The following is a 55957-nucleotide window of genomic DNA, read 5'->3' as shown; positions in this document are numbered from 1 at the left end:
AGACCGCCACGGCGGACATTTTGAAGGTGATGGCGGGCTCGCCGTCAGACGTGCGGCCGGTGTTCGATGCCATCGCCACCAACGCCAACCGGCTGATCAGCGGCTTCTCCACCGCGGTGCTGCGCTACATCGACGGCGCGGCGCATCTTGCCGCGTTCACGCCGACCGATCCGGCCGGCGATCGCGTGCTCCAGGCTTCGTTCCCGGTGCCGTTCGCGCAATTCCCGGCCTACCGGCTCGTGGCCGATGGCACCGCCGCGCAACTGCCCGACACCGAGCTCGAGCCGGCCGCACGCGACATCGCGCGCGCCCGCGGCTACCGCGCCATGTTGTTCGCGCCGCTGATGAGCGAGGGCGAGGCGATCGGCGTCATCATCGCCACGCGCCGGGAAACCGGCGCGTTCGGCGAGCACCATGTCAGGCTGCTCCAGACCTTCGCCGACCAGGCGGTGATCGCGATCAAGAATGTCAGCCTGTTCAACACGACCCGGGAAGCGCTGGAACGGCAGACCGCGACCGCCGACATCCTCAAGGTGATCGCGGCTTCGCCGGCGGATGTCACGCCGGTGTTCCAGGCGATCTCGGACAGCGCCAAGGCGCTGGTCGGCGGACACTCCTCCACCGTCACACGCCTCATCGACGGCATGCTGCACCTGGCCGCCTTCACCACCGACAACGAAGCCGGCAACGCGGAGCTGCTGGGCTCCTTCCCGGCGCCCGTGTCGTCATCGGGCATCCACAGCCGGGTGGCGGCGAGCGGAGAATATGCGTTCCGCAGTGACATGCAGAACGAAGCCGATCTCGCGGACGCCATGAAGGAGCTGGCGCGGACGCGGGGCTATCGCAGCATCCTCGTCGTCCCCATGCTGCGCGACGGCGTTGCCATCGGCACCATCGCGGTGACGCAGCCGCAGGCCGGCCGTTTCCCGGACAAGGCGATCAACCTGCTCAAGACCTTCGCCGATCAGGCCGTGATCGCCATCGAGAACACACGGCTGTTCAACGAGGTGCAGGACCGCACGCGGGAGCTCGCCAGATCGCTCGACGATTTGCGCGCCGCGCAGGACCGGCTGATCCAGACCGAGAAGCTTGCATCCCTCGGCCAGCTCACCGCCGGCATCGCGCATGAGATCAAGAACCCGCTCAACTTCGTCAACAATTTCGCCTCGCTCTCCGCCGAGCTGACGGGCGAGCTGAGCGCGGTGCTGGCGCCGGTGCCGCTCGCGAACGACGTCCGTGCGGAGATCGACGAACTAACCGCGCTCCTGAATGACAATCTTGAGAAGGTGGTGCAGCATGGACGGCGCGCCGATTCCATCGTCAAGAACATGCTGCTGCATTCGCGCGAGGGCGGCGGCGAGCATCGGCTGAGCGACATCAATGCGCTGGTCGAGGAGAGCCTCAACCTCGCCTATCACGGCGCGCGCGCCGAGACGCCGCAGTTCGACGTGACGCTGCGGCGCGAGCTCGATCCTTCAGCCGGGTCTGCCGAGGTGTTTCCGCAGGAGATCACCAGGGTGCTGCTGAACCTGGTCTCGAACGGTTTTCATGCGGTGACCAGGCGCAAGGCGGAGAGCGGCGCCGCCAGTTACGAGCCGGTGGTGGTGGCCGCAACGCGCGACCGCGGCGACACGATCGAGATCCGCATCCGCGACAACGGCACCGGCATTGCGGACGAGGTGAAGGCAAAAATGTTCAACCCGTTCTTCACCACCAAGCCGGCCGGCGAAGGCACCGGCCTCGGGCTGTCGATGAGCCACGACATCGTGGTCAAGCAGCACGGCGGCACGATCGACGTCGCGACCGAGCCCGGCAAGTTCACCGAATTCACGATTCTGCTGCCGCGCAAGAGCAGCTTTCCGGACGGAGGCGGCTAGGTCCCCTACTCCGCCATCTCCACCTGCGTTGCGACGGTGGGACCGGCCAGCGGCCGCTCCTCCATCATGATCAGGCAGAGCGAGGCAGTGGTCATCAGCGCGGTGGCGGCGCCGAAGACGTAGCGGAAGGCGTGCCGCATGTCGTCGGCGGGGATCGCGGGGATGCTGCCCGCGGCGTGATGCTCGCCGGCGAGCGGAATGTCGGCGCCGAGCGCGATCAGCAGGATGGCGGCGAAGGCCGCGACCGTGAACGAGGACATCAGCGAGCGGAAGAAGTTCATCGCGCCGGTGATGGTGCCGACTTGCGGACGCGCCACCGAATTCTGCAGCGAGACCACGCAGACCGGGAACGTGGTGCCGAGGCCGAGCGCGAACGCCGCCATCAGCGTCAGGAGGCCCCACAGCGGCAAGGTGGTGAGCGTCAGGCCCAGTGCGCAGATCGCGGCCCAGGATGTGCCGACGATGGCGACGCGCTTGTAGTGTTTTGCACGCGCCATGGTGCGGCCGGCGATCGCCGCGCCGCAGGTCGAGACCGCCGCGAGCGGGATCAGCGCAAGGCCGGCCTCGCTGGCGCTGAGGTGATAGACCGACTCGTAATAGAGCGGCAGCTGCACGGTGAGGCCCGTGATCGCGCCGAGCCCGCAGCCGCCGGCCGTCAGCGCGAACGGCGCCACCGATCCCGTCAGCAGCTTCAGCGGCAGGAACGGCTCGTCGGCGCGGCGCGCGTGCCAGACGAAGGTGACCGCGAGCGCGACAGCGCCGCCGACCATCGCAATCACGGTCGGCGACAGCCACGGATAACGCGTGCCGCCCCAGGTCAACACCAGCATGAAGACGACGGCGGAGGCCATCAGCAGCACGCCGCCGAGCCAGTCGACCTTGCGCTTGCGGTGAAACACCGGGATCTTCTTCATCTTCGGCAGCAGCATCGCGATCGCAGCCGCCGCGAGCGGCAGGTTGATCCAGAAGATCATCGACCAGTGCAGATGCTCGGCGAACACGCCGCCGATGACCGGGCCGAGGATGCCGCCGACCATCCAGACGCTGGAGAAATAGGCCTGGTACTGGCCGCGCTCGCGCGGGCTCACGACGTCGGAGATCACCGTCTGCACGACGGGCATGATGCCGCCGCCGCCGAGGCCCTGCAGGCCGCGCGCCAGAATCAGCATCGGCATGTTCGGCGCGATCGCGCACAGCACCGAGCCCGCCACGAACAGGCTGAGCGAGATGATGATCATGACGCGGCGGCCGTAGATGTCGCTGAGCGTGCCGAACACCGGCGCGACCGCGGTCGAGGCAAGCAGATAGGCCGTGATCACCCAGGACAGGTTCGAGACGTCCTGGAACTGGCGCCCGATCGTCGGCAGCGCGGTCGCCACGATGGTCTGATCGAGCGCTGCCAGGAACATCGTCAGCATCAGGCTGATGACGATGGTGCGGACCTCGTCGGAGGTCAGCGGCACCGGGGGCGCGATCGACGGCGCGTCATCGACGCTGATGACCTCGCTCGGAAGGCGGGACAGCTCTTCGGCGATATCGTCGGGCAACACCTGAATGTCGGCAGAACTGCTCTGCCGGTCGAACTTGTTCATCTCGATCGGAAGCCGTGGGGCGGCGCAACGCCGCGAAGGATTCGTTCTATGCAGTCCAATGTAGACAGCAAAGTTCTTCCCAGGCAGGCACCGCGGCGCATGGGTGCATCCCGCCGCCGGGTCATCCCAAACACGTGATGCGAGGCGGGCGGCGGATCAGTCCTTCGGGCGTCGCTTCAGGCGTGCCCGTCTCGGCAGCATGGCCGGCCATTGCACGATGTGGTCCTCGAGCTCGTCGTCCGGAATCTCCACCTCGCTGCCCTCGACCCGGCCGCGCACGGAGACGCCGGCCTCATGCACGGTGTCGGGATCGCCTGACACCAGCGGATGCCACCAATAGAGGTCGCGTCCCTCGGCGACGAGCTTGTAGCCGCAGCTCGGCGGCAGCCAGTTCAGGGTGCGGACATTGGCCGGGGTCAGGCGGACGCAGTCCGGAACCTTGTCGGAACGATTCGGGTAGTCCTTGCAGCCGCAGGTCGCCCCATCGAGCAGCTTGCAGCCGACATGGGTGAAATAGATCTGGCCGGTATCCTCATCCTCGAGCTTGTTCAGGCAGCAGCGGCCGCAGCCGTCGCACAGACTCTCCCATTCATCCCCCGACATCTCTTCCAACGTCTTGGTTTTCCAGAAGAATCCTTCCTGGCCTGAAGGTCGTTTGGGAGCTGCGGTCATGCGCCTCAACAAGATTCGAAAGAGCTACGGCTGACCCCATCTAGGGCGAGCGGCTACGATGCTGCAAGCAACGCCCCCAAGAGGCCCGTATTGAACCGGGGTTCAATTAGTCCTGTTGTTCAAAATCGCGAGCCTGACCATTGGTTTATAGGCCTTGCTCGGCTAGAAGGAACAGCAAGTCCCCAAAGGACGCGAACCGGGCGCCTTGGGTTTGCCGCAACATTCCCGCAAGACGTCTCGATGCCGCCCCGGCCGGGTGCTTGAACGCTTTCGAACCGAGCCTCAAGGGTTCTAGGTGCGCCAGATCATACCACCGCATTGGAAGCAGAAGGTCCGGAATTTCTTCCTGGACCTCGATGCGCGCATCGACTCCTCGCTGTTCTCCTCGGCCAAGGGCATCCGCGAGCTCTACGAGCGCTACTCGACCTTCATGGACCGCTTCTATGTCGGTCGGTGGAAGCGCTGGGTGTTCATCGAGCCGCTGTCGGAGGCCGCAACCCTCGGGCTCGGCGGCCTGGTGCTGATGCTCACGCTCGCCATCCCCGCCTTCCGCGAGACCGCGGACGAGGACTGGCTGAAGAAGTCCGACCTCGCGGTGAGCTTCCTCGACCGCTACGGCAACCCGATCGGCAGCCGCGGCATCAAGCACAACGACTCGATCCCGCTGGAAGATTTTCCTGATGTCCTGATCAAGGCGACGCTGGCGACCGAAGACCGCCGCTTCTACGAGCATTTCGGCATCGACATCGCCGGCACCGCGCGCGCGCTCGTCACCAACGCTCAGGCCGGCGGCGTCCGCCAGGGCGGCTCCTCGATCACCCAGCAGCTCGCCAAGAACCTGTTCCTCAGCAACGAGCGCACCATCGAGCGCAAGGTCAACGAGGCCTTCCTCGCGGTCTGGCTGGAATGGCGCCTGACCAAGAACGAGATCCTCAAGCTCTATCTGGACCGCGCCTATATGGGCGGCGGCACCTTCGGCGTCGACGGCGCGGCGCATTTCTACTTCAACAAGTCGGCGCGCGACGTGACGCTTGCGGAAGCCGCGATGCTCGCCGGCCTGTTCAAGGCGCCGACCAAATACGCCCCGCACATCAACCTGCCTGCCGCCCGCGCCCGCGCCAACGTCGTGCTCGACAACCTCGTCGATGCCGGCTTCATGACCGAGGGCCAGGTGTTCGGCGCCCGCCGCAATCCCGCCTTTGCGGTCGACCGCCGCGACGAGGCTTCGCCGAACTACTATCTCGACTACGCCTTCGACGAGATGCGCAAGCTGGTCGACACCTTCCCGAAGTCCTACACCGAACGGGTCTTCGTGGTGCGCCTCGCGATCGACGCCAACGTGCAGAAGGCCGCTGAAGACGCCATCGAAAACCAGCTGCGCCAGTTCGGCCGCGACTATCACGCGACGCAGGCCGCGACCGTGGTGTCCGATCTCGACGGCGGCATCCGCGCCATGGTCGGCGGCCGCGACTACGGCGCCAGCCAGTTCAACCGCGCCACCGACGCCTACCGCCAGCCCGGCTCCTCGTTCAAGCCTTACGTCTACACCACCGCGCTTCTGAACGGGTTCACGCCAAACTCGATCGTGGTCGACGGCCCGGTCTGCATCGGCAATTGGTGCCCGCAGAATTATGGCCATTCCTATTCCGGCGCGGTGACGCTGACGCAGGCGATCACGCGCTCGATCAACGTCGTGCCCGTCAAGCTGTCGATCGCGATCGGACAGAAGAACGAGCCCAAGGCGCAGAACCCCGCCAAGGTCGGCCGCGCCAAGATCGTCGAGGTCGCCCGCCGCTTCGGCCTCAAGGCACCGCTGCCCGACACGCCGTCGCTGCCGATCGGCTCGGACGAAGTCACCGTGCTCGAGCACGCCGTCGCCTACGCGACCTTCCCCAACAGGGGCCGGGCGGTAACGCCGCATTCGGTGCTGGAGGTGCGCACCGGCGCAGGCGACCTGGTCTGGCGCTGGGACCGCGACGGCCCGAAGCCGCGGCAGGCCATTCCGCCGAACATCGCCGCCGACATGGCGGGCATGATGAGCCACGTCGTCAGCGAAGGCACCGCGCGCCGCGCGGCGCTGGACGGCATTCCGACCGCGGGCAAGACCGGCACGACGAATGCTTATCGCGACGCCTGGTTCGTCGGCTACACCGGCAATTTCACCTGCGCGGTCTGGTACGGCAATGACGACTACTCGCCGACCAACCGCATGACCGGCGGCTCGCTGCCGGCGCAGACCTGGCACGACATCATGGTCGCGGCGCATCAGGGCGTCGAGGTTCGGGAAATTCCCGGCATCGGCATGGGCCAGAAGCTGCCGCCACAGCCGATGGCAGCGCAGGCCAATGCCGCGCCGAAGGTGCTGGAGACCAAGCCCGGTCCGCCGCCCGTGCTGACCAAGCGCGGCGCCGACATCCTGGTGCGCGTCGAGAAGCTGCTGGATGACGCGGCCAAGACCGCGAACAAGTCGGCCGCCAACGACGGCAAGTCCGCCAAGCCGGCCTCGTCCACGAGCGCGCTCGCCTTCCCGCAGAACTATGCGGAAGAGAATGCGAACGCATCCGCCCCGCGCAAGAACTGATCGAAACCCGTGCGGCTGATCCTGATCACATTGACGGCCCTTCTGCTCGCAAGCGTGGTCGGCGTCGGCGCGACCTGGATGACGACCACGCGCGGCACCGAGATCGGCGCGCTGACCATCGGCCCCTGGACCGCGCGCCCGCGCACCGGCACCGCGGACGTCGATCCCTATTCGCGCGCCACCATCGTGCGCAACGGCGAGCTTCCGATCGGTACCGGCGACGGCGTCGCCTTCACCGCCACCGCCGACGACAAGAAGAAGGCGCTCGACGGCCGCTGCGACGTCGTCGTCTCCGGCGTGACGCCGCCGGCGCGGTTCTGGACGCTGACGCTGTACGACCGCAAGGGCCACCTCGTCGCCAATTCGCTGCAGCGCTACGGCTTCACCAGCCAGGAGATCGTGCGGCAGTCCGACGGCTCGTTCGAGATCCGCATCGCCTCGCGCTCGCGCGCCGGCAACTGGCTGCCGACCGGCGGCATCGAGCGCTACGCGCTGATGCTGCGCCTCTACGACACCCCTGTCGGGGTCGCGACGCGCACCCAGCGCGATGCGCCGATGCCCACGATCTCGACGGTGGGCTGCTCATGATCCGGCTCTTGTTCACCATCGTCGCGGGCGTGGTGCTGGGCCTCGTGGTCCATCTCGTCAGCGTGCTGGCGCTGCCGCGGATCGCGACGCAGGATGCCTATTCGCGGCTGACGCCGATGACCAAGCTCAACGGCGTCACCCAGCTTCCCCTCGCCGATCCCAACACCTCGCCGATGCCGTTCATGGATCCGGCCTTTGCGCTGGCGATCTGCCGCTACGACCTCGCAAGCGGGCCGATCAAGCTCACCGTGCCGGTGAGCCAGGCCTATACGTCGGTGTCGTTCTACACCCGCAACGAGATCGCCTATTACGCCATCAACGACCGCTCCGCCGGCAGGAAGGTGATCGAGCTCGACCTGATGACCGAAGCGCAGCACAACGAGCTGCCCGAGGACGAGGAGATCACCGCGGCCGACCGCCTGATCATCGATTCCCCTACGACCACCGGCCTGATCGTGATGAAGGCGCTGGCCGCCGAGCCCGGCCTGATGCCGCAGGCGCAAGGCTCGCTTCAAGCCGCGACCTGCGCGCCGCAGACCGAGCCGCCGGCCAAGGCCGAAGCGCCGCGCGGACGGCGGTGAGCGGGGCTGGCAAAGCCCGCGCAAAACAGGAACTGAAAAAACAACCCCATGCACAGTAGCGCGGGCGTTGAAATGATTGGCCGTTTCGAGTTCGCGCCAAGCCGGCGCCTGTCGAGCTGAGACATCCACTGCCCGTCGCCATGTTCAGCTTTGACACGTCGGGCAAAACACTGGCAGAATGGCATCGTCGAGAGTTCGTCACACCCGCGCGGAGAGATCCGACGCGGTTTTTCATGCCGAAGCAGATCGCCATGATCGACCGATCCCTCTCGCTCCCACAATGAGTGATCTTCGTCTCGCGCGATGCAATTGGCATTCCGCTCGAGGCTGCCCCGGGACAGTATCCCGCCGCAGAACACGCCTGCTCCGCCGGAGGCCACCGCGCGCACCGGATGACCGCCGCCGCGCGTTCAGCGATCCGGGTGTCGTGACGGCGCGACACCCGGATCGTCCAAAATACGACGGAAACGAGCAGGTGCCCGCCGCTTCGTTGCGGATGCCCGACTGCGCGTCAGAACAGGCCCGGGATCAGCATCGCGACCTTATCCCTGTAGTGACGGTACTGATCGCCGAACAGCGCCACGAGATCGCGTTCCTCGAGCCAGATGCCGAAAAAGATGTAGGCGGTCGTCACGGATGCGAAGAGCAGGTGACCGACCGTCATGGTCGGCGTCGTCCAGAATGCGACGATGAAGCCCAGATAGATGGGATGCCGGATAAGGCCATATAGTCCGGGCGTCCTGAACTTCATGGGTGCTGCCAGCCGCCCCAGGAAATGCGAGACAACCTGCGTTAGGCCGAACAGCTCGAAATGGCTGATGAGGAACGTGCTGTAGAGCACGATGAGCCAGCCAATGAAGTGGCCTGCGACCGCGGCATAGGCGAGCGACGGCGTCTCGATCGACCAGATCACCGCCGGCATGGGCTGCCACTGCCAGAACAGCAGGATCAGGCTCAGGCTCGCCAACAGCACATAGGTGCTGCGCTCGAGCGCCGGCGATGCGACGCTGGCGAACAGCCGCTTGAAGCCCTGTCGCGCCATGCCGCTGTGCTGGACCGCGAACAGCGACATCAGCGCGAGATTGACGACGAGTGCATACGCCGACGAAGGCGCCGCACCGCTGTCGATCGTCTTCGGAACGATGAGCTGTGAGACGAAGCCGATGGCATAGAGAAAGGTGCCGAAGAAGACGAGATAGGAGAGCACGCCGTAGCCGAGCACAAGGCTGCGTGCGGCAAGCGAGCTCTGGGCCTGGACCGGCCCGTTCTGCAGGGTGATGGACATGTCCTGATCTCCTGATGTGCGATTGATTGGGATGACGGGCCACGGCGACGTCCGATCCATCGCCGTGGCTGTCGGGTCGGCTCAGATGCAGGTGAGCCCGATGCAGACCTTCTTGACATTGCAAAGGCTGCCGAGGCAGTCGACCGGCTTCCGCTTGGCCGGGCTGTCGCGGACGTTCACGCCCCCGCCGCCGGCGCTGCGATGATCCCGGACCTCCGGTTGTCCCTCACGATGGTCACGCACCACCGGCTTGTCGCGATGGTCGCGGACATTCGTCGCCGCGGGAGCCGTGGCGAGCGTCATCACGACGCCAGCCATTCCGATCGCCAGCGCGACTGTCGTCTTGAAGGCGTTCTTCTTGAAGGCGTTGCTGTTGAATGCAGGCTTGGACTTGAAGGGCGAGTTCATGGCTTTCTCCTATGTTGGAAACGATGTTGCAGGGACGTGCGAACCCGGGCGGCGAAGGCGGATCTGCCTTCGTCGTCGGAGTTGGTGAGGCACGACGCCGACGGCGCCGGCCATGGATCGTTGAAGACGCGGTACGCTTAGCGCGCGCGATGGTCGCGAAGCTTCGGCTCGGCTCTCGCCGTGACGCAGCCGCCATCGGGCGTGTGGCTGTGGTTGCGCGGGTCGCAGAATGTCCTCGACGCCTGATTGGCCTGGCCGCCGCGATGATCGCGCACGACCGGATCCTCCGCCTTCGCCGCAGCGGGCGAAAGCGAGCCGGCAACGATGAGAACGAGGATCGCGGCGCGGACACCTGATGCGCTGCGGCGGCCGGCATTGTCGCCGTGCCGGTCGCCGAGCTCCTTCAGCAGGAATTGCGTGGCCGCCCGCTCGCGCTTGGCCAGCATGTCGGCAACCGACCGGTTGACGAACCGGCGTAGCCGCACGAGCACGGCGGCGAGGTATCGGTGCGACGGGCTCAGCGATGGCGCCTTCGAGAGTGTGGACATGGGATTTCCTTTCGATGGGTTCGAGACGATGGCGCCGGCGCTGCCGTCAGTAGCTGGACGCGCAGTTGTCGTATTGCCTGTTGCAGGTCCGATTGATGCAGGCAGTCCAGTCGCCCCTGCCTGCTGCCCCCGCGCATCGCTGGTTGCAGAGCCTGTATTTCTGAATGCAGCTCATCTTCGCCGCGTCGGCCGTTCCGGCCGAGCTCAGAACCGAGCCGGCCGCAAGACCGGCGATCAGCAGGAAGGATTTCCAGAAGGATTTGTTCACGTGTTGCTCCTCATCGATGGGTTGGTTGTCCTGATCGTTGGACGGTCGCCAGACGCTATTCCGCTGCAGCCGACGGCTGTGCGGGATCTGCACGCACGACGACGGTGGCGGCGACCTTGTAGAATTCCTCGCCGGGCATGCCGACGCGACGCGCATGCTCACGGATGGACTCGCCGTCGCGCGCCTCATAGATGCAGAATGTGCCGATACGGCCGTCGGCCTCGTGCACCACGTAGCTGCGGATCCAGCGCACACGGTCCGGCATCTGCTCATTGCCAATACGGGCGGATTTCGCGCCTGCAGCCTCAAGCTCGGCGAGGTTGGCCCAGGCGCTCGGGCGGCGAATGACGTAGAGTTCCATGTCAGATCTCCTCAGGGGTTGTTCGACAGCGCGGCTGACGACCGCATGGGAGCTATAGGCGCAGGCGGCGCTGACCGTCCTTACCGGGGCCTGATCATTTCCTGATGCCTGGCTGAACCTTTCCGGTCCTGCCCGGACACACCGATATGATCCTCAGGTTCGGACCCTTCGAGCTCGACGAAGCGAGCCGCGTCGTTCTGTGCGCGGGGCGCGAGGTCGCCTTGCAGCCGAGGGTGTTCGATCTGCTGGCCTATCTGGTGCGCAACCGCGAGCGGGTGATCGGAAAGGACGAGCTGCTGGACGCGATCTGGCCGCACGTGACCGTCACCGACAATTCGCTGCAGCGGGCCGTGAGCCTGCTCCGCACGGTCCTGCGCGACGGCGGCATGGACGGCGCCATCCGCAACATCCCGGGCAAGGGCTATCGTTTCTGCGTCGACGATGGGCCGGAGGTGCAGGCTCACATCCCCGCGACGACGGGCGAGCGGGCCCAGGAAGTGCGGACAGGGGCGCAGCACGCAGCGGCCGCACAGCTGTGGACCGAGGCCGCGGCCTTGTTCGAAGCGGCCGATGCCGCCGGGATTCTCGATGGTGCGGATTTGCATCGATGGGCCCTCGCCCTCCAGTGCACCGGCAGGAGCGATGCGGCAATGCCGGTTCTGGTTCGTGCCGTCGCGGCGCATACCGAAGCCGGCAATGTGCCGTCGGCCGTCGTCGATGCGGTCACCCTGTCGGGCCTTTACTTCGAGCGCGGCCAGACCGCGATCGCCAAGGGCTGGCTCGCCCGTGCCGAAGACTGGGCCGCCGAGGTCGATGATGCCGCGACCGCAGCGCTGGTCCTCTGGATGAAATCGAAGGTCGCAGCCTTCGACGGTGAGCCGGATCTGGCGCTCTCGCTGGCCGATGAGGCCTATGGCGTCGTGCGCCACAAGGACGCCATAGGCATCGAGGCGCTGAGCCTCGTCTACCGCGGCTTCTATCGGCTATGCCTCGGAGATACGCGCGCCGGTCTGGCCGACCAGGACCATGCGGCGACCCTGGCGCTCTCCAGTAACCAGCTCGACCCCGTCATGGGCGGAATCCTCTACTGCAACATCCTGTGGGCCTCGCGGATGTTTGGCGACTGGGCCCGCGCCGACCAGTGGACGCTGGGCTACCAGAAGCTCTGCTCCGAGAGCGGGGTCGAACTGACCGGCTCGTGCCAGCTCCACCGTTCCGAAGTCCTCGGCGTCAGGGGATCGCTCGGCGAGGCCCTCACCCGCATCGAGGACGCGCTCTCGCGCCTCAACAGCGACGCGCCATGGTCGATCGGCGATGCCCATCGCGTCCTCGGCGACATTCAATCCGCCATCGGCAACGACGGCGCGGCACTCGAAGCCTATGACCGGGCCTATTCGCTCGGCTGGTGCCCCGAACCCGGCCGCGCCATGCTGCTGCTGGAGCGGGGCGAGGCGGAAGCGGCCCATGCGAGCCTCGAGCGCAGCCTGATCGGCAAGACCTGGTGGACGCTGCAGCGGCGCGGCATCCTGTTCGCGCATCTGGCGCTGGTCGCCGCGCATACCGGCCGTCGCGACCAGGCGCAGGAATTGATCGAGGAGCTCGCGGGCAGTGCCGACCGGTGGCCGATGCCGTCGATCCGCGCGCTCACCAACGAGGCGCAGTCCGTGCTCGCGCATGCCGGCGGCGACCTCGAAGCCGCCTTGCGTCACCTGCACCTCGCCCGGCAGCTCTGGTCGAGCATCGAGGGACGGGTCCAGGCCGTGAGGTTGCGACTGCGGATCGCGACGCTGCAGCTCGAACGCGGCGACGTTCGCGGCGCCGCGGCCGAAGTTCATGCAGCCCAGCTCGTAGCGCGCGAGCTCGGCTCGCACAAGCTCGAGGCAGGCTGCAGGGAATTGCAGCGCAGGATCGAGACAGGACAGACCGGCCGCGCCGCCTAGGCGTGAGTGCGGTCAATCTGAAGGCAGCCAAGCACCTCGGTAGTGCCCTTACGGTCCGAAGCTGACGTAGATGGTCAGCGAGCAAAAACCGCGAAGATGAGCACACCCAACAACAGAAACGCGGCCGCCCAAAACAATATGCCGATGAGGACTTCAACGAACGGATTTGATTTCAGGCCTCAGGAGGACAGGACTTTTCGGCCTGTGCTTTCGAACACCCCATCAATCAATCCTTCGATCAAGGCGCCAATCATGCGCAGGAGGATTTCGGCCATTGAGGCTAAACTGGGTAGCGCCACTTCAACGCGCGGCGCAGCAAAAGCAAAGCCACCATGATCGCGAGGACGGCGAGCCAGAGGAAAGCTGGAACGGGCGACTGATCGTGTATGTGGGCAATGTACAACACGAGGCCCAACAGGACGGCAACCAGCGCGTTCGATACCCAATACAAGGGCGAGAGTCCAATTCCCGTTGCTGCGAGCTCAGCAGCCCGTTCGCGTGCTTTTGCTGCGCGCCACCAACAAAAGCCGAAGAATGCAAGAGCACCAAGCCAGCTCATTCCCGCACAATCAGTTGGATTTGCGTCGCTCGTCTTCGAATGGCGGGCGACTGAGATGCCTCGTGAGACGCCCTTCATTGCCCCACCCGTAGCGCTTGGCGAACGGAACGTACAGAAGGCAGGCCAGGCCCAACACCGTCAGCACCATAATCAGGCTGAGGCCGAGGAACACGTAGATGCTGGACGTACCCCCGACGACGAGGACGAGCATGAGGGTGGAACGAATGCTGAAAGGCCACATGCCCGCTAAAGTAGCACGAGGACGCTCCTAGCTGGCAGCTCTCTGACGATTAGGGTTTGCAGACCATTAAGTCAGCTTCCGGCCCATCGGCGAAGTGGCAGCATTGCTCCACGAGGTCCGCTTATTGAGGCATGCCGGACAAGATTTGCTCAGGCTGAGTTCTCCGCATTTTGACCTGAAATAAACATTCGATTTGCTGTACGAAAGCGGCCGCGTGAGCTCGTAGGCCGACTTGCTGCCGCCCACTTGCTGCACTTGACTTCGAGCCAGCCCATGCCGCCGTTGCGACAGAATGGCCGCATGGAAAGCTCGTCACGCCCGCGCCAGCAATCCGCGGCGGGCTTCTCATGTCCGAGCACGCGCGCTCACGATGGCCGCTTGTTCGACTGCGTCATCCGCGCCCACATCAACGCCAGCGGCCCCACCGCAATTCCCGCCGCAAGCACGATGAACGCCAGCAGCCAGCCGTTCGCGCTCTGCGGGCCGCCGGCTGCGTCGAGCGCGGCGCCGGTGCCCCAGGCTCCCAGCGCCGACAGGCCGAAGCCGACCGTCGAGTGCAGGGCGAGCGTCGCGCCGCGATGTTCGGACGTCGCCGCGGCCGACATGCCGGCGGTCAACGCGCCGGAATCGGCCGGCACGGTCAGGCCATAGAGGAGCAGCAGCAGCGCCAGCATCCATGCCGGGGCCGTCGCGTTGAGGCCGATGATCAGCGCAATGCAAGCCGACGCAATCATCACGATCGTGATCGCCCGATGACGGCCGAATTTCAGCGCGGCCTCGTTGCCGAGGATGCTGGCGGGCATCGAGATCACCGCGAAGCCAAAGCTCAACACGACGGGACTGAGCCACGCAGGCGCGCCTTGATGGGCGACGACGAAGGTCCAGAACCCCACCAGCCAGGTGCGGATGCCGTAAAGCTCGAAGCAGTGCGCACCATAGCCGAGGATGTATCCGAGCGCCTCACGGTTGGCGAAGACCGGGGCGAAGTTGAGCAGGCGCCCGGCCTTCGGCGCGGGCCGCCGCGCGTCGATCAGGAGACACGCGAGGACCATTGCGACCGGACCGAAGCCGGTGACGAGGAACGCCGTCCTCCAACCCCAGCGATCGGCGATCAGTTGCGCCACCAGGAACGAGAGGCCGACGCCGACCGAGAAGCTCGACGTGTACAGCGTGACGGCCCGCGAGGTGTCGCCGGCGGGAAGCCGGTCGGTCAGCGCCTTCAGGCCGGGCATGTAGGCGCCGGCAAATCCGAGGCCCGCGAGAGACCAGATCGCCGTGCCCGACCAGAACCCTTGCGCGAAGAGGCCGAACGCGGCGGTCGCGAGCCCGCTGACGATCGAGCCCCAGAGCAGGACGAGCCGCGCATCGATCCGGTCGGTCAAGGTCGTCAGCACGGGCACAGCGAGCATGTAACCGAACGCATAGCCGCTCGCCATCAGGCCGCCTTCGGCGGCGGAGAGGCCCCATGCCGGCATCAGATGCTGCGCCAGGTTCGCGGACAGCGTCACATGCGGCAGCAGATTGCCGAGCTGGCCGATGCACATCACCGCAATCAGAGACCGGCCGCTCAGGCTATGAATGGCTTCCTCCATTGCGAGGAAAATGGCGCGATGCCTGACATAGGCGCCTCATGAACAACCACACCCCGACGAGCCAGACTTCCTTGCCGATTCATCGGCGGCGCAGCAGGCCGATGGTTCTTCTTTCGCGGGCCCGCCGCAGCATCCCGACGCGGCGGCAGCGGTCTCGAGGCCGCCGCGCGTGCAGACGCCGGTCTCGGGCAGCACAAGCTCGACTCTCGCCGCGGCGCGCTTGTCGCCGGCGATATCAGCCGCGATCGAGCGGACCTGCTCGTAGCCCGTCATCATCAGGAAAGTCGGGGCGCGGCCGTACGATTTCATGCCGGCGAGATAGAAGCCCGGCTCGTCATGCGCGAGCTCGCGCGCGCCGTGCGGGCGCACCGTGCCGCAGCTGTGCTCGTTGGGATCGATCAGCGGCGCCAGGGCGACCGGCGCCTCGATGGCCGGATCGAGCCGCAGGCGTAATTCGGAGAGGAACGCGACGTCGGGACGGAAACCCGTCGACACGATCAGCTCGTCCGCGATCATGCGTCGCGCGCCGCTGCCGGAGCCGGCGGCGATCTCGAGCCGGCCTGCGGATTCCCTGAGGTGCGTGACGCCGAATTCGGTCTCGATCCTGATCTTCCCGGCGGCAATCAGCGCCGCAAAGGCGCTGCCGAGCTCACCGCGTGCGGCGAGCTTGTCGTTGCGGCCGCCGCCGAACGCCCTGGCGGGATCGGCGCCGCGCAGGAGCCAGACCGGTTGCGTGCCCGGCACCTCGCCCGCGAGATGCGCGAGATCGATCAGCGTGCCCACGGCAGAATGACCGGCGCCCAGGACGGCAACGGTCTTCCCGGCATACCGCGCGCGAGCGGCGCCGCGCACATCCGGCATGCCGTAGGCGAGGCGGTCCGCGCATTCGGGCTCGCCGATCGCCGGCAGGCCGTTGCTGCCGGCCGGATTGGGGGAGAACCACGTGCCCGACGTATCGATCACGGCATCGGCGCGCAGCACCTCGGGCCCCCTGCCGTTTTGGTAGCGGATTTCGAACGGCGCCTGCTCGCGCCCCCTCGTCCTTGCCTTGTCGAAGCCGACACGGCTGATCGCCGAGACGCGGCTGGAGGTCCGGATCGCCTCGCGCAGCGGCGTTCGCGTCGCGAGCGGCGCAAGATATCGATCGAGCAGCTCGCCGCCGGTCGGATAGGACCGGGGATCCGGCGAATTCCATCCCGTCAGCGCCAGCAGCCGCGCCGCGGCCTTGTCGACGTTGTAGTCCCATGGCGAGAACAGCTGCACGTGCTGCCACTGGCGGATCGCATGTCCAGCCTCCGGCCCGGCCTCCAGCACGACGGGCGCCATGCCGCGTTCGAGCACATGCGCGGCCGCAGCGAGGCCGACGGGCCCCGCCCCGACGATAGCTACCGTCTTCCCGTCACCCATTTCATCCTCCCGTAATTCTAGAAATTTCGAATAATGGGGCAAAAGAGTCAGGCCGCCGTCCGGGCGCCCTTGCATTCGGCCTCGTCCGCACAGCACTCCGCCGCCAGGAACTCGACCAGCCCCCGCATCAGGTCGTAGTTCGCGTGACAGACCAGGGTCGTCGATTCCCGGACCTGGCTGATGAGCCCGACCGCGACCAGAGACTTGATGTGATGCGACAGCGTCGATGCCGGAATCTTCAGCTTGTCCTGCAAGCGGCCGACGGGCATGCCCGACCGTCCGGCCCGAACGAGGGCCCGATAGATCTGAAGCCGTGTCCGGTTACCAAGGGCTTCCAGACGTGCCGCTGCGTCGTCGATCTTCATGGCCGGCATCCTGCCCGCGCCCGGCTCCCGCTGTCAACTATATTTCTAGAAGGTTCGAAATATTGGTGTCCGCGCGCTCAGTGCGTCCCGCACCGGCAGTTCTCGTAATCGACGGGATCATGGCTGTTGACGATCGTCACGCGGTCGCCATGGTCGAGCTTCAGCGCGCGCAGCCGCGCCTGGTTGGCGATCCGCATCTTGCGATCCATGTCGGCGCGGCGCTGGAAATAGCCGAGCACCAGCGGCATGCGCGGGGATGCCGCGAGCTGGCCGTGATGGAAATAGCTGTCGCCGGCATGCAGCAGCCATGTGTCGCCTGACCGGACCGCGATGCCGCAATGGCCGAGCGTATGGCCGGCGAGCGGGATCATCAGGATGTCCGCTTGCCTGTCGCCGAGCGCGCGCACGCCCTTGAATCCGAACCAATCTTCGCCGGCTTCGCCATAGAACGTCCAGCCCGGTCCATGGCTCCACTGCCCGGTGACATAGCGCCCTTCCGGCGGCGCCGGCTTGCGCTGCACCGCCATGTCGTATTCGGCGCGATGGACGTGGATCGCGGCATGGGGAAAGTCGGGCACGCCGCCGGCGTGATCGCGATCGAGATGGGTCAGCAGCACGTGGCGCACGTCCGCGGGCGAATAGCCGAGCGCCTTCACCTGCTCGACCGCCGTCTCGGCCGGATCGAGTTTTGGCGCGGTCTGCCGCAGCCATCGCCGTCCGAGCTGGTCAGGGGCTGCGATGTCGCCAAGCCCGATGCCGGTATCGACCAGCGCAAGCCCGTCACCCGTTTCGATCAGCAGGCAGTGGCAGACCATGCGGGCGCGCTGGAACACGCCGCCGGTGCCGTTCACCAGGCGGCGGCCCATCGGGCACATCGTGCCGGTGTTGAGATGATGGATTTTCATGGAAGTTCTCGCCCGTTGTGAACGGGGCCTTCTTGCCATCGTCCGAGCCATAGGTAAAATATTGAATATTGATCATATCTCTAGGTATATCCTATGGACATCCGCGAGCTTCGCTACTTCGCCGCCGTCTATCGCGCGCGCAACCTGACTGCAGCGGCGCGTGCCTGCTTCGTGTCGCAGCCGTCGATCTCCACCGCCATCACCAATCTGGAGGCCGAGCTCGGCACCACGCTTTTCATCCGGCACAAGAAGGGCGTCGCGCCCACCGCCTCGGCCGAGCAGTTTCACGCGCTGGCCCGCCGCATCATCGACGAGGCCGACGCCGCGCGCAGCCTGTTCAGGAAGCCGGCGACCAGGACGACGGTCACGCTCGGCCTGATGCGCACGCTCGACGTGCCCAGAACGATCGCGCTGCTGAAGCCGCTGACGGCACGCGACGACATCGCGCTGCGCCTCGTCGGCAGCGACGAGCGCGCCGATGCGCGGATCATCTCGAAAAACATGCTGCGCGCCGACGAGCATTTCGTCGCGCTGTGGAGCGAGCGTTATGTCGCCGCCTTGCCGCCGTCGCATCCGCTGACGCTGAAGGACAGGCTCCGGACCGCCGATCTCGCCGGTGCTCCCATGATCGACCGCTGCCATTGCGAGCAAAGCGAATTCTTCGGCCGTGCCGCGCAGCGGCGCCGGACTGCGGCGATCGCACAATCGGAGGACTGGGCCATGGCGCTGGTCGCCGCCGGCGTCGGCATCGCCATCGTCCCGGAGGGCGTGGCGAAGGGCAATCCAGACGTCGCCGTGCGCGAGATCGAGGTCAAGGTCAGGCGCGAGGTTGGGCTCGCCTACCGCGCGTCAGTACCGCTGGCGGACGCGCTGAAGGACTTCGTCGCAAAGCTCCAGAAGCAGCGCAGCTCGGATCGAACCGAGCGCCGGCCTGGCGCGCGCAAAGCGCCTGGCACGGCACGCTGACCGCGCGGCCAAGCCGCGACCGCGATTGCCGCCGCTAGCGGCGGTCCTCCGCCGTCCCTGCGCGAGCCGTAACGGCTCAGTCTGCGAACTGGCCGGCCGCCTTGATGATCGGAGCCCAGCGATCGATCTCGCTCGTCAGCACCGCCGCGAGAGCTTCCGGCGTCGCCTTGTCCTGCGCGACCGGTTCGGTGTTGATGTCGTTGAACCGGGCGATCAGCGTGGGGTCCTTGAGGGCCGCCTGGAGCGCCGCCGCCAGCTTCTGAACGATCGCCGGCGGCGTGCCCTTGGGGGCGTAGAGGCCGTGCCAGACGCCGAGTTCGAAACCCTTGAGGCCGGCCTCGTCGGCGGTCGGCAGATCGGGCAGGCTCTTCAGCCGCTCCCTGGTGGTGATCGCATAGGCCTTGACCTGCTTGGCGTTGATCGGGCCGGTCGTGTTCGTCGCCTGATCGCAGGTGAGATCGATCTGCCTGCCGAGCAGATCGTTCATGATCGGACCGTTGCCCTTGTAGGGCACCGTGGTGAGCTGCTTCTGGATCGCCGTCATGAACAGCATGCCGCACAGATGCGATGCCGCACCTAACCCGGCATTGGCGTAGGTCAATTTGTCGCCCTGCTGCTGCGCGTAGGCAACCAGTTCCTTGAGCGTGTCGGCCGGGAAATCCGGGCGCGCGATGATGGTCATCGGCGCATTGGTCACGAGCCCGATCGGCGCAAAGGCGGTCTTCGTGTCGTAGCTCAGATTGCGATACAGCGTGGCCGCGGTCGAGATGCCGACGTGATGGACCAGCAGCGTGTAGCCGTCCGGCTGGGCACGCGCGGCGCGGGTCGTGCCGATCGTGCCGCCGGCGCCGGTCGCGTTCTCGACGATGATCTGCTGGCCGAGGGATTTCGCCATGCTTGCCGCGGTCAGGCGCGCGATGGTGTCGGTCGGTCCGCCGGCGGCGAAGGGCACCAGCACGGTGATCGGCCGGGTCGGATAGTCCTGGGCGACCGCCGAGCCGAGCGGCAGAAGCAGGGCTGACAGGATGACGATGAAACGCATGTTTTTCCTCCGGCTCTCGTTCGCTCCATATGAGCGCATTTTCGGCACCGCTACCATCGGGAAAGCAATATGATCAAGGTCCCGCGACCATGTGGCGCCGCCGGCACAATCCTGCGGACTAACCGATCAGGCCCTTCAGGCCGGCGTAAACGGAGCCGACGGCCGTTGCGGCGATGCCGGCCAGCGGACCCACGGTCTGCATGAGGTCCTGGATCAAACGAGCCCGGCGGCGCAATTGCTCTTCGCCGACATGCTGTCCGAGCAGGCGCGCCATCCTGAAGGCGAACGCGTTCGGCTTGCCGCCGTGAGCAAGCACGCGCGGCAGCACCTGGAAGATCAGGACGCCCAGGATGTTTCCGGAGACGAAGGCCAGCAGGATACTCGCGCCGTATTCGAACACTTCCCGCCATTCGATCCACACGGACGGCAGGATCGGGACACGATCGTGGATTCCGGTGACCGTCAGCATCGACAGAATGCTGGCGCTCGCAGCCAGGAACGCCAGCACGAACGCTCCCAGCGCCGAAACCCTGTGCAGGGGATAGGCCACGAACCCGAACAGCAGCGGGATCGCAATCGACGCGATCCGAAGCGGGATCGGAGAGAAATTGAAGGTGATGGTCACGAGAACATGCGCGGCCGTCAGCAGCAGCGATGGAATGACGACGTAGAGAACCGCATGGGTTCCGAAATAGCGCAGCGGATTCCTGTACCGCTCGAGGCGGACGTTGACCCGATCGAGGTCCCGCCTGAGCCTGTCGAGGTCGGCGACGATGTCGTCGATCTCGAGAAGCGTCGGCCGCACGACGCGCAGATCACGCGAGCAGTGCTTGCACGCGATGGCTTCGTCCTTGATCGTCTCGGCGCAGAACGGACATTCCATCGTCAGCGCGGCTTCCTGCGCCGCATGATGGCCTCGACTTCGTCCCTGGCCTGCCTCAGCTCGTCGCGCAGCTCGTCCCGCTTGCGCCGCAGATCGTCCCGTTCCGCGATCAGCGTGGCGGGAACGGCGATGTCACGCCCGCAGGACGCGCAAACCAGCGCGCCATCCGCGTTCCCGGATTGGCAGTACGGACACGTCACTTGGGCGCGACCTTCAGCGTGAAGATCGTCGTGCCCGGCCGGCCGTCACTGTCCTTGATGTCGACGCGAACGGAGTATTCGCCCGGCGGCAATTCCGCGTCCTGGATGTTGATGCCGTCGGCCTGGACGAACGGCTTGACCCGGGCGGTCAGATCGACATTCGGCGTGCGCAGAAAGATCACCTTGACCGATTCCGGATCGATCTTCGCCCCGCCGTACGACTCGAACTTCAAGACCAGCCGCAAGGGCGAGTTGACGGAATCGCCGGGCGAGACGAATTCCACCTTCGGACCACGCATGATGCCGCGCCGGTCCGCGGCAATCGCCCCCTTCGGCGGCGGAAGCCTGGCCTCCTCTTCCGTGATCAATTGTGTTGCCGCTCGCGCCGCTCCCGAAAACAGCAGGCCCGCCGCGATGGTCCCAAGCAAGATGGTCCGCTTCATTTCCAGTCCAACCCTTCCCTCGCCTGCCATCAGCGTACACCGCCGTCACCGATGATCGTGTAGGGCGCCCAGAACAGCGGATGAGCATAGGCGAACTCGGTCTTGCCTTCGCCATTGAGATAGCCGGGGCCATCGACGAGGGCCATCATCGCCTCGCGCAGCGCTTCGCTCCGCGACAGCTTCGGATCGTCGGCCTGCCGCTTGAACAGGTCGGTCACCAGTTGCCGTGCCGATTGCGAATGCACCGACCAGTTCGTCACCAGCAATGCCCGTGTGCCCGCATAGAAGAACGCCCGGCCAAGCCCCGAGGCCGCCTCGGCCCCTGCACCGGCACCCGCGCCGGTATTGCAGGCCGACAGGATGACCCAGTCGGCATCGAGCTTGAGACCGAGAATCTCCTCCATGGTCAGCAGGCCGTCTCCGCCCTCGCCCGTCACGGTCGGGGACGACAAGGCGAGCGCCGGCTGCGTCAATCCATTGAGCTCGCCGGGGACCAGACCGTGAGTGGCGAAAGCCAGGATCCTGAAGCCGGAGAGATTCATCGTCTTGACCGCGCTCTCGGTCGCACTCTTGCCGAGGAACAACACTTTTGACGGATCCGCCTGCAAGGCAAGCGCGATCGACTTCAGCTCGTCGGCCGTGTCGGCAAGCCGGGGCAGCAGACCGAGCTCGGCACTGTCGACGCCGTCCAGCTTCGGACTGCTGCGCCTCTTGAGCGGCCCGCCACGCGTCAAATTGCCGCCGGCGTCGGCAACCACAATCCTGGCCTGATCGCCTTCCGCCTCGGCCTGCTGATCCCTGTTGAAATAGGGATCGCCGAATGCCACGAGGTCACCGCGACCAGGCTTGCCCGGAGGCAGCTGCCGCAGCGTGCGCAAGGCAGCCGCGGACGGGACCGTCGACACGGCATGGGTGCGGGCCAGCCAGGGCACGTTGCGGTAGCCGACGAACAGCGGATCTTCGTCCTCTGCCACTTCGGCAGGTGCCGTCGGCAGCAGCGAGAGCGGCAGCAGGCCGAGCGCTCCATTGGTGACCACGATGAGCTTCCTGGCCGGCTTCCACCCGGTCTCGACAGGCTTCAGCAGCAGCTCATAGAGCTCATGGCCGAGCTTGAGATCGAAGGCCGGAATGTCCGAGATCATCGCCGCCTGCGGCTCCAGCGCCTCCCGCAGCTTGCGAATCTTCGTCTCGACTTCGCCGATACTCGCCTTGACCGCGGCGAAGGCAACCGGGCCCGACTTCGGCACGGCCCAGACGAAGCTGCCATTCTGGCCAAAATAGAAGGACAGCATGGCCTCGTCGTCCGCAAGCGTCGCACGGATCTCGGCGACGCTCGGGGGCCTCGGCGAGACGAGATCGGCGTAAGTGGGAAACTTCTGCTTGATCTGCTGGCGCGCCTTGTCGCGCTCGCCGCGCAAGGCGGCGATCGACGCCTGGATCTGCTGAACGCCCTTCTCGTCGCGCTCTGCCGAGGGAAGCGCGAGCACGTTGTTGAGCGTGCCGAGCTGGGCATTGACCTGCTTGGTCAGGTCCTGCTCCTTGCGGACGAGCTCGGCGAGCGCGGGATCCTTTGCGGCTGCGCGGGCACTGGAGGCCGCAAGCGCCTGCTGCACCGAGCGGCCACGAACGGAATCGGCGAGACTGAAGGTCTCCTCGCCAATGCCATGGCCGGTTCCCTCCGCCCTCGCGAGCAGCAATAAGTAGTTCTCGACGATCGACTGCAGCCGCTGGCTGCGCGCCGCCACCACGCTCGTGTTCTCGTCATCGGCGTTTTCGTTGGCGTTCGCCATCATGACCGGAATGGCGGCCTTGAATTCCCGGATCGCCTCGGCGTCGCGCCGCGCACGCATCAGGCCAACCGCCAGGGTGCCGCGCGCCGAGGCGGCGTCGAAATGGCTTTCGCCGACCCGACCGACCTGCTTCTTCACCAGCTGCTCGGCGGCCGCGATCCCGGCGTCCAACTGGCCGGCACCGTAGAGCGACATGATCCGCGACGGATTGAGCTCGAACACCTGGCGGCGCTGCGGCTCCCAATTGGCGATCGCCTTGTCGATCCGCGCAAACATCTGGTTCGCCTCGACGGCCTTGCGCTGGATCGTCAGAATGCCGGCAAGCTGCGAGAACAATTGCACGGTCGCATGCGAATCCTCCGGCACGCCGACCGCCTTGTTGATCTCGAGGGCGACGCGGCCGAGCTTCTCGGCTTCGTCGTAACGGCCCTGATCGACCAGAACGCTGGCCAGCCCCATCATGAAGCGCGGGGTGACCGGGCTGTACTTGCCCGTGTCCTTCAAGCGCGACAGCAGCGCGCGGCGCGCATCGACCTCGGCCTCGGCCAGCCGCCCCTGGCGCGCCTTCATGCGCGCCTGATTCAACACGGTGCCGTCGATCGCCTGGAGCAGAATGGTCTCGGCCGGCGGATTGTCCGACTCCATGATCGCCTTCGTGCTGGCGCGCTTGCGCACCTCCGCCGTGCGATAGGCGGCCTCGGCTTCGGCGAACTGGCCGCGCGCCTCGAAGACCAGGGCACGGGAGATCTCCAGCTCGCCCTCCCAGCTCTGGCCGAACCTGGCGTAGGACGATCGCCAGGCAGGATGGCCGCTGGTACGCGCCTCCTGGATCGCGGTCAGGCTACGACGCAGATAGGCTTCGGCCTGCGAGACGTCACCCATCTGGATGAGAACGCTGGCGACCGCGCGGTTTGCATTGAACTGCATCCCTTTGGCACCCGGCATGCTGGCAGACTCGCTCAGAAGCCTTTGCAAGATCTCGAGTGCACGCTTCGGATCGCCTGCGAGGGAGTACTGCAGCGACTGGAGCTGCAATATTCGCCCCAACATGTTCGGGCTGACGGCTCCGCGCCCGACTTCCACGGCCTTGTTGGCGTCGGCGATGGATTCGGCGAGCCGGCCGAGCTGCGCACGCGCATTGGCGCGATCGAAGTAGAATTGCGCGAGGTCCTGGCGAGACTCCTTCCCGGTCGGCGCAGCGTCGGCGTCCGACTTCAGCTCCGCGAGCACCTTCTCGTCCGGCTTCTCGTGATCGAGGATTGCCGTGATGTCGGCGATGGTGCGCGGCGGCGCGATGAAGTCCTTCGGCAGGGCGGTACCCGGCTCCAGCTTGGGCGCCACCTCCTTCGGAATTTCGACGGCCACGTTGGCGCGTCCGTTCGCGGCGTTGAGGGCCGCCATCATGCAGGCTTTCACCTGCGGCGAGGCCTTGGCGCGGCAGGCTTCCAGATTGGCACCGCCCGCCGGCCCTCCGCCGGCGCGCATGCAGGCCTGAACGATCGGCCTGCCGACGCTCATCCGGCAGTTCTCGAGCGCCGCCTCCTTGGTCAGCGCGGCGGCCGAGCCGGTCGATCCGAGCAACATGGCAAGGGCCAGCACCTTCCGGATCGTTCGGGGCGGGGTGAAATTCAGACGGCTTTCAAACGGACTCCCGGCGTCCATGCTCATGATGAAAGGCCTTTGGCGTAAAATGATTTGGTGTAACCAAATAATCCTACCCCTCCGGCTGGGGAGAACAAGCGCCAATCAGGGGCGATCCGCGGCTATGCTGAACCGGATCGGCGCCGGCAAGCCCGAGTTCCCGGCGCCCGCCGTCGGCCGGACGCGCAAGCGCCGATCGCAGGATGGGTCGCGGGCCAAGGCGCCTTGTGCGCGATCAGCCCCGCACGCTGACCGGGCGCTGGTAGACCGGCTGCGCCGCGACCGGCGGGTTGGCGGTCTGGGCGGCGAGCTCGCCGATCAGCCGATCGGCATCGGCGGCCATGCCGTCGGGAGCCTGGATCACCAGGCGTTCCAGCGCCCAGCGATAGGAGGAGACGCGCTGCTCGAGGCACTGCTGCACCCACTGGATGATCAGCGAGTTCTCCTGCATGCGCTCGACCGCATCCTCCCTCTCCTTGGGCGAGAGGGCGGAGACGCGCGCCATGCTGGCATTGCGCTTCTTGTCGAGATCGATGACGCGGATCGCGGACGCGAAGAACGGCTCGAAACGGGTGGTGTCGTTGCGCACGTCCTCGATCAGTTGCGCATAGCGCGAGGAATGCGAGCGGTGCGGCTCGTCGATCAGCGTGCGCCCGTACATGGTGCGGTCGAACACGATCTTCTGCCGCCACGGTGACGGCAAGGCCTTGTAGTCGCCGAACACGCTCTTCCAAGCGGGGCGCGACAGCGGCGGCTCGATGAGGGGATAAGCGAGGTCGCGCAGCTGGCGCTCCTCGTCGGTGAGCTGGAATTGCGACGGCTTCAGGCCGACGCTCGCGGTGACCTCGGTGCCGAGCCAGCGGTGCATGTCGTCGCTGCGCATGCTCTCGCGGGTTCGGCCGAAATCGCCGCCACTACAGGCGCCCAACGTCGCACTGATCAGCGCGAGCAGGACGGCCGATACGAAAGGCCGGATCTGGTGGGTGGTGTCCGGCATTGCAAGAACCGGATGCTAGCGGCGGCGACGACGGCGTCCCGGCGCTGTGCCCGTTTCCGGCCCACGATCGCCGCTGGTTTCGTCCGCCTCGCGCTCGATGCGGATCACGGGAAGGATCAGGATCGTCCCCATGTCCGCGCGCGGTGCGACGTCCCCCGACGAGCCTACCCGGCGACCGGCCGGAAATTCGATGATGGTCCCCATGTCAGCTCTCTCAATTGCCGCGCGACCAAACGCGCCCCTGCAACATGCGGATCATTAAGATCAGCTCATGGTTAACGGGGTGTAAACATGGCCTTTGGACCGTAGCCGCACGGGCGCGGGCTGCGCCGTCCCGCTGCGGCACGACGAGGCCTTAAATTGCAGGGTCGGCTTCACACCTCGTTTTCCTTAACGAGGCTTTAAAGGAACCTCGATACGATCCCCGCAAGTGTCTCTTCCGAGTTGCGTACGCCTCCATGACCAAGTCGCTGTTCCCCGGATTCGACGGGCTGATGAACCTGTCCCGTCGCGAAGGCGTCGATGTTCGTCCGACGCTGCTGCGCGTGCTGACCGACCTCTATGTCCAGACGCGCGTCCACAGCGAGGACGAACAGCGCCAGTTTATCGAGCTCGCGACGCGGCTGATCGACCAGGTCGACGATGCGACGCGCGCAGCCATCAAGGCAAAGCTCGCGATCTATCCGCAGACGCCGGTCCCGGTCCTGCAGAAGCTTGGGCTGGTCGCCGCCCAGGAAGGCCGCAGGGTCCCGCTCGCGCGCGAGATCCCGGCTCCCCCGGCAGCCTCCTCTCCGGTCCGCACGCCGACCGAGGCCGAGCAGCGCATGGCCTCGAACATGGCGATGCAGCCGAAGGACGCCGCTGAAATCCACGACATGTTCTTCCGCGCCGATGCGACCCAGCGCGCGCTGATCCTGCACAATCTGGCGCAGACGCCGTTGAAGGCCGCGCCGCGGATTCCGACCGTGCGCGCCAAGCGTGCGATCCAGATCCTGGAGATGGCGGCGATCGCGGGTGACGTCGAGAATTTCACCCTCGAGCTCGGCGACAGCCTGATCCTGCCCTCGCGCGTGGCGGCGCAAATCGTCGACGATCCCGGCGGCGAAGCACTCGCGGTCGCCGCGCGCGCGCTCGACATGCCGAGCCCGAACTTCCAGCGCATCCTCTTGTTCTTCAAGCCGGAGATCGGCAATTCCGTGAACAACGTGTACAGGCTGTCGCGGCTCTATGATCGCATCAGCGATCGTTCCGCGCTGGTGTTGCTGGCGGCCTGGCGCGGCTCGACGCTCGCGGTGACGCGCGCAAAGTACCAGTCGTCGCTGCATGACAGCGAGCGCCAGCGCGCGCGCGCGGGCGCAAGCCAGACGCGGCCGGGCGTACAGCCTGGATCCGCGCCGGGGGTGCGGACCGGCACCGGCGGATCATCGGAGCGGTAGGATCAGCGCCCGCTTGCGCCGCCGGTTTTGTGGAATCGTTTAGCTTCCAACCGAACGGCGCTCAGAAGAGCTTCGGCGCCAGCGCTAAGAGTCCGGTGCTTCAGCTTAAACACGGCTGTGGGAAACTGCCACGTCGGCAAATCGACGCGAATGGGTTTGAGGAGCGTGCGCCAAGGCGGGAACGCGAGGACGGAGCCAGGAACGAGCGTCAGAAACCGACCAGTTGCGAGCAGCCCTGCACGAAGATTGAGGGAGTTGCTCAGAATGCGGTTTGTGGGCGGAGAGAGGCCTTCCGCCGCGCACGCTTTCATGAAGGGCGAGCTCTCGTCGAGTTCGAATGGCGAGATAATCCACGGCTCCTGGATAATCTGTTCCAGTCTCAGCTTTCGGCAGGCTATCCAGGAATTCCCTGCACCCGCCACGACCACGAGCCGTTCCTGGTAGAGGCCCTCGACTTCGAGGTCCGGCTCCGGCGCGTTCCGGGTCAGTCGAGTGATGGCAAATTCGCCGCGGCGCTCGCCGAGATAGGCCTGAAGTGTGGACGGGGTGATCGCCTCGATCTCGAATCTCAGGCGGGGGTAACGCTGGGAAACACGTTCGACGGCCGCAGGAACGAGACCAGCCGTCCAAATCTCACTAGAAGCGAACCGAACCTCGCCGGTGCCGGGGGTCGCCATCTCCTGAACCGCGGCCACGCTGCGGCGCAATTCGTCGAAAACAACGGCCGCGTGGCTCGCGAGCGCGGCACCGTATCGGGTCAGTTCGGTTCCGCGCGCAATGCGATCAAACAGCGGTACGCCCAGCTCGTGCTCAAGGCTCGCAATGGTACGCGAGACGACCGGCCGCGATACCGACAGGCGCTTGGCGGCCTTCGCCATGTTGAGCTCGGCAGCGACGGCGAGAAACACGTGCAGATCGCGAGGGGAGATGCGCTGTCCAATCCGATCTGACCATTTCATGAGGCGTACCCACAAAGCTACGGATATGTTCGAAATGCGAGCTTTAAGATACGGCTTGGCTCCGTTAGCTTCCAGCTCGAATGTGCGTATTGGGGCTTGTTATGCGGAAAGCGATCGTGTTCGCGGCCATCGCGGCGTGCCTGGGCGTATCGCCTGCGGCGGCCGAGGAGATCGTCGTATTCAGCACTCCCTCCTTGAAGCCGGTGCTGTCTCAGCTGGTCCCCGATTTCGAGAAATCGACCCAACACAAGCTCACGATCCGTTTTGGCTCCGTCGCCGCATTGAAACGGGAAATCGACGGCGGAGCGCCATTTGATGTCGCGCTGCTGCTACCTCCGCAAATCGACGACCTCATCGCGGAAGGAAAGGCGATCCGCAGTTCCCGGGCCGACCTTGCGGTGGCCTTGACGGGCGTCGCTGTCCGGAAAGGGTTTCCAAGGTTCGACGTCAGTTCGCCCGATGCGGTTCGCCAGTCTCTGTTGTCGGCCAACTCCGCAGCTTACGCTTCCGACAGCGCCAGCGGACAACACTTCCTCAGCGTGATCGATCGACTTGGCATTAGCGCGCAAATGCAGCCGAAACTCCGGAAGGTAAGCGGAAATCCGGTCGAAGCCGTGGCGCACGGCGAGGCTGATCTGACGATCATCACCGTTCCCAACATCGTATCCATCCCGGCGGTGGAGTTCGCCGGCGTCCTACCATCGCAGCTGCAAAACATCACGACCTACACGGCAGCGGTTTCAGCTGCGGCCGAGAGGTCGGCGAGCGCCAACGCCTTGCTTCGGTACCTGAACTCGCCCGACGGCAATACTGCGTTTATCGCCAATGGACTACAGCGGCCCGCTCGGTAAAGCCGACGGACCTGCCCAGTTGCCTATGACCCGCGCGCGGCGTGTCCACGCTCTGAGTTAAGTCTTCGCCAATTCCAGGAAATGCCGCCCCGCGCGGTCCTCGGTCTCGACGATCCAGGCATCCGGATCGAAGCGGATTTCCTTGGTCAGTCGCTCCTCCACCGCAGGCTCCGGCATCGGCTGCGGCCCGGCCGGCACGAAGAAGCGATCGACCGGCCGGCCGTCGTCATAAGAAGTCTGCGGCGCGGGCACAAAGAGCATCGCGTTGCCGTCGAGCAGCGCCACCTTCACGAACACCGCGCCCGCCTCCTCGGCGCCGCGACGGCGCACCGCGCCGAACACGCCCTCGGTCTGGCACCGGCGCAGATAGGCTGCGACCCATATGTTGGATTTCAAACGCATGAGTCGGACGATAGGCCAGCGCGAAGCACCCCGCCAGTCTCGCCTTGCGGCTGCTACGCCTTGGATACGCCCTGTCCGCCGCCGATCTGGCGTGCGACGAGGTAGGATAGCGGCATTGCAAGCGCAAATCCCAGGCCCACGGCATAGGGGATGGTCCTGATCGCCTCCGCGGCAAGGCTCGGCACCATCAGCACCACGATCAGGCTGACACCCGCCAGCACGGTACCCAGCATGATCCAGACGAGAATCGAGACCTTGAACATGACGACCTCTCTTCCTTGATGAGGATGAGCCATCATCGTCCCTGACGCCGTCGGCAGTCATTGATCCCGGACAAATCACGCCGGCGCAGGGCAGGCATCTCCTTGCGGATCACGCGCGGACAATTGACCCGCGTCAATGACGACGACAAATGCCGTTACTCGACGGGGTGGCCGATCGCGGCGGCGAGCTCGCGCAGCAGGCGATCGGACACCTGGCCGGTGACCTGCATCTTGTGCTCGCGCTCGAACTTCTGGATCGCGGACTGGGTCTCGCCGCTCATCGCGCCCGTGACCTTCAACTGGCCGTAGCCATATTCGGACAGCGCGCGCTGCACGCCGGCGATACGCTTCGCGGCCGGGGTCTGCTGCACCGGGATCGGCGCCGGCGGACGCATCACGGAGGGCGGCGTCGAGGTCGTTTGCTTGACCAGATTGGTCATGGGATCGCTACCCGGGCGCGGCGTCGATGCGGTCGCCTCGACGGGCTTTTCGGCCGGCTTCTCGGCGGCTCGCTCGGCAGGTTTTGGCTCGACGCGGAATTCCGTCGCTCTCGGCTCGAGCGGCGAGGTATCGGCGCCGACGGGGCGCGGACGCGGCAAGGGGTTCGACAGCGACGCCGACGACGGCGCGGGAAGATTGATCACGGTGCCGAACATCGGCGCCGGATGCCGGCCAGTCTGGAGAAACAGCGCGTTCGCGACGATCGCGCTGACGGCGGCGACGGCGACGAGACCGGCCAGCGTGTCCTTGGGACTGTGCAGCAGCACGCGCATCACGAGGTTGCGCTCGGTCTCGACGTCGACAACCGCAGCCTTGACCCCAGCCCTGGCGCCACGGCGGCGCGGAGCGGTTTCGTCCTTTGCAGACTTCTTAGGCACTTTTCTTCACCGGAGCAGGTTGGTCCTGAAGTTGGTCGTGAAGTTCCTGGCGCAGCGCCGGCGTCAAGGTCGCGATCTTGCTCTCGGCCGACATTCTGTCGGCAGGTTTGGCTTGCGGCGGCTTGTAGACCAGCGGCAGCTTGACGGTGACGACAGTGCCCTCGCCGAGCCTGCTTTGTACCGTCAATTCGCCGAGATGCAATGCCACGAGACTCTTCACGATCGAAAGACCAAGGCCGGTGCCTTCGTGACGGCGCTGATAGGTCTTGCCGGCCTGGAAGAACGGCGCGCCGATACGCTTGAGGTCGTCGGGCGCAATGCCGACGCCGGTGTCGCTGATGCGCAGGGTGAGCTGCGATCCCGACGTCGCGGCGGAAACCGAGACCTGACCGCCGCGCTCGGTGAACTTGATGGCGTTGACGACGAGGTTGAGCACGATCTGCTTGAAGGCGCGCGGATCGCCGGTCATGACAGGCAGGTCCTGCGGCGCGTCGGTGATGAGGTCGATGCCGTTCTCCCGCGCCTTCAGCGACAGCAGATTGCAGCAATGCATGAGCGAGGCGCGCGGCGCGAACGGCTCCGACGCAATCTCGAAATTGCCCGATTCCATCTTGGACATGTCGAGGATGCCGTTGACCACCGACAGCAAATGCTGGCCGGAATCGTTGATCAGCTGGGCGTATTCCCTGCGCTGGGCCGCACCCAGCATCAGGGTCTGCTCCTGCGCGATCATGTCGGAGAAGCCGATGATGGCGTTGAGCGGCGTGCGCAGCTCGTGGCTCATGGTGGCGAGGAAGCGCGTCTTGGCGGCGTCGGCCGCCTCCGCAGCGCTGCGGGCCTGATCGAGCGCCTGCTCCTGCAGCTTGCGATCGGTGACGTCGCGCATCACGGCGACGACTTCGGCCTCGCGCGTGGCGTCACGGCCCATATCCTGATCGAGCGGCCGGCAGCGCATCTCGACCCAGATGAAATCGACCTGATAGTTTCCTTGGCCGCGCTCGGAACCAACGGGCTCCCGCCGCAGCCGGAACTCGACGCTGCGCACCTCGCCGCGCGCGGCGTCGGACAAGGCGGTGAGATAGGCCGGGCGATCGGCGACATGGACGCGATCGAACAGGCCGTGGCCGTGCAGCTGCGCGACTGATATGCCGAGCATGGCCTCGGCGGCCGGCGAGATGAACTGCACCGCGCCGTTGCGCTGATGCCGCGAGATGACGTCGCTCATGTTGCGTGCGAGCAGGCGATAACGCTCCTCCTCGCGCGACAGCAGCGCGACGCTGGTGCGCGCCAGTGACTCCGCGCCGAAGGCGAGGCCCGCAGCATAGAGTGTGGCCGAGGCAACGCCGAACGCCATCAGCACGCCGCGCTCCGCGGCGCTCGGCTCGTCCAGCGGCAGAAGGCCGAGCTGGCCGACGAGGATCAGGATCCCGGCGCAGGAGAGCGCGAGCAGCGAGGCGAAGGCCGCGACGCGGCGCGAGGCCGACAGCGCAGCCTCGAGGGGAACCACGACCAGCCAGACCACGGCGAACGATTCGATGCCGCCGGTCGTGACCGCGACCGCCATGATCAAGCCGGCGAGCGCCAGTGACGACAGCACATGCGCGCCTTCATAGCGGCCGGTGCGCGACAGGAACCAGGACAACATGATCGGCGCGATCAGCCAGGCAAAGGCCGCGACTTCGACCGCGCTCGGCGCGCCACGCATGGCGAGATAGACAGGGAATGCGGCAAACGTCGCCAGGCTGCCGAGCAGACGCGGCGCCATGAAGGCACGATGGCGCGCTCGCGTCAGCGCGTCGTAACGCGCGGAGGGATGCAGCAGCGCATCGAGACAATCGCGGATGATACTCAAAACTGTCACGGGTCTCGCGCTTCGGCTCATTCGTCGGAGAGACGCGCCGGAACGCCTCCTTGTCGTTGAGCCACCGTGTCAGAGCGACCTTAAACGAGTGCTAAGGCGGCGCGGCCCGGTGCCGGACACCATGTCATCGCCGGGCTTTTTAGACGATTTGACGACGTCATCGGCGAGGATGGTGAACACAGGGTTTCACCTGCCTCCTCATGGTTTCGAATTGGTGGATGCGCGGGCCGGAGAACCACGGAGATCCCGCATCAATGGAAAATTTACGAGACCGCCATCTTCGAAGATTTTTGCGTAAATTTTCCGCGAATTAAGCTCAAGGCAATCACTTGCGATTTATCGAGAGTTGCTAGGTCCGACACGCTCTGCGGAGATCGCCGCGGCGCGATCTAACATACAGGTCGCAAGATGCGCTTTCTGCTTCGCATCACATTCTGGCTCGGGCTGGTGCTGGTGCTCCTGCCGCGGGACAAGACGCCCGAATCGGACAAGCTGCCGCAGATCGGCGCCGCCGATGCGGTGCAGGCTGCGACCGCGGCCGTCTCCGACATGACCCAGTTCTGCAAGCGCCAGCCGGCGGCCTGCGAGGTCGGCGGACAGGCCGCGACCATCATCGGCCAGCGCGCCCAGGACGGCGCGAAGAAGATCTACCAGATCATCAACGACAAGAAAGAGCACATCACCAACGACAAGAACGACAAGACCGACAAGAAGGCCCCCGACCACACCGGCTCGATCGCGCTGGCCGGCGAAGGCGACATTGCTGCGAGCGAGACGGCGCGCGACACCCTGACCCAGGACGACCTCGCGCTGGAATGGCGCGGACCTCAGGTCGCGAATTAGCCCCCAAACCCTATCGATTTCACGGCTTCGCGTCCTTATATTGGCCTGAACGGGAACCGTGGGCCAGCATGACGACGATTGACGAAATCAGGGACAATTTCGAGATTCTGGACGAGTGGGACGACCGCTACCGGTACGTCATCGAGCTCGGCCGCACCCTGGAACCGATGCCCGAGGCCGAGCATTCGGCCGCCAACAAGGTGAATGGCTGCGTCAGCCAGGTCTGGCTCCAGAAGCTGGTCGACCGCAGCAAGGGCGCGCCGATCCTGAAGTATCGCGGCGACAGCGACGCCCATATCGTACGCGGTCTGGTCGCGATCGTGCTCGCGCTCTATTCGGGCCGCACGCCGCAGGAGATTCTCGCGACCGACGCGATCGCGGTGTTCGACGAGTTCGGCTTTCGCGATCATCTGACGCCGCAGCGCTCCAACGGCCTGCGCTCGATGGTCGAACGCATCAAGACCGACGCGAAAGAAGCGCTGGCGGACGCGTCCTGAGGAGCGCACGTCCCGAACCACGCACAAGGTGCCGTAGGGCGGGCAAAGCGGAGCGTGCCCACCACTTGCGTGTGATCGGTAAGAATTCGTGGGCACGGCGCAAGAGCGCCTTTGCCCACCCTACGAGATCCGGGCCCGGACTACTTCCGCTTCCGCTGCTGCTGTCCCAAACCCATCTGCTTTGCCAGTTGCGAGCGCGCCACCGCGTAGTTCGGCGCGACCATGGGATAGTCGGCCGGCAGGCCCCATTTCTCGCGGTATTGCTCCGGCGTCATGTTGTACTGGGTGCGCAGGTGACGCTTCAGCGACTTGAAGCGCTTGCCGTCTTCCAGGCACACGAGATAGTCCGGCGCGATCGACTTCTTCAGCGACACAGCCGGCTTTGCCGGCTCGAGCGGCACAGTCTCGGCGCGGCCCGACGAGACCCGCACCAGCGCGCCATGCACCTGGCTGATCAGGTTCGGAATCTCGGCGGCCGGCGTCGGATTGTTGCCGAGATAGGCCGAGACAATGCTCGCTGTCAGCTCAATGAAATTCTTCGCCCCGGCATCCGACATGGGCCCGACCTTTCTCCACCTTGCGTCTCACCGGAGAGACGACGCCAAACTATTCCGTGTCAACAATATGTTCGGCCAAATACAGAACTGACGACTATGAGGTGATGACTGACGACGTGACAAGAACGGTGGCGCTTGACGTGTCCGCTTCAGTCCTCAGGACCGCTGGTCGAGATGCGCGCGCAACTCGTCGATCGAGGCAAAGCGCATCATGCCTTCAGGCATCTGCGCCTCGATCGAGCCGTCGGAATAGAGCGAATAGGCCATGCCGTCGACGATGCCGGATTTGAGCACGGTTACGGGCGGCTGCTCGACCGCCGGCTCCGCCTCCGGCTCGGGTGCGGGCGGCGGCGGGCCAGGCTCGGCAAAGGTCGAGGGCGAGCGCGGCGGCGGGCGGCGCGAGGCGGCCGGCGGCTCAGGGGGACGCATCCGATCCGGCTTCGGCCAGGCATCGTCGAAGCTGCCAGGGGGCGTGTCCGGGGCAGCAAGCGCTGGCTCTCCATGCGGCGGCGAGCCCTCGGTGGCCTTTGCCTCCGCACGTTCACGCTCCTTGCGCGAGGTCGAGGCGAACAGCAGGTTGCGCCGGCGCGGCGTTTCCGGAGCGGCGGGTGGTGCCGGCGGTTCCGGTTCCGGCGCGGGCTCGACGCGCGGACGCGCGGGTGTTTCGCCCTGCCATGGCGGCGGCGCGGCAGGCGATGGCGGCGCCGGCGGCTCGACGCGCATCGCCGGAACAGGCTCGGACGCAGGCGCGCCAGGCACCGCAAGACCCGGCAGAACGGGCCTGACCCGGACCTCGGACGCCGCGCCCGATCCGGCCAGCCGGCGGGCGATGCCCTTCAGCTCCCGCACGACCACATGGAGGCCCGCCAGTAACATTCCGGAGCAGACGCCGATCGTGCCGGAGATTATGAGGGTACTGCCGAGGCTGAAATCCCTGACCGTGTAGCCAAACAGGATCGCAAGGAGCCCCGCCACGACGGCGATAATCCCCGCGATCAACAATGCCAACGTCATCGAACTCACCCCCGGCCGCGCATCCACGCGCGACACCCGTTACGCCACGATACCGTCATCCTGTGTTCCTCGCCAACGGCGAATTGCGATCAACGTTCCTAAAGAGAAGGAAATCAGGGACTTATTCACATTCCCTTCAGCTACGGATCGCTACTGCTGGAGTGCTCTTGAGTTTCTGGAATTGCTGCGTCGCATCAGGAATTTAGCCATAATGCCCAATTACTTGGTAATGGAACTGCGCTATACGGAGTCCGGGGAGCAGGCCCGCGCGCACCAGCAGGGCCAAGAGGGGATTCCGGGTCACCAATAGCCATGACATCCATCACGACTTCGGCGATCGACACGCCTGTACGGCGCTCGGTCGAACGGACTTGCGACGATCTCGCCATGCTGGTGCTGGCTACGGTCGCCGTCGTTGCAGGCTTGACCTTTCGGGACTACGGCCTCGGCTGGGACGACTACACCCACGCTGAATACGCCGATCTGTTGCTGCGCATGTTCGGTTCCGGGTTCAAGGACACCGCGGCGCTCTCCTTCGCCAACCTCTATATGTATGGCGGCGGCTTCGACATGGTCGCCGCTCTCCTGCACAAGCTGATTCCGCTCGAGCTGTTCGAGACGCGCCGCCTGCTCGGCGCCATCGTCGGCGTGATCGGGCTTGCCGTGACGTGGCGGCTCGGCCGCCGCGTCGGCGGGCCCCTCGCCGGTCTCGCCGCGCTCCTGCTGCTCGCGCTCTGCCCGATCTTCTACGGCCACATGTTCATGAACCCGAAGGACGCGCCCTTCGCGGTGGCCATGATCATCCTGATGCTGGGTCTGGTCCGGCTCGCCGAGGAATATCCGCAGCCTTCGCCGCGCACGATCCTGATCGTCGGCCTCGGCGCCGGCCTCTCGCTCGGCTGCCGCGTCCTCGGCGGACTCGCGCTGGTCTACGCCATGGTGGGCTTCATCCCGCTGTTCCTGGAAGAACTGCGCGCCGAAGGCGTTCGCGAGGCGGCCCGCCGCTTTGCCCATGTCGTCTACGTGCTGCTGCCCGGCCTCGTATTCGGCTATCTCGTGATGGGCCTGATCTGGCCGTGGTCGATCATGGAACCCGGCAATCCCTTCGAGGCGCTGACCTACTTCTCGCACTTCTTCGAGAAGCCCTGGAAGGAAATGTTCGACGGCGCGATCGTGTCCGTGCCCGACATGCCCTGGTCCTATCTGCCGACGCTGTTCGCGCTTCAGTTGCCCGAGGTGATGCTGCTGCTGATGGGCGGCGCCGTGGTCAGCACCTTCGCGCTGCTGCCGCGCCGCGAGGTTCCGGCGCGCCGCAAGACCATCCTGCTGATGCTGACGCTCGCCGCGACCCTGCCGCTCGCGATCGCGATGGTGAAGCGGCCGGCGCTGTACAACGGCATCCGTCATTTCGTCTTCGTGATCCCGCCGATGGCGGTGCTCGGCGGCGTCGCCTTCGCCTGGACCATGGAGCGCCTGCGCGCCAACCACCGCACCTGGCAGCCGGTCGTGCTCGCCACCTTCTGCTTTGGCCTCGCGCTCTCGCTCGCCGAGATGATCCGGCTGCATCCCTATCAATACACCCACTTCAACCACATCGCCGGCACCGTGCGCGGCGCCGACGACCGCTTCATGCTGGACTATTGGGGCCTCGCGCTGAAGCAGGCCTCCGACGAACTGCGCGAGCAGCTCGTCGAGCGCCAGGAAGTGCCGCCGCGCAATCGCAAGTGGAAGGTCGCGGTGTGCGGTCCGCAGCGTCCGGCGCAGGTCGCGCTCGGGCCCGACTTCACCATCGGCTGGGATTCCAATGCTGCCGATTTCGCCATGACGCTCGGCGAGTTCTACTGCAAGGGCCTGACCGCGCCCGTCATGGTCGAGATCAAGCGCGACGACGTCGTGTTCGCCCGCGTCTACGACATCCGCGGCAGCAGCATTTCCAGCCTGCTCTCGATCCCGGCGCCGTAATATCGTTGCCCGATCGGACGGCCACGCAGACGAAACGTCGCGGCGGCCACACCGGGGCGGTTCTGGAATCCGGAACCTCCGCCCCGCATTCGGCTGCGCTCCATGCGGGCCACGCTGAACTGCCGCGCTCTTGAGGCGCCTTGCCGCCGGCCATCACCGCGACTACGCTCCCGCTCCGCAACAACGAGGTTCGGAGAGATTTGCCATGTCACCAGCGGAAGCGCGCCTGAAGGAAGTGCCGTCGAACATGACGGAGGCCGAGTGGCAGCAACGGGTCAATCTCGCCGCCTGCTATCGCCTGGTTGCGCTGTACGGCTGGGACGATCTGGTCGACACCCACATCTCCGCCCGCGTGCCCGGCCCCGAGCATCACTTCCTCATCAACCCCTACGGGCTGATGTTCGACGAGATCACGGCCTCCAGCCTGGTCAAGGTCGACCTGCACGGCAACCAGCTCTCCGAGAGCGAGTACAGCATCAACCCGGCCGGCTTCACCATCCATTCGGCGATCCACGAGGTGCGTGAGGATGCGATCTGCGTGCTGCATCTCCACACCCTTGACGGCACCGCGGTGTCGAGCAGCGCCGAAGGCCTCTTGCCGCTGAACCAGACCGCCCAGCTCGTCACCCACGACCTCGCCTATCACGACTATGAAGGCATCGCGCTGGACCACGACGAGCGGCCGCGGCTCCAGAAGGACCTCGGCGACCACAACCACATGCTGCTGCGCAACCACGGCACGCTGACCGTCGGCCGCTCGGTCGCCTCCGCCTTCGAGCGCATGTATCACCTCGAGCGCGCCTGCTCGATGCAGGTGCGCACGCGCGCGCTGGGCACGCCGGTCTATCCGGTCGAGGAGATTGCGATCGAGAAGAACACCGAGCTGCTCGCCAACCGCGACCGCGCCGAGCTGCGCGCCACCAACCTGGTGTGGCCGCCGCTGCTGCGCAAGCTCGACCGCGAGCTGCCGGGCTACCGGTCTTGAGATTTTCGCGGTTTCGTGTAGGGTAGCCGTCAACGACCTCTGCACGTCCTGGAATGAAACGCCGCCCAATTCCGGGCGGCGTTTTTATTTTGGGGCGGCGGCCTCTCCGCCCGTCATTGCGAGGAGCGAAGCGACGAAGCAATCCAGACTGCTTCCGCGGAGGGATTCTGGATTGCTTCGCTACGCTCGCAATGACGGGGATAGAATCTTCGTAACGGATGAAGGTTTCGTAGGGTGGGCAAAGCGCAGCGTGCCCACATCTGTCGCGATCCGGGACAAAGGGTGGGCACGGCGCTTTGCGCCTTTGCCCACCCTGCGGCAGCTCGCGCTACTTCACCTCCGCGAGCGCAGCGAGGATGCGGGCCCAGGAGCGGATGCCCTTCTGGAAGCTGCGGAGGTCGTACTTCTCGTTCGGCGAGTGGATGTTGTCGTCGTCGAGGCCGAAGCCGACCAGCAGCGAGTCGAGGCCCAGCGTGCGCTTGAAGTCGGCGACGATCGGGATCGAGGCGCCCGAGCCCATCAGCACCGTCTCCTTGCCCCATTCCTCGGCCAGCGCCTTGCTGGCGGCGGCGAGCGGCTTCATGTTCCAGTCGAGCGCAATGGCGGGCCCGGCGGAATGGTCGCCGAACTCGACCTTGCAGTCATCAGGAAGCCGCGCCGTCACGTAGTCGCGGAAGGCCTTGCGGATCCTCTGCGGGTCCTGCCCCTCGACCAGACGGAACGAGACCTTGGCCGAGGCATGCGACGGGATCACCGTCTTGGAGCCCTCGCCGATATAGCCGCCCCAGATGCCGTTGACGTCGCAGGTCGGACGCGTCGAGGCCTGCTCGATCAGGAGCCGCCCCTTCTCGCCCGCCGGGATCGACAGCCCGATCGGCTTGAGGAAGAAATCCGGCGTGAAGCCGAGCTTTTTCCACTGTTCGAGGATATCAGGCGGCGTATCTTTCACCCCGTCATAGAAGCCGGGGATGGTGATGCGGTTGTCGTCGTCGAACAGCCCGCCGAGAATTTTGGTCAGCACCCGGATCGGATTCATTGCCGTGCCGCCGAACACGCCGGAATGCAGGTCGCGGTTGGCGGCGGTGATCTTCAGCTCTTCATAGAGCAGGCCGCGCAGCGACGTCGTGATCGCCGGGGTGTTGCGGTCCCACATGCCGGTGTCGCAGACCAGCACGTAATCGGCCTTGAACTCGTCCTTGTTGGCCTCGATGAAGGGCACGAAATTCTTCGAGCCGACCTCCTCCTCGCCTTCGATCAGGAAGGTGATGTCGACCGGCAGCGAGCCCGTCACCTTCTTCCAGGCGCGGCAGGCCTCGACGAAGGTCATCACCTGGCCCTTGTCGTCCTCGGCGCCGCGCGCGACGATGATCTTGCGGCCGTCGGCATGGTCGGTGACCACGGGCTCGAACGGCGGACGGTGCCAGAGATCGAGCGGATCGACCGGCTGCACGTCGTAATGGCCGTAGAAGATCACGTGCGGCCGCCCACCCGCCTTGGCCTTGCCGACGATGGCGGGATGGCCGGCGGTCGGCCTCACCTCGGTGGCGACACCCAGGCTCGCGATGTCCTTGGCGAGATGCTCGGCCGCCGCCTTGCAATCCCCGGCGAAGGCCGGATCCGCGGAGATCGACTTGATCCGCAACAGCGAAAACAGGCGCTCCAGGCTGTTGTCGAAATCCTTGTCGATGTGGTCGAGCACGGATTGAAGCTGCGCATTGGCCATGGTCGTATTCCCGTCGTTTGAGGCTCAAGAAATCGGGGTCTCAAGATCGCTGGGTTTTAGCGCTGCCGCGGCGCCGGAGCCAGCCGCAACCGGCGGATGCCGGATGTGCCATGCGAGCGCACCTGCCAGAACCCCCGTGGCGAGGAGGTTGTTGCCCCAGGCCTGGAAGACATGGGGAAACCACGGCAGCGCCAGCAGCATGAGCAAGCCGGCCGCACCGAGGGCAAGCCAGGTTCCCAGCCGCACCTTCGCCCGCTCGTCGAAGGCCGCGCGATGCATCAGCACCGTCATCGGGAAGAACAGCCACATGAAGTAGTATTGCCGCGCCAGGGGCGATGCCACCGTCATCAGGCAGAGCAGGATGCCGAGCTCCTCGGCATCCGAGCGCACCGTTCGAAGCCGTTGCGGCGGCATGACCGCGACGAAGCCGAGCCCGAGCAACGCCGACACCGCGAGCACAATCCAATTCGCCGTCCTGTAGTCGACGTCGATGACGTTCATCGTACGCGGCGGCTTGCTGGAATCCTCCTGATTGTAGTTGATCGGGCGGACCAGCCGATGCGTCACGGCGATGATGGATTGGTTGACCCACGACCAGTTCTGCTCGGCGCGCTGGCCAAAACCCTTTTCCGAGCTCGTCCCGACCATGGCCTGATACCAGGTCTTGAGCTCGGCCGCGTTGCGCTCGAAGCCGCGAATGGGCGCCGGCACGACATAGAGAAGGATGCCGGTGAAGGCGACGGTAGCGATCACGGCCGCCCACTTCCGCCGCCAGATCAGATACGGCAGCACTGCGATCGGAAAAACCTTGATGGCGGTCGCGAGCGCGAACATCCAGCCCGCGAGCCAGGCGCGCTGATGCCGCAAGCACCAAAAACCGTAGAGTATCATCGCCAGCAGAAGCAGGTTCGGCTGGCCGAGATCGAACATGTCGAACACGAAGGTCACGGTGACGACGGCAGGCAGCGCCTCCAGCCAGGGGCCGGGTGTGCGGGCCGAGCCGGTCATGACGCTGGAGAGTGTCCCGGTGTACCACCACGCCAACGCATTCAGGACCGACAGCACGATGTAGAGCGGGATCTTGCCGAACCAGCTCGGGATCGCCAGCAGGATCGCCGGCAGCGGTGGATAGATGAACTCGAAGTACTCGTCGACCCCGTTGGGATAGAGTGGCCCGCCGTGGAGGACCTGCTGGCCTGCCCAGTACCACAGCCCATAATCCTTGGTCTTGCCGTGGCCGAAAATCTCCGGACCAAGGACGTCCGCGGTCAGGATGAAGCAGCAAAGCAGGAAGAGCAGATCCAGCGGAGCACGCAGCGACATGCGCCTCGGCGCATCAGGTTTGGCTAATGGGGCGGCTGAGGTCACAACGCGGTCCAGTCCGGCGGCGACCTAGCACGTAGCAGACCGACGGACGGATGGTGAGCCCATCACCTGAAATTGTACCCGTGCTGAAGCAGCCCACGCCGGCGCGCGGACTGCCTCCAATAGGGCTTTCTGCCTATCGACGCAGCAGGCCGCCGAGCGCGCCGCGGACCAAGGTGCGGCCGATCGAGCCGCCGAGCTGGCCGCCCACCGACTTGCCGATATTCGCGGCCATGCCTCCGATCACCTGGTTGGTCACCGATCGCGTCACGTCGCGCGCAATGACCTGGCCGGCCGACAGGCGGCCGCGCTTGACATTGGTGCCGAAGATGGTGCCGACGATCGAGCCGATCTGACCGAGGATGCCGCCACCGCTTCCGCTCGCCGCGCCCGCATCGGCAGTCGCCGCGGTGCCGGCGATGCGCTTCTGGATCATCTCGTAGGCGGACTCCTCATCGACAGCGGTGTCGTATTTGCCCTTCACCGGGCTCGCATCCATGATCGCCTTGCGCTCTTCCGGCGTGATCGGTCCGATCCGGGCCGATGGCGGCCGGATCATCACCCGCTCGACCATCGCCGGCGTGCCGTTGCCTTCGAGGAAGGACACCAGCGCCTCGCCCTTGCCGAGCTCCGTGATCACCTTGGCGGTGTCGAGCTTCGGGTTGGGCCGGAAGGTCTGGGCCGCGGCGGCGACCGCCTTCTGGTCGCGCGGGGTGAAGGCGCGCAGCGCATGCTGCACCCGGTTGCCCATCTGCCCGAGCACGCGATCCGGCACGTCGATCGGGTTTTGCGTGACGAAGTAGACGCCGACGCCCTTGGAGCGGATCAGGCGGACCACCTGCTCGATCTTGTCCATCAGCGCCTTGGGCGCGTCGTTGAACAACAGATGCGCCTCGTCGAAGAAGAACACCAGCTTCGGCTTGGGCAGGTCGCCGGCCTCGGGCAGCTCCTCGAACAGCTCCGACAGCATCCACAGCAGAAATGTCGCGTAGAGCCGCGGGCTCTGCATCAGCTTGTCGGCGACCAGGATGTTGACCATGCCGCGGCCGTCGCGGTCGGTCTTCATGAAGTCCTTCAGCGTCAGCGCCGGCTCGCCGAAGAACTTGGTGGCGCCCTGGTTCTCCAGCACCAGGAGCTGGCGCTGGATGGTGCCGACGGTGGCCTTGGTGACGTTGCCGAAACCCTGCGCCGCCTTCTTGATCTCGGCAAGCGGGCCTTCTTCGGCATCCGCCCCCTTCTTGCCGGCATCCGGCACGATGGCATCGAGCAGCGCGCGCAGATCCTTCATATCGATGAGGGTCAGCCCATTGTCGTCGGCGACGCGGAAGGCGACGTTGAGCACGCCTTCCTGCACATCGTTGAGGTCGAGCATGCGCGCCAGCAAAAGCGGCCCCATCTCGGTGACGGTCGCCCGCACCGGGTGGCCCTGCTCGCCGAACACGTCCCAGAACACCGTCGAGAACTGGTCGGGCTGGAATGTGAGCCCCATCTCGGTGGCGCGCTTGATGATGAAGTCTTTGGCCTCGCCGACCTCGGAGATCCCGGAGAGGTCGCCCTTGATGTCGGCCGCGAAGACCGGAACACCGGCGCGCGCAAATCCCTCTGCCATGACTTGCAGCGACACGGTCTTGCCGGTTCCGGTTGCACCGGTGACGAGGCCGTGGCGATTGGCGAGCGCCAGCGTCAGCCATGCCTGCTCGTCTCCCTTCCCGACGAAGATCTTGTCGTCGGTGTCGCCGAGCTTGCTGTTCTGTGCGGTCATTTATCGTCTCTGATCTCTCTGCCGTGTTTCGCGTATTGAAACTCGAATGCACCAGTTCCGTAGTTTAACGCATGTCGCGCGCCGATTAAAACCGTTCAACGCGTCCGGGACATGCGACATTGCCGGAAACATCCGGACGACATCAGCCAAAAGTAGGAACGACGCGTTCGCACCGCGGCAATTTTTTGCCGATTCCATCTCCGCTCTTGCATCGCTGCAACACCTTGCGCGCGTTCGAAGATGAATCGCATGCTCGCCTCCGTTCATAGCTTGTATTTCACATCACACCGGCTCAAGATCATTTTTCGAAAGCAATACTCCGGCATGCAAACCGGCTGAGGGGCGGGCCTTATGGACGAGCTGATCGGGCGGCTGGCGACAAACGCCAGCATAGATAGTGCTGTGGCTGAAAAGACCGTCGGCATTATCCTGGGCTTCCTGCGCAACGAAGGCCCTTCCGAGAACGTCGAAGCCCTGATCAATCAGATTCCCGGCGCGGAGGCGGCGATCGAGGCGTCCACGAGCGGCGGTGGACTGTCGCGGCTGATGGGCGGCGGCCTGATGGCCGTCGGCACGCGCCTGATGGGCCTGGGACTTGGCATGTCCGAGATTCAGAACATTGCCCGTGAACTTTTCCGCTTCGGCCGAGACAAAATCGGAGCGGATCAGATGGGCAAGATCATCGCAGGGACGCCGGGCCTCAGCCAATTTGCCTGAGCTACGCTTTTCATATCGAGTATCATGACATATCCGATCTCCGAGATTGAGGGCCTGCCGACCTTTGCCGCCAACAAGTTGAAGGCGCAGGGAATCCGCACCACCGACGCACTGCTCGAGGCCGCCTCAACCGTGAAGGGCCGCAAGGCGCTGTCCGCCAAGACCGGCATCAGCGAGCAGCAGCTGCTGGAATGGGCCAACGTGTCCGACTACATGCGCATTCCCGGGATGGGCCGCGCCAAAGTCGGCCTGGTCCGCGCCGCCGGCGTCACCACCGTCCGCGAGCTCGCCTATCGGAATCCGGCCAGGCTCGCCCAGAGCATGCGCGAAGCCAACGAGAAGAAGAAGCTCGTCCGCATCCTTCCTTCCGAGAAATCGGTCGGCGACATCATCGCCAGGGCCAAGAAGCTGCCGCCGAAGATTACGTACTAGGGCGGGCTCTCTGCACTTCATTCTCTCCCTCCCCGTCATCCTGAGGTGCGAGGCATGGGACGCAACGCGTCCCGTGCCGAGCCTCGAAGGATGAACGGCCGCGCTGCGCGAGCCGGGCCGTCGCCCTTCGAGGCTCGTCTTGTGGTGCTGCGCACCGCAAGGCTCACACCTCAGGGTGACGGTGATGGAGCGGCGCGTGCTGCCGCCAATCCCGCCTTGAATCCCCCCTCCCCGACCGCTAAAGCGGGCCGCATGAATGCCTCGCCTTCCTCTCCCGTCCCGCCGGCCGGCTCGGCCCGGCCTGACGTGCTGCGGACGCTGCTGGAACGGCCTATCCCGGCGGTCATGGGCGTGCTCAACGTCACCCCGGATTCCTTCTCCGACGGCGGCGAGTTCATCACGCCCGATCTGGCGCTCGAACGGGCGCGGGCGATGATCGCCGATGGCGTCGACATCATCGACATCGGCGCAGAGTCCACCCGGCCCTACAAGGGCGCCAAGGCCGTCACGGCCGAGGACGAAATCGCCCGGCTGAGGCCGGTGCTGGCGGGCGTGGTTGCGCTCGGCGTGCCGGTCTCGATCGACAGCATGAAGGCGGACGTGGTGGCCTTCGCACTCGACCAGGGCGCGGCCATCGCCAACGACGTCTGGGGCCTGCAACGCGACGCCGGCATGGCGCCGCTGGTGGCGGCGAGAGGCGTCCCCGTCATCGTCATGCACAACCGTGACAACGTGGATTCCGCCATCGACATCATCGCCGACATGAAGGCGTTCTTCCTGCGCTCGCTGGATATCGCCGCCAAGGCCGGCATCGCACGCGACAAGATCGTGCTCGATCCCGGCATCGGCTTCGGCAAGACCGCCGAGCAGAGCATGACCGCACTGGCACGGCTGCGCGAACTCGACATGTTCGGCCTGCCGGTCCTGGTCGGCGCCTCGCGCAAGCGCTTCATCAATTCGGTGTCGCCGTCCGAGCCGAAGGAAAGACTCGCCGGCTCGATCGCCGCGCATCTGATCGCCGCGCAGCGCGGCGCCAGGATCATCCGCACCCATGACGTCGCCGAGACCCTGCAGGCCCTGCGGGTCGCCCACGCAATCGAGAGCAAGCCAGAGAACACGCAATGACCGATACGATCTTCGTGACCGGCCTGTCGATCCATGCCCGCCACGGCGTGATGGATCACGAAACCGAAGTCGGCCAGCGCTTCGTGATCGATCTCGAACTCTATACCGACCTGTCGGAGCCTTCGCGCACCGACCGGCTCGCCGACACCGTATCCTACGCCGAAGTCGTGGCGACCACGACGGCGGCGTTCAAGAACACCAATTACAAGCTCCTGGAACGCGCGGCCGGCGCGGTCGCGGACGCCATCCTGTCGCACTTCCCGCGCATCCGCGCGGTGAAGATCACCGTGCACAAGCCGCATGCGCCGATCGCCGCGATCTTCGACGACGTCGGCATCATGCTGACGCGCTCGCGGCATCCCTGACATGGCGAGTGGCCCGATCCTGACATTCGCACGGACTCGCGGAGCCACGTTTGCGAATGTCAGGATCAAAAGGGCCACTCGTTTATTATTGTTTGCTCGCGGAGCGGATTTGACGTTCGCAGAAGGATGCTCGGCAAATGGCTAGCGAACGTCAAATCCGCTCCGCGAGCGTGCTGATCGCCCTCGGCGGCAATGTCGGCGATGTCCGCGCGACGTTCGGCAAGGCGATCGCCCATATCTGCGGCATGGCGCAAGCTGCGGTGATCGCGCGCTCGTCGGACTACAGCACTCCGCCCTGGGGCGACGAGGACCAAAATCCCTTCATCAATGCCTGCGTCGAGATCGAGACCGACCTCGATCCGCACGCGCTCTTGTTCGTGATGCAGAAGGTCGAGCAGAAATTCGGCCGTATCAGGGACAAGGAGCGGCGCTGGGGGCCGCGCACGCTCGATCTCGACATGATCGCCTATGACGATGTCAACTTCCAAAAGCCCGACCTGACCTTGCCGCATCCGCGCCTGTTCGAGCGCGCCTTCGTGCTGGTGCCGCTGGCTGAGATCGCGCCCGATCGCGTGATCTCAGGCATCCGCGTGCGCGACGGACTTGCCAGCGTCTCGACGCAAGGCATTGAGCGGCTTCCGGATACCGGTTAACCAAAAACAACCGTTTGCAGGGACGGCCGGCCGTGGCAATTTCGCCTGCGAATAACAAGATTTTGGGAGCCCTTGGCCGTATGACCTCCGTGACTGACGACCTGCCGCTGGCGGCCGATTTTCCCAAGGCCATGATCGACGACTGGCGCAAGCTGGTGGACGGCGTGCTGAAGGGCGCGCCGTTCGAGAAGCTGGTCGGCAAGACCTATGACGGCCTGAGGATCGATCCGCTCTATCCGCGCGCAAGCGGCGTTGCGCCGGTGGTCGGACGGGCTGCGGCCGCGCCGTGGCAGATCATGCAGCGGGTCGACCATCCCGATGCGACTGCCGCGAATGCGCAAGCCTTGCAGGATCTGGAGAATGGCGCGACGGGGCTCGCGCTGGTGTTCGCCGGCGGCAGCGGTGCTCACGGCTTTGGCCTGGAACCTTCGGCGGATGCCGTCGCAAAGGTCCTGAAGGACATTCATCTCGATGCCGGCATCGGCATCGACCTGCAGGTCGGTCCGCAATCGCGGATGGCGGCGATCCATGTCGCGGAATATGTGAAGAGCAAGGGCCTCGATCCCGCCGCCTGCGACATCCGCTTCGGACTCGATCCGCTCGCGGCCGGCGCGGTGTGGGGCCACAGCCCCTACAGCTGGGAGGAGATCGCTCCCGCCGTCACCGGTGCCATCAAGGGTCTCGCCGCGCTCGGCTTCAAGGGGCCGTTTGCATCCGCCGACGGCCGCGTGATCCACGATGCCGGTGGCTCCGAAGTGCAGGAGCTTGCTTTCGTGCTCGCCTGCGGCGTCGCCTATTTGCGCGCGATCGAGAGCGCCGGTGTTCCCCTGGAAGCCGCGCAGGGCATGGTCTATGCGCGACTCGCCGCCGATGCCGATCAATTCCTGACCATGGCAAAATTCCGCGCGCTGCGACTGCTGTGGGCGCGTATCGAGACCGCGTGCGGCCTGACGCCAAAGCCGCTGTTCATCGCCGCCGATACGGCCTGGCGCATGCTGACGCAGCGCGATCCCTATGTGAACATGCTGCGCGCGACCATGGCGGCGTTTGCGGCGGGCCTTGCCGGCGCCAACGCCATCACGGTGCTGCCGCATACGCTGGCGCTCGGGTTGCCGGATCCGTTCGCGCGGCGCGTGGCGCGCAATACGCAGCTTCTGCTGCTGGAGGAGAGCAACCTTGCCAAGGTCAGCGATCCCGCCGCGGGCGCAGGCGGCATCGAGACGCTGACAGCTCAGCTCTGCGACGCGGCCTGGGCGCTGTTCCAGGAGAGCGAGACAGCCGGCGGCGCCTTTGCCGCGCTTCAGCAGGGCCTGTTCCAGAGCAAGGTGGCCGCCGCGCGAAAAGCGCGGGACGCCAACATCGCAAAGCGCCGTGACGTGCTGACCGGCGCCAGCGAGTTTCCGAACCTGCATGAGAGTGAGACGGCGGTGCTGAAGGCAACCCCGGTCGCGCTCGCCCCTTACGGCGAACAGAAATACAAGTTCGACGCGCTGCCGCCGATCCGGCTGGCGCAACCCTTCGAGGCGCTGCGCGACAAATCCGATGCGGCGCTGAAGGCACGCGGCGCGCGGCCAAAGGTGTTCTTGGCCAATCTCGGCACGCCCGCCGATTTCACGGCGCGGGCGACCTTTGCCAAGAGCTTCTTCGAGGCCGGCGGCATCCAGGCCGTGGACAGCGAGGGCTTTGCCGATCCGGCCAAGCTGGCGGCTGCGTTCAAGGCTTCGGGCGCCGAGCTTGCCTGCCTTTGTTCCAGCGACAAGGTCTATGCGGAACACGCCGAAGCCGCGGCGAAGGCCCTGCAAAGCGCGGGCAGCAGACATATCTATCTGGCAGGGCGCCCGACTGATGCCGAGGCGGCACTCCGTGCGGCCGGCGTCACGGGTTTCGTCTTCGCCGGGGGCGATGCGCTTGCCACATTGCAAGACGCCTACCTGCGGATGGAACAGGCATGACCGAGACCAGCAAACCCGTTCTCACCGGCGGCTGCCAATGCGGCGCGATCCGCTTCGCGGTCTCGGCGGCCCCCAGCAAAGTCAGCATCTGCCATTGCCGTATGTGCCAGAAGGCGAGTGGCGCGCCGTTCGCCTCGTTCGCCGACATCGAGAAGGGTGATTTCGCCTGGACCAAGGGCACGCCATCGGCGTTCCAATCCTCTTCGATCGCGATGCGCGACTTCTGCGCCGCCTGCGGCACGCCGCTGAGCTTCCGCCGCATCGACGGTCCGCGCATCGAGATCATGACCGGGGCGTTCGACCGCCCGGACCGGATCGTGCCGACCCGGCAGTATGGAACGGAGTCGCGGCTCGGCTGGGTGGTCGGCATCTCCAATTTGCCGAGCCAGACCACGCAGCAGAATTACGGACCGGAGAAGATGGCGACCATCGTCAGCCATCAGCATCCGGATCATGATTGATATGCTAGGATTGGATGATGCTCGGTGTCTTGGCGGAATTTCTGGTCTGGGTGATCGTGTGGTCCATCGAGCATTTCTTCACCAACCCAACGCGCTTGGCCGAAAAGAAGCTTCGAAGACTGATCGAACGAAGCCGCAGGTTTGAGGACTCCAGGCAATGACCCGCATTCCCAATTTCGCCGACGTCGCCTTCGAGCGCATCGCCACCGCAGCCCCGGCCGGCAGCGCCGAGCCATGGCTGACGCCGGAGGGCATTCTGGTGAAGCCCGCCTATGGCGAGGCTGATCTCGCCGGGCTCGATTTCCTCGAGACCTATCCGGGCATCGCACCGTATCTGCGCGGGCCCTACCCGACCATGTATGTCAACCAGCCCTGGACGGTCCGGCAATATGCCGGCTTCTCCACGGCGGAGGATTCCAACGCGTTCTACCGCCGCAACCTCGCCGCGGGGCAGAAGGGCCTCTCGGTCGCCTTCGACCTCGCCACCCATCGCGGCTATGACAGCGACCATCCGCGCGTCGGCGGCGACGTCGGCATGGCCGGCGTGGCCATCGATTCCATCTACGACATGCGCACGCTGTTTGCGGGGATTCCGCTCGACCAGATGAGCGTGTCCATGACCATGAACGGCGCGGTGCTGCCGATCCTCGCGCTCTACGTCGCCGCCGCAGGCGAACAGGGCGTGGCGCCGGAGAAGCTGTCGGGCACCATTCAGAACGACATTCTGAAAGAGTTCATGGTGCGCAACACTTATATCTACCCGCCTGCGCCCTCGATGCGGATCATCTCGGACATCTTCGCCTACACCTCCACGAAGATGCCGAAATACAATTCGATCTCGATCTCCGGCTACCACATGCAGGAGGCCGGCGCGACGCAGGACCTCGAGCTCGCCTATACGCTCGCCGACGGTGTCGAATATCTGCGCGCGGGGCTTGCCGCGGGCCTCGATGTCGACCGCTTCGCGCCGCGCCTGTCGTTCTTCTGGGCGATCGGCATGAACTTCTTCATGGAAGTCGCCAAGATGCGCGCCGCGCGCCTGTTGTGGGCGAAGCTGCTGAAGCCGTTCAACCCGAAAGACCCGCGCTCGCTGTCTCTGCGCACGCATTGCCAGACCTCCGGCTGGTCGCTGACCGCGCAGGACGTCTTCAACAACGTGATGCGCACGACGGTGGAGGCGATGGCGGCGACACAAGGCCACACCCAGTCGCTGCACACCAATGCGCTGGACGAGGCGCTGGCGCTGCCGACCGATTTCTCGGCCCGCATCGCCCGCAACACCCAGCTGTTCCTGCAGCAGGAGAGCGGCACCACCCGCATCATCGACCCCTGGGGCGGCTCGTATTATGTCGAGCGGCTGACGCGCGATCTCGCCGCCAAGGCGTGGAGCCATATCCAGGAGGTCGAGGAGCTCGGCGGCATGGCGAAAGCCATCGAGGCCGGCGTGCCCAAGCTGCGCATCGAGGAGGCTTCCGCCAAGACGCAGGCCCGCATCGACGCCGGCAAGCAGGCGGTGATCGGCGTCAACAAGTACAAGCCGACCGATGAAGCCCCGATCGATATTCTCAAGGTCGACAACACCAACGTTCGCCGGCTCCAGATCGACAAGCTGACGCGGCTGAAGGCCGAGCGCAACCAGAAGGACGTCGACGCCGCACTCGCCGCGCTGACGCGCTCGGCCGGCGAAGGCAACGGCAATCTGCTCGCGCTCGCGATCGACGCGGCGCGCGCGAAGGCGACCGTCGGCGAAATTTCGGACGCGATGGAGAAGGTGTTCGGCCGGCACCGCGCCGAGATCAAGTCCATCACCGGCGTCTACAAGCGGGAGGCGTCCAGCATGGGTAACCGGGTCGAGAAGGTTCAGGCGCTGATCGACGCCTTCGAGGAGGCGGAAGGCCGCCGCCCGCGCATCCTGGTCGCCAAGATCGGCCAGGATGGCCACGACCGCGGCCAGAAGGTGATCGCCTCTGCGTTCGCCGATATCGGCTTCGACGTCGACATCGGACCGCTGTTTGCGACCGCCGACGAGGCGGCGCGGCAGGCCGTGGAGAACGACGTGCACATCCTCGGTGTCTCCTCGCTCGCCGCCGCCCATCTCACCGCCGTGCCGGAATTGAAGGCCGCGCTGAAGAAGCAGGGCCGCGACGACATCATGATCATCGTCGGCGGCGTGGTGCCGCCGCAGGATTACGATGCGCTCTATGCCGCCGGCGCGGAAGCGATCTTCCCGCCCGGCACGGTGATTGCGGATGCGGCGGAGGAGCTGATCCGCAAGCTGAATGCCCGGCTCGGGCATAGCGAGGCGGCGGAGTAGATGGTACGCTGGCCGTGCAACCGGCCGGATTGTGTCCATGACGCGTGACGAAATCATCGCTGCGATACGCAGGAACGCGGATGCCATCAAAGCGAAGGGCGTGTCGAAACTTGCCATCCTCGGCTCGCGGGCCGGCGAGGACTATCGCCCGACCAGCGACATCGATGTCCTGGTCGAGGTCGAACCGGACGCCCCTTTCTCGCTGCTCAACCTGATCGACGTCGAGCAGATCATCGAGGATGCGACCGGCTTGCAGGCGCAGGCGACTGTCCGGCGCTCCGCCTCCCCTCATTCCGCTCAGCAGATCGCGGACGACATTCTCGAAATATTCTGACGCTCACGTAAGGAGCACCATCCTTGAAGTTCATGATCGGTTTGAGCGTCGCCGTGGCGCTCAGCGCCATGTGCGTAACCCCCGCCTTCGCCGGCGACCCGCCCGACGCCGTCATCAAGAACAAGAACATCGACGCCCGGATCTTCCTCGACGACAGGATCAAGGCCGATGCGGCACTGGCGGCGGATTGCCTGGCTGACGGCAGGAAGTGGCTCGACAAGAATGCAGCCGAAGCCGCCGCCGCCCGCAAGCAGGACCCGCAGTTCTTCAGGGGCCGCGGCTGGGATTTCGAGCGCAAATATTCGATACGCTCCGTCGTCGCCGACCGCTATGTCAGCATCCTGCGCAACGACTACGTGAACACCAATGGCGCCCATCCCAATTCGGACGTGAACACGATCCTGTGGGACAAGGCGGAGGGCAAGCGCATCTCGATCCGGCCGTTCTTCACCGAGACCGCCGATGGCGGCCCCACCATGAAGGCGATGGTGAAAGCCGTGATCGTCTCGCTCAAAGCCGAGAAGAAGAAGCGCGACACCGGCGAGACCGCGACCGATGATTGGTTCAAGGAGCTGGCACCGAGCCTGCTCAAGATCGGCGCGGTGACGCTTACCCCCTCGACCGAGGCGGGCAAGAGCTCCGGTCTCACCTTCCATTATCCGCCCTATGCGGTCGGCCCCTACGCCGAGGGCGAATATGTCGCGTTCGTGCCGTGGGAGACGCTGAAGCCTTACCTCACCGCGGAGGGCGCGCGCATCTTCGGCGGCGCACGGCCGAAGGGCGATGCGGAAGAGCCGCAATGATCATCATTTGAGCAGCGACACATTGCTCACAAAGCCTTGGTAGCGCTACCTTGCAGCCGCGCTGCAAAGCCGACTAGAATGCCACCATTGACAAGAACGCCCGGTGTCACGGGCGTCGCTGGGAGGCATTCATGTCCAAGATTACGCGCCGCGCTTTTACGGCTTCATCCGCAGCGGTTGCAGCATCCGCCGCATTCGGTCTCACACCCGCACGCGCACAGGCCTATCCGGCGCGGCCCGTCACCGTCATCGTGCCCTGGGGCGCCGGCGGCGGCACCGATGCGACTGCGCGCATTGTCGCAGCGCTGCTGGAAAAGGACCTCGGCCAGCCCTTCAACGTGGTGAACCGCACCGGCGGCTCCGGGGTGGTCGGCCACAGCGCGATCGCGACCGCCCAGCCCGACGGCTACACCATCGGCATGCTCACGGTCGAAATCTCGATGATGCACTGGCAGGGCCTCACCGAGCTGACCCCGAAGAGCTACACGCCCCTCGCTCTGATGAATGAAGACCCGCCCGGCATCCAGGTCTCCTCGTCCTCGCCCTACAAGACGGTGAAGGAGCTCGCCGAAGCGATCAAGGCGGCACCGCCGGGCAAGTTCAAGGCCTCCGGCACCGGCCAGGGCGGCATCTGGCATCTGGCGCTGGTCGGCTGGATGCAGGCGATGGGCCTGCCCGCCAACCAGGTTGCCTGGGTGCCGTCGAACGGCGCAGCGCCGGCGATGCAGGATCTCGCCGCCGGCGGCCTCGACCTCACGACGTGCTCGGTGCCGGAGGCGCGGGCCATCATCGAGGCCGGCAAGGCCAGGAGCCTCGCCATCATGGCGCCGGCGCGCAACCCGATCTTCAAGGACGTGCCGACGCTGAAGGAGGCGATGGGCATCGACTACGCGACCGGCGCCTGGCGCGGCATCGGCGCGCCGAAGAACCTGCCCCCGGAGATCGCAACCAAGCTTACTGCCGCGCTGAAGAAGGTCTACGACTCCGCCGAGTTCAAGGACTTCATGGGCAATCGCGGCTTCGGCACGGTGTGGGGCGATGCCGGCCACTTTGCCGGCTTCATGGACAAGGGCGATGCCCAGATGGGCGAAGCAATGAAGGCCGCGGGCCTGAGCAAGGCGTGACGTTTCGCAGTTCTCGCGTGAGATGACTTTGACTGACGTGGTTGATCCGCACTCTTCTTCACCTCTCCCCGCTTGCGGGGAGAGGTCGGATCGCATCGCAGATGCGATCCGGGTGAGGGGGCGTCTCCGCGAATGCAACTATCACCGTCTTCGCGCAGAGCCCCCCTCACCCCGACCCTCTCCCCGCGCGCGGGGAGAGGGAGAATACCTCGCATAGGATTCTCGTCATGCGTCTTCCCGACTCGGTCACGGGATCGTTTCTCGTCGTGCTCGGCGCGGCCGCCGCCTATGGCGGCTACATCCTGCCGCCGGTGCCGGGGCAGCCGGTCGGCCCCAACGTGTTTCCGCTCGTGATCGGCACGGGGCTCGCGCTGTGCGGTCTCGCGATCATGTTCGGGATCGGGCACTCCTTCGAAGAGGACGAAGAGCTGATCCCGCTGGAGGACGGCCAGGCAGCAAGCCCGCCGCCGCAGGGCAGGCTCTACGGCCTGCGCGCGCTGCTGCCACCGGCGCTGCTGCTGTTCTACGTTGCCGCCGCCGACCGGCTCGGCTTCATCGTCACCGCGGCGATCATGGTCTACGTCACCTCGACCGCGCTAGGGGCGAAGTGGAAACTGGCACTGCCGCTCACGGCGCTCTCGCCGTTCGCCATCCACCTCATCTTCGGCAAGCTGCTGCGCGTGCCGCTTCCTGCCGGCCTGCTGCCGACGCCCTGGTGATTCATGCTGAAAACCCTGATTGAAGCGTTCGCGCTGATCTCCACCTGGGAGGTCATCATCGCGATGTTCGCAGCCTCCGTGTACGGCCTCGTCATCGGCTCGCTGCCGGGCCTGTCGGCGACGATGGCGACCGCCCTGCTCGTCCCCGTCACCTTCTATCTGTCGCCGATCGCGGCGATCGCGACCATCGTCGCGGCGTCCTCGATGGCGATCTTCTCCGGCGACATTCCCGGCGCGCTGCTGCGCATTCCGGGAACGCCGGCGTCAGCTGCCTATGCGGACGAGGCCTATGCCATGACGCGCAAGGGTCAGGCCGAGCTGGCGCTCGGCGCCGGCGTCTGGTTCTCCGCGGTCGGCGGCATCGCCGGCGTGCTGTCGCTGATGATCCTGGCGCCGCCGCTCGCCGAGGTCGCGCTGTCGTTCTCGACCTTCGAATATTTCTGGCTGGCGCTGCTCGGCCTGATGTGCGCCACTTTGGTGGCGCGCTCCTCGCCGGTGAAGGCGATCGCGGGCATGTTCCTCGGCCTGCTCGTCTCCTGCATCGGCATCGAAAATCCCGGCGGCGTGCCGCGCTTCACCTTCGGCATCACCGACCTGTTCGGCGGCATCGAGCCGATCCCGGCGCTGGTCGGCGTGTTCGCGGTGGCGCAGGTGATGCGCGCGATGCTGACGCCCGAGCCACCGCCGCTGCCGCGGCGCAAATTCGGAAGCATCATGGCCGGCCAGTGGAAGCTGACCAAGAAATACCATTGGCAGATGACGCGCGGGAACATCGTCGGCATCATCATCGGCGTGCTGCCGGGCGCAGGCGCCGACATGGCCGCCTGGGTCTCCTACGCGATGTCAAAACGCTTCTCCAAGGAGCCGGAGAAATTCGGCACCGGCCATGTCGAGGGCCTGGTCGAGGCCGGCGCCAGCAACAATGCCAGCATCGCCTCGGGCTGGGTGCCGTCACTGCTGTTCGGCATCCCCGGCGACACTATCGCCGCGATCGCGATCGGCGTGCTCTACATGAAGGGCCTCAATCCCGGCCCGACGCTGTTCACCGAGAAAGCGTCGAGCATGTACGCGATCTACCTGATGTTCATCATCGCGAACATCCTGATGATCCCGCTCGGCATCGCCATGATCCGAATCGCCGCCTACATCCTGCTGGCGCCGCGCTCGGCCATCATGCCGATCATCATGCTGTGCTGCGCGGTCGGCTCGTTCGCGATCGGCAACAACATGTTCGGCGTCGTCACCGTCGCCGCCTTCGGCGTGATCGGCTATGTCATGGAGGCGAACGGCTATCCCGTGGCCGCGATGGTGCTCGGCATCGTCATGGGCACCATGGTCGAGCAGGCCTTTGTCACCTCGCTGATCAAGTCCGACGGCAGCATTTTGCCGTTCTTCGAACGCCCCGTTGCCGCCATCCTCGCCGCCATGGCGATCGGCGCGCTGCTCTGGCCTGTCATGGTGTGGGTCTGGCGCAAGGTGAAACCGGTGCAGACGGCGGCGGCAACATCCCGGTGATAGCGGGCGGGCGGCCCTCGCCTGCCCCGCCCTGGCGTTGTAAAGCAGGGCATGACCGAGAAGAAGGCCCCGCTGAACATCGCATCCCTCGCCCGCGACCTCCGCTCCGGCAGTCGCGCGGCCCTCGCCCGGGCCATCACGCTGGTGGAGAGCCGGCGCGGCGACCACCAGGCGCTGGCGCGGGAGCTGGTGCAGATGCTGCTGCCCGACACCGGCAAGGCGTTTCGCGTCGGCATCACCGGCTCGCCCGGGGTCGGCAAGTCCACCACCATCGACGCGCTCGGGACGTATCTGATCGAACAGGGCCACAAGGTCGCGGTGCTCGCGGTCGATCCGTCCTCGGCGCGCAGCGG

General features: G+C 65.7%; 54 protein-coding genes (2 of these 54 cut by a window edge). 26 read left to right on the top strand and 28 right to left on the bottom strand.

Features of this window, described 5'->3' with window-relative positions; translation table 11 throughout:
- Positions 1-1877, top strand: the 3' portion of a protein-coding gene (locus tag AC1RUR_RS05370) for a GAF domain-containing sensor histidine kinase (RefSeq protein WP_492842054.1). 622 nt of this gene lie to the left of the window's left edge; only the last 1877 of its 2499 coding nucleotides appear in the window; the start codon falls outside the window, past its left edge; the stop codon is at positions 1875-1877.
- A 5-nt stretch (positions 1878-1882) separates the two neighbouring features.
- Here AC1RUR_RS05370 and AC1RUR_RS05365 read toward each other — a convergent pair whose 3' ends face one another.
- The gene (locus AC1RUR_RS05365; protein ID WP_492842053.1) at positions 1883-3469 is read right to left on the bottom strand and encodes an MDR family MFS transporter; all 1587 of its coding nucleotides are present in this window, start codon (positions 3467-3469) and stop codon (positions 1883-1885) included.
- 156 nt (positions 3470-3625) lie between these two features.
- Positions 3626-4141 carry a YcgN family cysteine cluster protein gene (locus AC1RUR_RS05360; RefSeq protein WP_492842052.1) on the bottom strand — a complete coding sequence of 172 codons (516 nt, stop codon included), beginning with the start codon at positions 4139-4141 and terminating at the stop codon, positions 3626-3628.
- A gap of 295 nt (positions 4142-4436) precedes the next feature.
- Here AC1RUR_RS05360 and AC1RUR_RS05355 point away from each other — a divergent pair, with 295 nt between their 5' ends.
- The 3 genes from AC1RUR_RS05355 to AC1RUR_RS05345 are packed head-to-tail and all read left to right on the top strand — an operon-like array spanning position 4437 to position 7891.
- Positions 4437-6722, top strand: coding sequence for a transglycosylase domain-containing protein (locus AC1RUR_RS05355; RefSeq protein WP_492842051.1), 2286 nt, complete (start codon positions 4437-4439; stop codon positions 6720-6722).
- 9 nt (positions 6723-6731) lie between these two features.
- Entirely contained in the window at positions 6732-7310 is a 579-nt protein-coding gene (locus tag AC1RUR_RS05350) for a DUF1214 domain-containing protein (protein WP_492842050.1), read from the top strand.
- Positions 7307-7891 (top strand): DUF1254 domain-containing protein, encoded by a 585-nt coding sequence (locus AC1RUR_RS05345; protein WP_492842049.1) that lies wholly within the window; start codon positions 7307-7309, stop codon positions 7889-7891. The genes AC1RUR_RS05350 and AC1RUR_RS05345 overlap by 4 nt, the downstream gene beginning before the upstream one ends.
- A 511-nt stretch (positions 7892-8402) precedes the next feature.
- Here the strand turns inward: AC1RUR_RS05345 and mddA are convergent.
- The 5 genes from mddA to AC1RUR_RS05320 all read right to left on the bottom strand — a co-directional run bounded on the left by mddA (position 8403) and on the right by AC1RUR_RS05320 (position 10761).
- Positions 8403-9176 carry a methanethiol S-methyltransferase gene (gene mddA, locus AC1RUR_RS05340; protein ID WP_492842048.1) on the bottom strand — a complete coding sequence of 258 codons (774 nt, stop codon included), beginning with the start codon at positions 9174-9176 and terminating at the stop codon, positions 8403-8405.
- Between the two features lie 81 nt (positions 9177-9257).
- Entirely contained in the window at positions 9258-9584 is a 327-nt protein-coding gene (locus AC1RUR_RS05335) for a hypothetical protein (RefSeq protein ID WP_492842047.1), read from the bottom strand.
- Between the two features lie 137 nt (positions 9585-9721).
- Positions 9722-10132 carry a hypothetical protein gene (locus tag AC1RUR_RS05330; protein ID WP_492842046.1) on the bottom strand — a complete coding sequence of 137 codons (411 nt, stop codon included), beginning with the start codon at positions 10130-10132 and terminating at the stop codon, positions 9722-9724.
- Positions 10133-10178: 46 nt separating this feature from the next.
- On the bottom strand, positions 10179-10400 hold the full coding sequence (locus AC1RUR_RS05325) for a hypothetical protein (protein WP_492842045.1): 222 nt from the start codon (positions 10398-10400) through the stop codon (positions 10179-10181).
- Between the two features lie 55 nt (positions 10401-10455).
- Entirely contained in the window at positions 10456-10761 is a 306-nt protein-coding gene (locus AC1RUR_RS05320; RefSeq protein ID WP_492842044.1) for a nickel-binding protein, read from the bottom strand.
- 146 nt (positions 10762-10907) lie between these two features.
- Between AC1RUR_RS05320 and AC1RUR_RS05315 the strand changes: the two genes are divergently transcribed.
- A complete protein-coding gene (locus tag AC1RUR_RS05315) occupies positions 10908-12701 on the top strand; it encodes a winged helix-turn-helix domain-containing protein (RefSeq protein WP_492842043.1) in 1794 nt (597 codons plus the stop codon).
- Positions 12702-12981: 280 nt separating this feature from the next.
- On the opposite strand, the gene AC1RUR_RS05310 is transcribed toward AC1RUR_RS05315, so the two are convergent.
- The 5 genes from AC1RUR_RS05310 to AC1RUR_RS05290 form a co-directional block, all read right to left on the bottom strand.
- Complete coding sequence (locus AC1RUR_RS05310; protein ID WP_492842042.1) at positions 12982-13260, bottom strand: hypothetical protein; 279 nt, start codon at positions 13258-13260, stop codon at positions 12982-12984.
- 606 nt (positions 13261-13866) lie between these two features.
- Positions 13867-15045, bottom strand: a complete 1179-nt coding sequence (locus AC1RUR_RS05305) for an MFS transporter (RefSeq protein ID WP_492842041.1) — start codon at positions 15043-15045, stop codon at positions 13867-13869.
- A gap of 84 nt (positions 15046-15129) precedes the next feature.
- Entirely contained in the window at positions 15130-16500 is a 1371-nt protein-coding gene (locus AC1RUR_RS05300) for an NAD(P)-binding domain-containing protein (protein ID WP_492842040.1), read from the bottom strand.
- A gap of 47 nt (positions 16501-16547) precedes the next feature.
- Positions 16548-16865 carry an ArsR/SmtB family transcription factor gene (locus AC1RUR_RS05295; protein WP_492842039.1) on the bottom strand — a complete coding sequence of 106 codons (318 nt, stop codon included), beginning with the start codon at positions 16863-16865 and terminating at the stop codon, positions 16548-16550.
- Positions 16866-16942: 77 nt separating this feature from the next.
- Positions 16943-17770, bottom strand: a complete 828-nt coding sequence (locus AC1RUR_RS05290; RefSeq protein ID WP_492842038.1) for an MBL fold metallo-hydrolase — start codon at positions 17768-17770, stop codon at positions 16943-16945.
- 93 nt (positions 17771-17863) lie between these two features.
- Here AC1RUR_RS05290 and AC1RUR_RS05285 point away from each other — a divergent pair, with 93 nt between their 5' ends.
- Positions 17864-18736: a LysR family transcriptional regulator gene (locus tag AC1RUR_RS05285; RefSeq protein WP_492842037.1), complete on the top strand. Its 873-nt coding sequence runs from the start codon at positions 17864-17866 to the stop codon at positions 18734-18736.
- A 76-nt stretch (positions 18737-18812) separates the two neighbouring features.
- Here AC1RUR_RS05285 and AC1RUR_RS05280 read toward each other — a convergent pair whose 3' ends face one another.
- The 6 genes from AC1RUR_RS05280 to AC1RUR_RS05255 form a co-directional block, all read right to left on the bottom strand.
- Positions 18813-19778 (bottom strand): tripartite tricarboxylate transporter substrate-binding protein, encoded by a 966-nt coding sequence (locus AC1RUR_RS05280; RefSeq protein ID WP_492842036.1) that lies wholly within the window; start codon positions 19776-19778, stop codon positions 18813-18815.
- Between the two features lie 118 nt (positions 19779-19896).
- Positions 19897-20661, bottom strand: a complete 765-nt coding sequence (locus tag AC1RUR_RS05275) for a hypothetical protein (protein WP_492842035.1) — start codon at positions 20659-20661, stop codon at positions 19897-19899.
- A gap of 196 nt (positions 20662-20857) precedes the next feature.
- Positions 20858-21304, bottom strand: a complete 447-nt coding sequence (locus tag AC1RUR_RS05270; protein ID WP_492842034.1) for a hypothetical protein — start codon at positions 21302-21304, stop codon at positions 20858-20860.
- Between the two features lie 29 nt (positions 21305-21333).
- Positions 21334-24762, bottom strand: coding sequence for a CHAT domain-containing tetratricopeptide repeat protein (locus AC1RUR_RS05265; RefSeq protein ID WP_492842032.1), 3429 nt, complete (start codon positions 24760-24762; stop codon positions 21334-21336).
- A gap of 208 nt (positions 24763-24970) precedes the next feature.
- Complete coding sequence (locus AC1RUR_RS05260) at positions 24971-25732, bottom strand: hypothetical protein (protein ID WP_492842030.1); 762 nt, start codon at positions 25730-25732, stop codon at positions 24971-24973.
- Between the two features lie 15 nt (positions 25733-25747).
- A complete protein-coding gene (locus AC1RUR_RS05255; protein ID WP_492842028.1) occupies positions 25748-25936 on the bottom strand; it encodes a hypothetical protein in 189 nt (62 codons plus the stop codon).
- Between the two features lie 254 nt (positions 25937-26190).
- On the opposite strand from AC1RUR_RS05255, the gene AC1RUR_RS05250 reads away from it, so the two are divergent.
- A complete protein-coding gene (locus AC1RUR_RS05250; RefSeq protein ID WP_492842026.1) occupies positions 26191-27168 on the top strand; it encodes a DUF2336 domain-containing protein in 978 nt (325 codons plus the stop codon).
- Positions 27169-27170: 2 nt separating this feature from the next.
- Here the strand turns inward: AC1RUR_RS05250 and AC1RUR_RS05245 are convergent, their stop codons facing one another.
- Positions 27171-28127: a LysR family transcriptional regulator gene (locus AC1RUR_RS05245; protein ID WP_492842024.1), complete on the bottom strand. Its 957-nt coding sequence runs from the start codon at positions 28125-28127 to the stop codon at positions 27171-27173.
- A 101-nt stretch (positions 28128-28228) separates the two neighbouring features.
- Here AC1RUR_RS05245 and AC1RUR_RS05240 point away from each other — a divergent pair, with 101 nt between their 5' ends.
- Entirely contained in the window at positions 28229-28978 is a 750-nt protein-coding gene (locus AC1RUR_RS05240) for a molybdate ABC transporter substrate-binding protein (RefSeq protein WP_492842022.1), read from the top strand.
- Positions 28979-29035: 57 nt separating this feature from the next.
- On the opposite strand, the gene AC1RUR_RS05235 is transcribed toward AC1RUR_RS05240, so the two are convergent.
- The 4 genes from AC1RUR_RS05235 to AC1RUR_RS05220 all read right to left on the bottom strand — a co-directional run bounded on the left by AC1RUR_RS05235 (position 29036) and on the right by AC1RUR_RS05220 (position 32403).
- Positions 29036-29380, bottom strand: coding sequence for a DUF1491 family protein (locus AC1RUR_RS05235; protein WP_492842020.1), 345 nt, complete (start codon positions 29378-29380; stop codon positions 29036-29038).
- Positions 29381-29433: 53 nt separating this feature from the next.
- The gene (locus AC1RUR_RS05230) at positions 29434-29643 is read right to left on the bottom strand and encodes a hypothetical protein (RefSeq protein ID WP_492842018.1); all 210 of its coding nucleotides are present in this window, start codon (positions 29641-29643) and stop codon (positions 29434-29436) included.
- A 155-nt stretch (positions 29644-29798) separates the two neighbouring features.
- The gene (locus AC1RUR_RS05225) at positions 29799-30521 is read right to left on the bottom strand and encodes a peptidoglycan-binding domain-containing protein (RefSeq protein WP_492842016.1); all 723 of its coding nucleotides are present in this window, start codon (positions 30519-30521) and stop codon (positions 29799-29801) included.
- A complete protein-coding gene (locus AC1RUR_RS05220) occupies positions 30514-32403 on the bottom strand; it encodes a PAS domain-containing sensor histidine kinase (protein WP_492842014.1) in 1890 nt (629 codons plus the stop codon). Before AC1RUR_RS05220 ends, AC1RUR_RS05225 begins: the two co-directional genes overlap by 8 nt.
- 387 nt (positions 32404-32790) lie before the next feature.
- Between AC1RUR_RS05220 and AC1RUR_RS05215 the strand changes: the two genes are divergently transcribed.
- Together AC1RUR_RS05215 and AC1RUR_RS05210 are read left to right on the top strand one after the other, a co-directional pair.
- Positions 32791-33225 carry a DUF5330 domain-containing protein gene (locus AC1RUR_RS05215; RefSeq protein WP_492842012.1) on the top strand — a complete coding sequence of 145 codons (435 nt, stop codon included), beginning with the start codon at positions 32791-32793 and terminating at the stop codon, positions 33223-33225.
- A gap of 68 nt (positions 33226-33293) precedes the next feature.
- Positions 33294-33722, top strand: coding sequence for a SufE family protein (locus AC1RUR_RS05210; protein ID WP_492842010.1), 429 nt, complete (start codon positions 33294-33296; stop codon positions 33720-33722).
- 140 nt (positions 33723-33862) lie between these two features.
- On the opposite strand, the gene AC1RUR_RS05205 is transcribed toward AC1RUR_RS05210, so the two are convergent.
- Entirely contained in the window at positions 33863-34279 is a 417-nt protein-coding gene (locus AC1RUR_RS05205) for a Ros/MucR family transcriptional regulator (RefSeq protein ID WP_492842008.1), read from the bottom strand.
- Positions 34280-34435: 156 nt separating this feature from the next.
- A complete protein-coding gene (locus tag AC1RUR_RS05200) occupies positions 34436-35293 on the bottom strand; it encodes a DUF308 domain-containing protein (RefSeq protein WP_492842006.1) in 858 nt (285 codons plus the stop codon).
- Positions 35294-35605: 312 nt separating this feature from the next.
- Between AC1RUR_RS05200 and AC1RUR_RS05195 the strand changes: the two genes are divergently transcribed.
- Complete coding sequence (locus AC1RUR_RS05195) at positions 35606-37255, top strand: glycosyltransferase family 39 protein (protein ID WP_492842004.1); 1650 nt, start codon at positions 35606-35608, stop codon at positions 37253-37255.
- Between the two features lie 205 nt (positions 37256-37460).
- Positions 37461-38240: a class II aldolase/adducin family protein gene (locus AC1RUR_RS05190; protein ID WP_492842002.1), complete on the top strand. Its 780-nt coding sequence runs from the start codon at positions 37461-37463 to the stop codon at positions 38238-38240.
- Between the two features lie 328 nt (positions 38241-38568).
- Here AC1RUR_RS05190 and AC1RUR_RS05185 read toward each other — a convergent pair whose 3' ends face one another.
- The 3 genes from AC1RUR_RS05185 to AC1RUR_RS05175 form a co-directional block, all read right to left on the bottom strand.
- Positions 38569-39963, bottom strand: coding sequence for a M20/M25/M40 family metallo-hydrolase (locus AC1RUR_RS05185; protein WP_492842000.1), 1395 nt, complete (start codon positions 39961-39963; stop codon positions 38569-38571).
- A 24-nt stretch (positions 39964-39987) separates the two neighbouring features.
- Entirely contained in the window at positions 39988-41286 is a 1299-nt protein-coding gene (locus AC1RUR_RS05180) for a glycosyltransferase family 87 protein (protein WP_492841998.1), read from the bottom strand.
- Positions 41287-41464: 178 nt separating this feature from the next.
- Positions 41465-43090, bottom strand: coding sequence for a helicase HerA-like domain-containing protein (locus AC1RUR_RS05175; RefSeq protein WP_492841996.1), 1626 nt, complete (start codon positions 43088-43090; stop codon positions 41465-41467).
- Between the two features lie 351 nt (positions 43091-43441).
- Here AC1RUR_RS05175 and AC1RUR_RS05170 point away from each other — a divergent pair, with 351 nt between their 5' ends.
- From AC1RUR_RS05170 to meaB, 14 genes are all read left to right on the top strand, one after another.
- The gene (locus AC1RUR_RS05170; protein ID WP_492841994.1) at positions 43442-43807 is read left to right on the top strand and encodes a DUF2267 domain-containing protein; all 366 of its coding nucleotides are present in this window, start codon (positions 43442-43444) and stop codon (positions 43805-43807) included.
- A gap of 24 nt (positions 43808-43831) precedes the next feature.
- The gene (locus AC1RUR_RS05165) at positions 43832-44239 is read left to right on the top strand and encodes a DUF4332 domain-containing protein (RefSeq protein WP_492841992.1); all 408 of its coding nucleotides are present in this window, start codon (positions 43832-43834) and stop codon (positions 44237-44239) included.
- Between the two features lie 252 nt (positions 44240-44491).
- The gene (gene folP / locus AC1RUR_RS05160) at positions 44492-45364 is read left to right on the top strand and encodes a dihydropteroate synthase (RefSeq protein WP_492841990.1); all 873 of its coding nucleotides are present in this window, start codon (positions 44492-44494) and stop codon (positions 45362-45364) included.
- On the top strand, positions 45361-45729 hold the full coding sequence (gene folB / locus AC1RUR_RS05155; protein ID WP_027544155.1) for a dihydroneopterin aldolase: 369 nt from the start codon (positions 45361-45363) through the stop codon (positions 45727-45729). The genes folP and folB overlap by 4 nt, the downstream gene beginning before the upstream one ends.
- A gap of 137 nt (positions 45730-45866) precedes the next feature.
- Positions 45867-46382 carry a 2-amino-4-hydroxy-6-hydroxymethyldihydropteridine diphosphokinase gene (gene folK / locus AC1RUR_RS05150; RefSeq protein WP_492841986.1) on the top strand — a complete coding sequence of 172 codons (516 nt, stop codon included), beginning with the start codon at positions 45867-45869 and terminating at the stop codon, positions 46380-46382.
- Between the two features lie 80 nt (positions 46383-46462).
- Positions 46463-48334 carry a methylmalonyl-CoA mutase family protein gene (locus AC1RUR_RS05145; RefSeq protein WP_492841984.1) on the top strand — a complete coding sequence of 624 codons (1872 nt, stop codon included), beginning with the start codon at positions 46463-46465 and terminating at the stop codon, positions 48332-48334.
- Positions 48331-48795: a GFA family protein gene (locus AC1RUR_RS05140; RefSeq protein ID WP_492841982.1), complete on the top strand. Its 465-nt coding sequence runs from the start codon at positions 48331-48333 to the stop codon at positions 48793-48795. Before AC1RUR_RS05145 ends, AC1RUR_RS05140 begins: the two co-directional genes overlap by 4 nt.
- 157 nt (positions 48796-48952) lie before the next feature.
- Positions 48953-51109, top strand: a complete 2157-nt coding sequence (gene scpA, locus AC1RUR_RS05135) for a methylmalonyl-CoA mutase (protein WP_492841980.1) — start codon at positions 48953-48955, stop codon at positions 51107-51109.
- Positions 51110-51146: 37 nt separating this feature from the next.
- Positions 51147-51443: a nucleotidyltransferase family protein gene (locus AC1RUR_RS05130; RefSeq protein WP_492841978.1), complete on the top strand. Its 297-nt coding sequence runs from the start codon at positions 51147-51149 to the stop codon at positions 51441-51443.
- A gap of 32 nt (positions 51444-51475) precedes the next feature.
- Positions 51476-52246, top strand: coding sequence for an RsiV family protein (locus AC1RUR_RS05125; protein WP_492842396.1), 771 nt, complete (start codon positions 51476-51478; stop codon positions 52244-52246).
- Positions 52247-52377: 131 nt separating this feature from the next.
- Entirely contained in the window at positions 52378-53370 is a 993-nt protein-coding gene (locus AC1RUR_RS05120) for a tripartite tricarboxylate transporter substrate binding protein (protein WP_492841976.1), read from the top strand.
- A gap of 227 nt (positions 53371-53597) precedes the next feature.
- Positions 53598-54089: a tripartite tricarboxylate transporter TctB family protein gene (locus AC1RUR_RS05115; protein ID WP_492841974.1), complete on the top strand. Its 492-nt coding sequence runs from the start codon at positions 53598-53600 to the stop codon at positions 54087-54089.
- A gap of 3 nt (positions 54090-54092) precedes the next feature.
- On the top strand, positions 54093-55604 hold the full coding sequence (locus tag AC1RUR_RS05110) for a tripartite tricarboxylate transporter permease (protein ID WP_492841972.1): 1512 nt from the start codon (positions 54093-54095) through the stop codon (positions 55602-55604).
- Positions 55605-55655: 51 nt separating this feature from the next.
- A protein-coding gene (meaB, locus tag AC1RUR_RS05105; RefSeq protein ID WP_492841970.1) for a methylmalonyl Co-A mutase-associated GTPase MeaB crosses the window boundary here: on the top strand, positions 55656-55957 show its 5' portion. It continues 688 nt past the right edge of the window; 302 of the gene's 990 nt are visible here — the first part of the coding sequence; the start codon lies at positions 55656-55658; its stop codon lies off the right edge, out of view.

Source organism: Bradyrhizobium sp. GW821-FHT12B03, from assembly GCF_058807535.1.
The sequence above is the reverse complement of the archived record's forward strand: the minus strand, read 5'-3'. Positions and strand labels throughout refer to the sequence as shown.

Bases quoted from the DNA above. Each gene is read 5' to 3' on its own strand.
- AC1RUR_RS05365 (WP_492842053.1), bottom strand. From the start codon at position 3,469: ATGAACAAGTTCGACCGGCAGAGCAGTTCTGCCGACATTCAGGTGTTG.
- AC1RUR_RS05330 (WP_492842046.1), bottom strand. From the start codon at position 10,132: ATGTCCACACTCTCGAAGGCGCCATCGCTGAGCCCGTCGCACCGATAC.
- AC1RUR_RS05320 (WP_492842044.1), bottom strand. From the start codon at position 10,761: ATGGAACTCTACGTCATTCGCCGCCCGAGCGCCTGGGCCAACCTCGCC.
- AC1RUR_RS05170 (WP_492841994.1), top strand. From the start codon at position 43,442: ATGGACGAGCTGATCGGGCGGCTGGCGACAAACGCCAGCATAGATAGT.
- AC1RUR_RS05295 (WP_492842039.1), bottom strand. From the start codon at position 16,865: ATGAAGATCGACGACGCAGCGGCACGTCTGGAAGCCCTTGGTAACCGG.
- AC1RUR_RS05255 (WP_492842028.1), bottom strand. From the start codon at position 25,936: ATGGGGACCATCATCGAATTTCCGGCCGGTCGCCGGGTAGGCTCGTCG.
- AC1RUR_RS05265 (WP_492842032.1), bottom strand. From the start codon at position 24,762: ATGAGCATGGACGCCGGGAGTCCGTTTGAAAGCCGTCTGAATTTCACC.
- AC1RUR_RS05310 (WP_492842042.1), bottom strand. From the start codon at position 13,260: ATGAGCTGGCTTGGTGCTCTTGCATTCTTCGGCTTTTGTTGGTGGCGC.
- AC1RUR_RS05125 (WP_492842396.1), top strand. From the start codon at position 51,476: ATGATCGGTTTGAGCGTCGCCGTGGCGCTCAGCGCCATGTGCGTAACC.
- AC1RUR_RS05345 (WP_492842049.1), top strand. From the start codon at position 7,307: ATGATCCGGCTCTTGTTCACCATCGTCGCGGGCGTGGTGCTGGGCCTC.
- AC1RUR_RS05175 (WP_492841996.1), bottom strand. From the start codon at position 43,090: ATGACCGCACAGAACAGCAAGCTCGGCGACACCGACGACAAGATCTTC.
- AC1RUR_RS05185 (WP_492842000.1), bottom strand. From the start codon at position 39,963: ATGGCCAATGCGCAGCTTCAATCCGTGCTCGACCACATCGACAAGGAT.
- AC1RUR_RS05230 (WP_492842018.1), bottom strand. From the start codon at position 29,643: ATGTTCAAGGTCTCGATTCTCGTCTGGATCATGCTGGGTACCGTGCTG.
- AC1RUR_RS05275 (WP_492842035.1), bottom strand. From the start codon at position 20,661: ATGGAATGTCCGTTCTGCGCCGAGACGATCAAGGACGAAGCCATCGCG.
- AC1RUR_RS05145 (WP_492841984.1), top strand. From the start codon at position 46,463: ATGACCTCCGTGACTGACGACCTGCCGCTGGCGGCCGATTTTCCCAAG.
- AC1RUR_RS05270 (WP_492842034.1), bottom strand. From the start codon at position 21,304: ATGAAGCGGACCATCTTGCTTGGGACCATCGCGGCGGGCCTGCTGTTT.
- AC1RUR_RS05190 (WP_492842002.1), top strand. From the start codon at position 37,461: ATGTCACCAGCGGAAGCGCGCCTGAAGGAAGTGCCGTCGAACATGACG.
- AC1RUR_RS05290 (WP_492842038.1), bottom strand. From the start codon at position 17,770: ATGAAAATCCATCATCTCAACACCGGCACGATGTGCCCGATGGGCCGC.
- AC1RUR_RS05335 (WP_492842047.1), bottom strand. From the start codon at position 9,584: ATGAACTCGCCCTTCAAGTCCAAGCCTGCATTCAACAGCAACGCCTTC.
- folP (WP_492841990.1), top strand. From the start codon at position 44,492: ATGAATGCCTCGCCTTCCTCTCCCGTCCCGCCGGCCGGCTCGGCCCGG.
- AC1RUR_RS05300 (WP_492842040.1), bottom strand. From the start codon at position 16,500: ATGGGTGACGGGAAGACGGTAGCTATCGTCGGGGCGGGGCCCGTCGGC.
- AC1RUR_RS05110 (WP_492841972.1), top strand. From the start codon at position 54,093: ATGCTGAAAACCCTGATTGAAGCGTTCGCGCTGATCTCCACCTGGGAG.
- AC1RUR_RS05120 (WP_492841976.1), top strand. From the start codon at position 52,378: ATGTCCAAGATTACGCGCCGCGCTTTTACGGCTTCATCCGCAGCGGTT.
- AC1RUR_RS05215 (WP_492842012.1), top strand. From the start codon at position 32,791: ATGCGCTTTCTGCTTCGCATCACATTCTGGCTCGGGCTGGTGCTGGTG.
- AC1RUR_RS05280 (WP_492842036.1), bottom strand. From the start codon at position 19,778: ATGCGTTTCATCGTCATCCTGTCAGCCCTGCTTCTGCCGCTCGGCTCG.
- AC1RUR_RS05240 (WP_492842022.1), top strand. From the start codon at position 28,229: ATGCGGAAAGCGATCGTGTTCGCGGCCATCGCGGCGTGCCTGGGCGTA.
- AC1RUR_RS05285 (WP_492842037.1), top strand. From the start codon at position 17,864: ATGGACATCCGCGAGCTTCGCTACTTCGCCGCCGTCTATCGCGCGCGC.
- AC1RUR_RS05305 (WP_492842041.1), bottom strand. From the start codon at position 15,045: ATGTGCATCGGCCAGCTCGGCAATCTGCTGCCGCATGTGACGCTGTCC.
- AC1RUR_RS05220 (WP_492842014.1), bottom strand. From the start codon at position 32,403: ATGAGCCGAAGCGCGAGACCCGTGACAGTTTTGAGTATCATCCGCGAT.
- AC1RUR_RS05200 (WP_492842006.1), bottom strand. From the start codon at position 35,293: ATGACGTTGGCATTGTTGATCGCGGGGATTATCGCCGTCGTGGCGGGG.
- AC1RUR_RS05195 (WP_492842004.1), top strand. From the start codon at position 35,606: ATGACATCCATCACGACTTCGGCGATCGACACGCCTGTACGGCGCTCG.
- folK (WP_492841986.1), top strand. From the start codon at position 45,867: ATGGCTAGCGAACGTCAAATCCGCTCCGCGAGCGTGCTGATCGCCCTC.
- AC1RUR_RS05260 (WP_492842030.1), bottom strand. From the start codon at position 25,732: ATGCCGGACACCACCCACCAGATCCGGCCTTTCGTATCGGCCGTCCTG.
- AC1RUR_RS05115 (WP_492841974.1), top strand. From the start codon at position 53,598: ATGCGTCTTCCCGACTCGGTCACGGGATCGTTTCTCGTCGTGCTCGGC.
- AC1RUR_RS05315 (WP_492842043.1), top strand. From the start codon at position 10,908: ATGATCCTCAGGTTCGGACCCTTCGAGCTCGACGAAGCGAGCCGCGTC.
- AC1RUR_RS05235 (WP_492842020.1), bottom strand. From the start codon at position 29,380: ATGCGTTTGAAATCCAACATATGGGTCGCAGCCTATCTGCGCCGGTGC.
- AC1RUR_RS05250 (WP_492842026.1), top strand. From the start codon at position 26,191: ATGACCAAGTCGCTGTTCCCCGGATTCGACGGGCTGATGAACCTGTCC.
- AC1RUR_RS05210 (WP_492842010.1), top strand. From the start codon at position 33,294: ATGACGACGATTGACGAAATCAGGGACAATTTCGAGATTCTGGACGAG.
- mddA (WP_492842048.1), bottom strand. From the start codon at position 9,176: ATGTCCATCACCCTGCAGAACGGGCCGGTCCAGGCCCAGAGCTCGCTT.
- AC1RUR_RS05165 (WP_492841992.1), top strand. From the start codon at position 43,832: ATGACATATCCGATCTCCGAGATTGAGGGCCTGCCGACCTTTGCCGCC.
- AC1RUR_RS05360 (WP_492842052.1), bottom strand. From the start codon at position 4,141: ATGACCGCAGCTCCCAAACGACCTTCAGGCCAGGAAGGATTCTTCTGG.
- AC1RUR_RS05140 (WP_492841982.1), top strand. From the start codon at position 48,331: ATGACCGAGACCAGCAAACCCGTTCTCACCGGCGGCTGCCAATGCGGC.
- folB (WP_027544155.1), top strand. From the start codon at position 45,361: ATGACCGATACGATCTTCGTGACCGGCCTGTCGATCCATGCCCGCCAC.
- AC1RUR_RS05130 (WP_492841978.1), top strand. From the start codon at position 51,147: ATGACGCGTGACGAAATCATCGCTGCGATACGCAGGAACGCGGATGCC.
- AC1RUR_RS05205 (WP_492842008.1), bottom strand. From the start codon at position 34,279: ATGTCGGATGCCGGGGCGAAGAATTTCATTGAGCTGACAGCGAGCATT.
- scpA (WP_492841980.1), top strand. From the start codon at position 48,953: ATGACCCGCATTCCCAATTTCGCCGACGTCGCCTTCGAGCGCATCGCC.
- AC1RUR_RS05180 (WP_492841998.1), bottom strand. From the start codon at position 41,286: ATGTCGCTGCGTGCTCCGCTGGATCTGCTCTTCCTGCTTTGCTGCTTC.
- AC1RUR_RS05245 (WP_492842024.1), bottom strand. From the start codon at position 28,127: ATGAAATGGTCAGATCGGATTGGACAGCGCATCTCCCCTCGCGATCTG.